Source organism: Ammoniphilus soli, assembly GCF_040813775.1.
This window is the reverse complement of record NZ_JBEGDL010000030.1, coordinates 1-57,671: the sequence shown is the minus strand read 5'-3', so window position 1 is coordinate 57,671 and position 57,671 is coordinate 1. Positions and strand designations below refer to the sequence as shown.

56 protein-coding genes and 6 pseudogenes (1 of these 62 running past the window's edge) are annotated in these 57,671 nt (G+C 42.6%); 56 read left to right on the top strand and 6 right to left on the bottom strand.

Annotation, left to right across the window (positions count from 1 at the left end; genetic code table 11):
- The 19 genes and pseudogenes from ABLT31_RS30715 to ABLT31_RS30615 form a co-directional block, all read left to right on the top strand.
- A protein-coding gene (locus ABLT31_RS30715; RefSeq protein WP_367758881.1) for a methyltransferase family protein crosses the window boundary here: on the top strand, positions 1–383 show its 3' portion. It extends 112 nt beyond the left edge of the window; the window shows 383 of its 495 coding nt (coding positions 113–495); its start codon lies off the left edge, out of view; the stop codon is at positions 381–383.
- 32 nt (positions 384–415) lie between these two features.
- Positions 416–907, top strand: a complete 492-nt coding sequence (locus ABLT31_RS30710; protein WP_367758906.1) for a methyltransferase — start codon at positions 416–418, stop codon at positions 905–907.
- Positions 908–1,530: 623 nt separating this feature from the next.
- Positions 1,531–1,725 (top strand): hypothetical protein, encoded by a 195-nt coding sequence (locus ABLT31_RS30705; protein WP_367758880.1) that lies wholly within the window; start codon positions 1,531–1,533, stop codon positions 1,723–1,725.
- Positions 1,726–1,856: 131 nt separating this feature from the next.
- The gene (locus tag ABLT31_RS30700; RefSeq protein WP_367758878.1) at positions 1,857–2,135 is read left to right on the top strand and encodes a hypothetical protein; all 279 of its coding nucleotides are present in this window, start codon (positions 1,857–1,859) and stop codon (positions 2,133–2,135) included.
- 124 nt (positions 2,136–2,259) lie between these two features.
- Positions 2,260–2,430, top strand: a pseudogene (locus tag ABLT31_RS30695) (VOC family protein); the annotation flags it as partial.
- 695 nt (positions 2,431–3,125) lie between these two features.
- Positions 3,126–3,422, top strand: coding sequence for a UPF0175 family protein (locus ABLT31_RS30690; RefSeq protein WP_367758876.1), 297 nt, complete (start codon positions 3,126–3,128; stop codon positions 3,420–3,422).
- Positions 3,415–3,918 (top strand): PIN domain-containing protein, encoded by a 504-nt coding sequence (locus ABLT31_RS30685; protein ID WP_367758874.1) that lies wholly within the window; start codon positions 3,415–3,417, stop codon positions 3,916–3,918. Before ABLT31_RS30690 ends, ABLT31_RS30685 begins: the two co-directional genes overlap by 8 nt.
- Before the next feature lie 669 nt (positions 3,919–4,587).
- The gene (locus ABLT31_RS30680; protein WP_367758872.1) at positions 4,588–4,791 is read left to right on the top strand and encodes a hypothetical protein; all 204 of its coding nucleotides are present in this window, start codon (positions 4,588–4,590) and stop codon (positions 4,789–4,791) included.
- A 465-nt stretch (positions 4,792–5,256) separates the two neighbouring features.
- A complete protein-coding gene (locus ABLT31_RS30675) occupies positions 5,257–5,568 on the top strand; it encodes a hypothetical protein (protein ID WP_367758870.1) in 312 nt (103 codons plus the stop codon).
- Positions 5,559–6,071 carry a hypothetical protein gene (locus tag ABLT31_RS30670; protein ID WP_367758868.1) on the top strand — a complete coding sequence of 171 codons (513 nt, stop codon included), beginning with the start codon at positions 5,559–5,561 and terminating at the stop codon, positions 6,069–6,071. The genes ABLT31_RS30675 and ABLT31_RS30670 overlap by 10 nt, the downstream gene beginning before the upstream one ends.
- A 952-nt stretch (positions 6,072–7,023) precedes the next feature.
- Positions 7,024–7,569: pseudogene (locus ABLT31_RS30665) on the top strand (FecCD family ABC transporter permease); the annotation flags it as partial.
- A gap of 50 nt (positions 7,570–7,619) precedes the next feature.
- Positions 7,620–8,594 (top strand): FecCD family ABC transporter permease, encoded by a 975-nt coding sequence (locus ABLT31_RS30660; RefSeq protein WP_367758904.1) that lies wholly within the window; start codon positions 7,620–7,622, stop codon positions 8,592–8,594.
- Between the two features lie 27 nt (positions 8,595–8,621).
- Complete coding sequence (locus tag ABLT31_RS30655) at positions 8,622–9,455, top strand: ABC transporter ATP-binding protein (protein ID WP_367758866.1); 834 nt, start codon at positions 8,622–8,624, stop codon at positions 9,453–9,455.
- 35 nt (positions 9,456–9,490) lie between these two features.
- Complete coding sequence (locus ABLT31_RS30650; RefSeq protein WP_367758864.1) at positions 9,491–10,078, top strand: nitroreductase family protein; 588 nt, start codon at positions 9,491–9,493, stop codon at positions 10,076–10,078.
- Between the two features lie 12 nt (positions 10,079–10,090).
- The gene (locus ABLT31_RS30645; protein ID WP_367758862.1) at positions 10,091–10,459 is read left to right on the top strand and encodes an ABC transporter substrate-binding protein; all 369 of its coding nucleotides are present in this window, start codon (positions 10,091–10,093) and stop codon (positions 10,457–10,459) included.
- A 54-nt stretch (positions 10,460–10,513) separates the two neighbouring features.
- Positions 10,514–11,070 (top strand): annotated as a pseudogene (locus ABLT31_RS30640) (ABC transporter substrate-binding protein).
- Between the two features lie 229 nt (positions 11,071–11,299).
- A pseudogene (locus ABLT31_RS39075) lies at positions 11,300–12,058 on the top strand (ABC transporter ATP-binding protein).
- A complete protein-coding gene (locus tag ABLT31_RS30620) occupies positions 12,055–12,813 on the top strand; it encodes an ABC transporter permease (protein WP_367758853.1) in 759 nt (252 codons plus the stop codon). The pseudogene ABLT31_RS39075 and the gene ABLT31_RS30620 overlap by 4 nt, the downstream one beginning before the upstream one ends.
- A gap of 351 nt (positions 12,814–13,164) precedes the next feature.
- Positions 13,165–13,395: a ferredoxin gene (locus tag ABLT31_RS30615; RefSeq protein WP_367758851.1), complete on the top strand. Its 231-nt coding sequence runs from the start codon at positions 13,165–13,167 to the stop codon at positions 13,393–13,395.
- A gap of 100 nt (positions 13,396–13,495) precedes the next feature.
- Here the strand turns inward: ABLT31_RS30615 and ABLT31_RS30610 are convergent, their stop codons facing one another.
- Positions 13,496–15,229 (bottom strand): WD40/YVTN/BNR-like repeat-containing protein, encoded by a 1,734-nt coding sequence (locus tag ABLT31_RS30610; protein WP_367758849.1) that lies wholly within the window; start codon positions 15,227–15,229, stop codon positions 13,496–13,498.
- 497 nt (positions 15,230–15,726) lie between these two features.
- On the opposite strand from ABLT31_RS30610, the gene ABLT31_RS30605 reads away from it, so the two are divergent.
- The 17 genes and pseudogenes from ABLT31_RS30605 to ABLT31_RS30525 all read left to right on the top strand — a co-directional run bounded on the left by ABLT31_RS30605 (position 15,727) and on the right by ABLT31_RS30525 (position 32,555).
- Positions 15,727–15,951: a hypothetical protein gene (locus ABLT31_RS30605; protein ID WP_367758847.1), complete on the top strand. Its 225-nt coding sequence runs from the start codon at positions 15,727–15,729 to the stop codon at positions 15,949–15,951.
- A 25-nt stretch (positions 15,952–15,976) separates the two neighbouring features.
- Positions 15,977–16,285 (top strand): DUF2325 domain-containing protein, encoded by a 309-nt coding sequence (locus ABLT31_RS30600; RefSeq protein ID WP_367758845.1) that lies wholly within the window; start codon positions 15,977–15,979, stop codon positions 16,283–16,285.
- Between the two features lie 75 nt (positions 16,286–16,360).
- A pseudogene (locus tag ABLT31_RS30595) lies at positions 16,361–16,756 on the top strand (flavodoxin).
- Positions 16,757–17,200: 444 nt separating this feature from the next.
- Positions 17,201–18,205: a 2,3-diaminopropionate biosynthesis protein SbnA gene (sbnA, locus tag ABLT31_RS30590; protein WP_367758843.1), complete on the top strand. Its 1,005-nt coding sequence runs from the start codon at positions 17,201–17,203 to the stop codon at positions 18,203–18,205.
- Positions 18,206–18,309: 104 nt separating this feature from the next.
- Positions 18,310–19,335, top strand: a complete 1,026-nt coding sequence (gene sbnB / locus ABLT31_RS30585; protein WP_367758841.1) for a 2,3-diaminopropionate biosynthesis protein SbnB — start codon at positions 18,310–18,312, stop codon at positions 19,333–19,335.
- Between the two features lie 62 nt (positions 19,336–19,397).
- Positions 19,398–21,284, top strand: a complete 1,887-nt coding sequence (locus ABLT31_RS30580; protein ID WP_367758839.1) for an IucA/IucC family protein — start codon at positions 19,398–19,400, stop codon at positions 21,282–21,284.
- A gap of 1 nt (position 21,285) precedes the next feature.
- Entirely contained in the window at positions 21,286–22,554 is a 1,269-nt protein-coding gene (locus ABLT31_RS30575) for an MFS transporter (RefSeq protein ID WP_367758837.1), read from the top strand.
- On the top strand, positions 22,530–24,389 hold the full coding sequence (locus tag ABLT31_RS30570) for an IucA/IucC family protein (protein WP_367758835.1): 1,860 nt from the start codon (positions 22,530–22,532) through the stop codon (positions 24,387–24,389). The genes ABLT31_RS30575 and ABLT31_RS30570 overlap by 25 nt, the downstream gene beginning before the upstream one ends.
- Positions 24,386–26,251, top strand: coding sequence for an IucA/IucC family protein (locus ABLT31_RS30565; RefSeq protein WP_367758833.1), 1,866 nt, complete (start codon positions 24,386–24,388; stop codon positions 26,249–26,251). Before ABLT31_RS30570 ends, ABLT31_RS30565 begins: the two co-directional genes overlap by 4 nt.
- Positions 26,248–27,057, top strand: coding sequence for an HpcH/HpaI aldolase family protein (locus tag ABLT31_RS30560; RefSeq protein ID WP_367758831.1), 810 nt, complete (start codon positions 26,248–26,250; stop codon positions 27,055–27,057). Before ABLT31_RS30565 ends, ABLT31_RS30560 begins: the two co-directional genes overlap by 4 nt.
- Complete coding sequence (locus ABLT31_RS30555; protein ID WP_367758829.1) at positions 27,030–28,241, top strand: type III PLP-dependent enzyme; 1,212 nt, start codon at positions 27,030–27,032, stop codon at positions 28,239–28,241. The genes ABLT31_RS30560 and ABLT31_RS30555 overlap by 28 nt, the downstream gene beginning before the upstream one ends.
- Before the next feature lie 32 nt (positions 28,242–28,273).
- Positions 28,274–29,044 (top strand): ParB N-terminal domain-containing protein, encoded by a 771-nt coding sequence (locus tag ABLT31_RS30550; RefSeq protein ID WP_367758827.1) that lies wholly within the window; start codon positions 28,274–28,276, stop codon positions 29,042–29,044.
- Between the two features lie 158 nt (positions 29,045–29,202).
- A complete protein-coding gene (locus tag ABLT31_RS30545) occupies positions 29,203–29,940 on the top strand; it encodes a stalk domain-containing protein (RefSeq protein ID WP_367758825.1) in 738 nt (245 codons plus the stop codon).
- 20 nt (positions 29,941–29,960) lie between these two features.
- Positions 29,961–30,461 carry an ABC transporter substrate-binding protein gene (locus ABLT31_RS30540; protein WP_367758823.1) on the top strand — a complete coding sequence of 167 codons (501 nt, stop codon included), beginning with the start codon at positions 29,961–29,963 and terminating at the stop codon, positions 30,459–30,461.
- Between the two features lie 104 nt (positions 30,462–30,565).
- Positions 30,566–30,835: a hypothetical protein gene (locus tag ABLT31_RS30535; RefSeq protein WP_367758821.1), complete on the top strand. Its 270-nt coding sequence runs from the start codon at positions 30,566–30,568 to the stop codon at positions 30,833–30,835.
- Positions 30,836–30,863: 28 nt separating this feature from the next.
- Entirely contained in the window at positions 30,864–31,445 is a 582-nt protein-coding gene (locus ABLT31_RS30530) for a DUF4352 domain-containing protein (RefSeq protein WP_367758819.1), read from the top strand.
- 708 nt (positions 31,446–32,153) lie between these two features.
- Positions 32,154–32,555, top strand: coding sequence for a hypothetical protein (locus ABLT31_RS30525; RefSeq protein WP_462976554.1), 402 nt, complete (start codon positions 32,154–32,156; stop codon positions 32,553–32,555).
- Between the two features lie 32 nt (positions 32,556–32,587).
- On the opposite strand, the gene ABLT31_RS30520 is transcribed toward ABLT31_RS30525, so the two are convergent.
- The 3 genes from ABLT31_RS30520 to ABLT31_RS30510 all read right to left on the bottom strand — a co-directional run bounded on the left by ABLT31_RS30520 (position 32,588) and on the right by ABLT31_RS30510 (position 34,514).
- The gene (locus ABLT31_RS30520; RefSeq protein WP_367758815.1) at positions 32,588–33,436 is read right to left on the bottom strand and encodes a family 1 encapsulin nanocompartment shell protein; all 849 of its coding nucleotides are present in this window, start codon (positions 33,434–33,436) and stop codon (positions 32,588–32,590) included.
- An 88-nt stretch (positions 33,437–33,524) separates the two neighbouring features.
- Complete coding sequence (locus ABLT31_RS30515; RefSeq protein ID WP_367758812.1) at positions 33,525–34,100, bottom strand: IMEF encapsulin system ferritin-like cargo protein; 576 nt, start codon at positions 34,098–34,100, stop codon at positions 33,525–33,527.
- 258 nt (positions 34,101–34,358) lie between these two features.
- Complete coding sequence (locus ABLT31_RS30510; protein ID WP_367758810.1) at positions 34,359–34,514, bottom strand: hypothetical protein; 156 nt, start codon at positions 34,512–34,514, stop codon at positions 34,359–34,361.
- Between the two features lie 834 nt (positions 34,515–35,348).
- Between ABLT31_RS30510 and ABLT31_RS30505 the strand changes: the two are divergent.
- The 6 genes and pseudogenes from ABLT31_RS30505 to ABLT31_RS30480 all read left to right on the top strand — a co-directional run.
- A pseudogene (locus ABLT31_RS30505) lies at positions 35,349–35,820 on the top strand (FecCD family ABC transporter permease); the annotation flags it as partial.
- Positions 35,821–35,834: 14 nt separating this feature from the next.
- A complete protein-coding gene (locus ABLT31_RS30500; RefSeq protein ID WP_367758808.1) occupies positions 35,835–36,656 on the top strand; it encodes an ABC transporter ATP-binding protein in 822 nt (273 codons plus the stop codon).
- Positions 36,657–36,699: 43 nt separating this feature from the next.
- On the top strand, positions 36,700–36,966 hold the full coding sequence (locus ABLT31_RS30495) for a hypothetical protein (protein ID WP_367758806.1): 267 nt from the start codon (positions 36,700–36,702) through the stop codon (positions 36,964–36,966).
- On the top strand, positions 36,967–37,404 hold the full coding sequence (locus tag ABLT31_RS30490; protein WP_367758804.1) for a (2Fe-2S)-binding protein: 438 nt from the start codon (positions 36,967–36,969) through the stop codon (positions 37,402–37,404).
- A gap of 64 nt (positions 37,405–37,468) precedes the next feature.
- The gene (locus ABLT31_RS30485; RefSeq protein ID WP_367758902.1) at positions 37,469–37,879 is read left to right on the top strand and encodes an MFS transporter; all 411 of its coding nucleotides are present in this window, start codon (positions 37,469–37,471) and stop codon (positions 37,877–37,879) included.
- 468 nt (positions 37,880–38,347) lie between these two features.
- Positions 38,348–39,583 (top strand): MFS transporter, encoded by a 1,236-nt coding sequence (locus tag ABLT31_RS30480; RefSeq protein WP_367758802.1) that lies wholly within the window; start codon positions 38,348–38,350, stop codon positions 39,581–39,583.
- A 577-nt stretch (positions 39,584–40,160) separates the two neighbouring features.
- Here ABLT31_RS30480 and ABLT31_RS30475 read toward each other — a convergent pair.
- Entirely contained in the window at positions 40,161–40,388 is a 228-nt protein-coding gene (locus ABLT31_RS30475) for a hypothetical protein (RefSeq protein WP_367758800.1), read from the bottom strand.
- 782 nt (positions 40,389–41,170) lie between these two features.
- On the opposite strand from ABLT31_RS30475, the gene ABLT31_RS30470 reads away from it, so the two are divergent.
- Positions 41,171–42,436: an MFS transporter gene (locus ABLT31_RS30470; protein WP_367758797.1), complete on the top strand. Its 1,266-nt coding sequence runs from the start codon at positions 41,171–41,173 to the stop codon at positions 42,434–42,436.
- Between the two features lie 78 nt (positions 42,437–42,514).
- Here the strand turns inward: ABLT31_RS30470 and ABLT31_RS30465 are convergent, their stop codons facing one another.
- The gene (locus ABLT31_RS30465; RefSeq protein ID WP_367758795.1) at positions 42,515–43,387 is read right to left on the bottom strand and encodes a helix-turn-helix domain-containing protein; all 873 of its coding nucleotides are present in this window, start codon (positions 43,385–43,387) and stop codon (positions 42,515–42,517) included.
- Positions 43,388–43,737: 350 nt separating this feature from the next.
- On the opposite strand from ABLT31_RS30465, the gene ABLT31_RS30460 reads away from it, so the two are divergent.
- The 13 genes from ABLT31_RS30460 to ABLT31_RS30400 all read left to right on the top strand — a co-directional run bounded on the left by ABLT31_RS30460 (position 43,738) and on the right by ABLT31_RS30400 (position 56,712).
- Positions 43,738–45,051 (top strand): FAD-dependent oxidoreductase, encoded by a 1,314-nt coding sequence (locus ABLT31_RS30460; RefSeq protein ID WP_367758793.1) that lies wholly within the window; start codon positions 43,738–43,740, stop codon positions 45,049–45,051.
- A gap of 13 nt (positions 45,052–45,064) precedes the next feature.
- Positions 45,065–45,784 (top strand): FadR/GntR family transcriptional regulator, encoded by a 720-nt coding sequence (locus tag ABLT31_RS30455; RefSeq protein WP_367758791.1) that lies wholly within the window; start codon positions 45,065–45,067, stop codon positions 45,782–45,784.
- A gap of 1 nt (position 45,785) precedes the next feature.
- Positions 45,786–47,519: a dihydroxy-acid dehydratase gene (gene ilvD / locus ABLT31_RS30450; RefSeq protein ID WP_367758789.1), complete on the top strand. Its 1,734-nt coding sequence runs from the start codon at positions 45,786–45,788 to the stop codon at positions 47,517–47,519.
- 20 nt (positions 47,520–47,539) lie between these two features.
- Positions 47,540–48,583 (top strand): C4-dicarboxylate TRAP transporter substrate-binding protein, encoded by a 1,044-nt coding sequence (locus tag ABLT31_RS30445; RefSeq protein WP_367758788.1) that lies wholly within the window; start codon positions 47,540–47,542, stop codon positions 48,581–48,583.
- Positions 48,584–48,602: 19 nt separating this feature from the next.
- The gene (locus ABLT31_RS30440; RefSeq protein WP_367758786.1) at positions 48,603–49,103 is read left to right on the top strand and encodes a TRAP transporter small permease; all 501 of its coding nucleotides are present in this window, start codon (positions 48,603–48,605) and stop codon (positions 49,101–49,103) included.
- 95 nt (positions 49,104–49,198) lie between these two features.
- Complete coding sequence (locus ABLT31_RS30435) at positions 49,199–50,476, top strand: TRAP transporter large permease (protein WP_367758783.1); 1,278 nt, start codon at positions 49,199–49,201, stop codon at positions 50,474–50,476.
- A gap of 48 nt (positions 50,477–50,524) precedes the next feature.
- Complete coding sequence (locus tag ABLT31_RS30430; RefSeq protein ID WP_367758781.1) at positions 50,525–51,298, top strand: SDR family NAD(P)-dependent oxidoreductase; 774 nt, start codon at positions 50,525–50,527, stop codon at positions 51,296–51,298.
- A 41-nt stretch (positions 51,299–51,339) separates the two neighbouring features.
- A complete protein-coding gene (locus ABLT31_RS30425; RefSeq protein ID WP_367758780.1) occupies positions 51,340–52,032 on the top strand; it encodes an SDR family oxidoreductase in 693 nt (230 codons plus the stop codon).
- A gap of 15 nt (positions 52,033–52,047) precedes the next feature.
- Positions 52,048–52,956, top strand: a complete 909-nt coding sequence (locus tag ABLT31_RS30420; RefSeq protein ID WP_367758778.1) for an NAD(P)-dependent oxidoreductase — start codon at positions 52,048–52,050, stop codon at positions 52,954–52,956.
- Entirely contained in the window at positions 52,950–53,714 is a 765-nt protein-coding gene (locus ABLT31_RS30415) for an HpcH/HpaI aldolase family protein (RefSeq protein WP_367758776.1), read from the top strand. Before ABLT31_RS30420 ends, ABLT31_RS30415 begins: the two co-directional genes overlap by 7 nt.
- 4 nt (positions 53,715–53,718) lie before the next feature.
- On the top strand, positions 53,719–54,861 hold the full coding sequence (locus tag ABLT31_RS30410; RefSeq protein WP_367758775.1) for a mandelate racemase/muconate lactonizing enzyme family protein: 1,143 nt from the start codon (positions 53,719–53,721) through the stop codon (positions 54,859–54,861).
- Positions 54,862–54,876: 15 nt separating this feature from the next.
- Positions 54,877–55,311: an ureidoglycolate lyase gene (locus ABLT31_RS30405; protein ID WP_367758773.1), complete on the top strand. Its 435-nt coding sequence runs from the start codon at positions 54,877–54,879 to the stop codon at positions 55,309–55,311.
- Positions 55,312–55,536: 225 nt separating this feature from the next.
- Positions 55,537–56,712: a mandelate racemase/muconate lactonizing enzyme family protein gene (locus ABLT31_RS30400; protein WP_367758771.1), complete on the top strand. Its 1,176-nt coding sequence runs from the start codon at positions 55,537–55,539 to the stop codon at positions 56,710–56,712.
- Positions 56,713–57,671 lie beyond the last annotated feature (959 nt).

The window sequence follows — 57,671 nt, the reverse complement described above, 5'->3', positions numbered from 1 at the left end:
ATTTGTTAAAAGAAGGTCCTAAAAGCCATGAAGAACTCGCTATAAAAACCAATACGCATGCTCCTACCCTTTATCGTTTAATGCGTGCGCTTTCTAGGGTTGGGGTGTTTACAGAGTTGGAAAATAAAAAGTTCGAAAATGGTCTTCTTGGTATTTTTCTTCAATTAGACGTAGAGGGTTCTATGCGAGGAATGGCAATTATGGTTGGAGAACAATGGCACAGAGACTCTTGGAGTAACCTCCTATATACGGTTCAGACAGGAAAAACCGCCTTTCATAAAGTTCATGGTAAGGGCATCTTCGATTACTTATCGGAGAACCTTGAAGCGGGAGAAGTTTTTAATAACGCCATGTCGGGAATTTCTAAAATGGACCGGTTTTAGAATGTTACGATTTTTCCGTATTCGATAGGGTCATTGATGTTGGCGGCGGACATGGTGGCTTAATGGAAGCTATCCTCAACAAAAACCCCAACTTAAAAGGTACGGTATACGACCTACCCGCTGTTATAGAGGGAACAAAACAATACATCCAGAGCGCAGGACTCGATAAACGCTGTGAATGTATTGCAGGAAGTTTCTTTGATTCGGTTCCTTCAGGTGGAGATACTTATGTAATGAAACACATTATCCATGACTGGAGTGATGAAGAGGCGCTTACCATCCTTCAAAATTGCCGACAAGGGATACAGGTAACCGGAAAGTTAATTTTGCTCGAAGCTGTAATTGAACCGGGTAATAACCCCCATCCGATGAAGTTTGCAGATTTAGAAATGATTGTACAGGCAACTGGAAAAGAGCGCACAGAAAAAGAGTTTCGAGAACTATTTGAAAAAGCCGGATTTAAACTAACAAAAATTATCCCTACTCCGACTATCATTTCTATCATCGAGGGAATACCTTCATAATTTTTTTGATAAAAAGCTATTATTCACTAGTTGATAATAGCTTTTTTATTGTATATAAAAATAATGCTATAACTTGATGTGTTGCAAAGCTATCGGGAATCGATACTTGATTAAAACTGAAAAAAATAATGGCTGCCATCGAATGGCAGCCTATTGTGCTATTAGAGGGAGTTTAATGAAATAAGGGCATACTATTGATTAGGCTTTTTTAAAGATTTATTTTCTTGAGGTGAATATAATGGAACGCAAATTTGGATTGTTTTCTGGATTTTTTGTTGGATTTGTTTTCCTGATAATTTCAACAATGATAAATCCTAACGTAGAATATTGGATACAAGTTAAATTTGGACGAATTATTTATAGTATCTTAACTTTTTTTGCTGATGTTTTACCTTTTTTCAGCTTAATTCTAATTATTATCTTCGGGATTGCTTTATTGGTTGATGCTTTTCGTATCCTATTCCGTAGTTTTAGATGACATAAAAGGATTTGTTTATTGTCCAACGGGGATCGTTACTGAAATAAGATAAATTTCCACACAAGGTATATTTTGTATTATAATGGAACTTGTTAAGTTGTAATCCCAATTGGATTCCAGCAGATGTATTAAAGGAGCAAAAAAGATGTCAATAGAAAAAGATCAAATAATTACTTTAACGGAGAGAAAAGGAAATCGTTCAAGAAAGACCAAGGTAATTGATGTACAAAGTCGTTTTGTGGTTGTCAAAGATATTGACCATTCCTGGTTCAAAGAGAGCCTGTTACTTGTGGACATAGAAAACGATTTACATCCCATCTATGAAATCATGATAGGATGAGAACAATACTGGTGCTGCCCTTCGATGGCAGCTCTTTTTATTGAACGATGCTTAATAAAAGACATCTTAAAAAATCAAGTTAAAGGAGTTTGATGAAGTTCACTGACAGGATTCATTAGGAGGTATAAATCATGCAACAAGGTTTATTATTTTTGCTATTTATGATTTGTATTGGTTTAGTAAGTTTAATATTTATTTTAAAAGAAACAAAAGGTAGACCAAGAATTGAAATTATCGCTTTTTCGATTCTGCTGGTTATGACAGGATTTGCTGTGAATGAATTACACGATTTTAAGCAATTAGGTGATACCTTTACTTTATTTGAAGGCTTATATTTTGCATTAGGACGGTTGTTTATAGTTGTAGGTTTTCTCACTGGACTTATAGGCTTTTTCTCTGGGAGAAACTAATTTATTTTATGGTATCGAATGTGTGGTTACTAAGGTACTGTATTTTACTCAATCATAAGGGCTTTTTATAACAATAGGGTACACCCTATCGGAACGCTAGCAAGACAACGTAGTACCAAAATTGAAGGAGTTAGCTGTCAACATTCTTCCCAGCAGAATTAGAGATGAAAGAGACAAGCGTTCCGTTTATTTTACAGACCCCGATGGACATGAATTTGAATTTCATGCAGGGAACTTGAATGACCGCTTAGACTATTACAGAAGCGAAAAACACCATATGCAATTTTTTGATTAAAATAAGGATATTTTATTGTGCTAACAGGAATCGTTAGCTCCATAAGGGCTGCTTCGGCAGCCTTATCGTCGTTTGCTCAACGAAAGGGCAGGATAACTCAATAGCGTATATGAGAACTCCCTTAAACCGAGGAAGGGATTCGAGAATAAAAAGGGATGGACTAGAGACATTCATCTAAAATCCATCCCATGAATCATTCTATAGACATTAAGTAAAATAACAAATTTTTTTTGATAAAAAATAGGTGCAGGCAACTGGTTGATATTGAAATTCTCAATTTGATAGTGGAAAATACTTTAACAGGTAAATCAAATCTTTCTTCAGTTACCCTGTTGGAGTTCCAATAGGTCCTACTCTTTTGGGACAGCCTTATTCGTAATGACAGATTTTTTACTTCTTCACTTTCTTCTTTATATGATTGGAAAGTTAATTCGACGAGGATCGATAGCACGGGGATGGAATCAGCAACCGTCCCTTTCTTTATTGCTGTGGTAACGGGTAGCATTTTTCTGAACCAAATTTTATATTGAGAGTTAGATAGGGGAATATTTCAATTCTCTTGAGTTATTCTTTAAACAGGTAATTGATCCAAAGGACATTTAATTACGCAAAATTCGAGTTTGGTGACATTATAATAAGAAAATGAAATTGATATTAGGTTAAATGATATACTATGTATAAAGGGGTGATTATCTATGTTACCAGAAAGTAACTTACCGGAGGTAAAGGTATCACAGGAACTTCTGAATATTATTGATCGAACTGGGATAGGAAAAACCATTGATGAGAAGGTAAAACTTTCTTTGGCTATCGGACTCTTCGTAGAAAAGGCCGTTTCTTTAGCGCGTGCTGCAGAGCTAGCCGGTAAGCCCCTTGCGACCTTTATTGAGATCCTTCACTCTAAACGAATTTCTTGGATGGAGTACACCGAAGAACATTACGCAGATGATCTGACTGCTATCCAAAAATATACGGAGGAGAAGAATGGGTAGTCAGATTATAAGCAACACGAGTCCACTTATAGCCTTATCCATCTTAGGACGCTTGAATCTACTATGGGAATTATTTGATGTAGTGTATATCCCAAAGGCAGTATACGATGAGATTGTTTTGCCGGATCACAGTAAATTGTTTGGAAAAGCAGATGTCATTCAAGCAGTACAAGAAAAGAACATTATTGTCTACCAAGTGCAGGATCAACGTTTGGTAGATCAATTGTTCGGCAAACTGCATCGAGGAGAGTTGGAAACTATTGTAGGAGCTAGGGAGCTTAATGCAGATTTTACCCTTTTAGACGAACTCTCCGCTAGGAACATGGCAAAAACCTTTTTTCTCACTCTTATTGGAACCATTGGAATTCTTAGTCTTGCAAAAAGAGAAAAGAAGATTCAAGCAATCAAACCCTGTCTTGATATTCTTATTGCTCATGATTATCGTATATCAAAAAAATTATATGAATTTGTCTTAAAACAAGAAGGAAAAGAATGAGATCGTTTAGTAATTAAACGGTCTTTTTGTTTTAGATCTTTAACTTAGAAGCTTTATATGTTGAGTTAAAAAATAGTTTTAACAATAGGCAAGTTCATTTCGTATGTAATATCAATGAATGTTACCTTTATTTAATTACGCAAAATACATCTTTGGTGTATAGAAAAATCCGTCATATGTAGTTAAAACGACTTTCTTTTTGTAGTGAACTTAGAGAATAATAAAGATAGGAATATAGAAAGGACGGGGTTCATATGCAATGGGAAGAAGTTCGCCGGCTATATCCAAATACGTGGGTACATCTCCAAACAATAAAATCACATGTAGAGGATGATAAGAAGTATATTGATGAGGTAGCCGTTATCCGTGCGATCCCAGATGATCGTGAGGCTACAAAAGTTTTGGTAAAGTGTAAAGGAGATACACTTGTTTATCATACCTCTAGACCCCAAATTGTTATGACTATAATCCAAAAATCGTCTTATCGAGGGTATATAACACCATGAGAATCGAATTGGTTAATGGTCTTTTACATTCTAAACTAACCCTTACTTACCATGGACATACTGAAACAATAGATCGGCTTATTATAGATACAGGAGCCGCACAGACACTTATTTCATTTTTGATTTGGGAATTTTTGCGAATCCAGAGGATGAGCTCACGATAATGAGTGGGATAGGAGGCGAAGAAATTTCTTTTCGTAAAGTTATTGACAAAGTGACTTTTGACACTTTAGAAATTGACATGTTTCCACTCGATTTTGGTGACCTAGACGAGGGATTCGGAATCAATGGAATTATAGGGCTGGATATTTTGTTAAGAGGAAAATTTGTCATTGATTTAGATGAAATGAGGGTGCATCCTAAATAAGTGACCCTCATTTCTCATATTTTAAACATTATATGTATAGAGATATGACTTAGTCATCCAATTGATAACATCGCATGGCTAACATATTCAAACTCTATTTTATGGAAAGAAAGGAATACAAAGGTGAATAATATTTTTTTAATCGATTCCTGGTTTATTTTAATTACGCAAAATTCGAGTTTGGTATAAGTTATATATCTGTATAAAAAACCAATCTTAAATACTCTACTTCGTAGAGATAAAGAGCATCCTAAGTTAAAAACCGGCACTAAAACTGTGTATGGTATTTGATTGAGGTTGTCAACCGAAGAATGGTATGCTAAACGAGCATAACTGACTAATTTCCAACTTTTGTGTTATAATTTCTACAAAGACATTAGAGGAGAAAAGTATGGTTTTTGAACCACATATTTATAGGGATGCGATAGATGCTCGAAATCGGATTATCCTCAAGGGGTCTCCGATTTGGAAACCCGGCAAAGATGTATCCATCTGAAAACTCGAAAAGACTATGGACACATTGACGATGAATGGGAACTTGAAGACTATAACGATTTAATCATGACAATAGTTAATGATCCGAGTAGTGAATTTTATTTTTATCCATCTTTCCTACCTAATAAATATTTTGTACTAGGCGACGGAAAATGGATAGTAATGTTTGGAATAGACGGAACAATGGAAACATGCTTTCCACCATCAAATTACGATGAGTATATTGAAGGAAAATTTCTTTATCTTGGTACAGTGGAGGAGGTGCTCGAAGAATGGATGTAAAACAATCAATTAAGATCTATCGTCTTTCTGCTGATAACTTTGACACAAGTCCCTTTGAGGCACTTGATATGTTACACCGCCGATGTCAGCTTGAAAAGAAAAGAGATGATATGACTCAAGAAGAGCAACAATTACTCTTAGATGCCGACCGTGTGTTATTAAAAAATGCAGAGAAAATGCACAAACATCTTAGCGATGTGTATGAATTTAATGAAGAACATACAAATAAGTCATTCGCCGAATGGTGGTGGCATTTAGACAAAGTTGTAAAAAAAGATATCAACGTTAATCTCGAGGATCTTTTACTGATGGAAGTCCCTGATTCCGAACGTCCAATTCGCGAACTTGTGGAGTTTCGAAATGAAGAGGCATATCATCGTTTCTTAAAATGGAGTAAAGAAGATCAAGACGTCCGCCTGGTAGATCTAAGGACTAGTAAGGATGTCCGAAAGCACGCAGCCATTCTTTCTAGAATGAAAAGGATGCAAAAAAAGGTCAAATAAAACACACCTACATTAGGTGTGTTTCTTTGTTTAACTCCTGTGTTTAATGTGGTTAATTCATAATTATTGATTACGCAAAATTTTACTTACTCAAAGGTGAACGGCAGATCGATAGCTGCCTATCAGTACACTGTCCATTGGAGGTCCCATTGGAATATACTGACTTTTACCTAAAGGAAGATAGATATATTCGATGGTAAAGGGAGGAGTCCTTGCCTGTGTTCGAAAGGTACAGTTGTTCCTTTGTTCCATACTGTAGTTACTTCAACTATTGCATTCATTGAAGACATCCTTAATACAGGTCTTATAATCAGAAGTTAGTGCAACAACCAGAACAGATTGGAATCACCAGGTGTGCTTTCCAAGAGGGAGTAATAGTCAGTAATCGCTTAAGTTAGACCATTGGATGGGCTTGAATACACTATAGTTGATGACCTAAACAGGCCGGGCCACATACATTCTATTCGGATCTTTTATCTATTGAGATTTTTGAGAATTTGATTTAATCCATATGGTGCTAATTACCATCCTTAAATGATATGAGACATCCATATAATTCTATCGTTCAATATCTTATTGAATTCTCTGGTTATAATTGGGGTTTTCTTACTGTAGGGCAAATATGATAACCGTTTGATAATAACTATAAAGTACAATCTATGTCAGTGAAGACCTCCTATTCTTCTTTATACTTTCTCTCACTTTAAAGCTTGCTATGGAATACTTATTGAAGTCACATTTAATTCTCCTATTTACTTTTCCAACGCAACTCTACAAGTAGAATTCAGTGTAACTTCACACTATCTAATTTCTTAAAACAAGACCATTCAGCTACGCTTCCTGATCATTATAGTATGAGAAGAAGGTTACTGACTCTCATCATTCGCAATCCAAATCTAACTCGTTATAGACTGTATTATTTTGTAAAATAAAAATCATTGTTTTACCTACTCTGGCAGGGGCTGCCGTCTCCGCCCTTCTTTCCTCCCTCAGTGAAGGAATTGCGATCTATTACCAAATTGGACAAGATTTAGCCTTTTGGTATGCAGGAGGGGTAGCAGGAACAAAGTGGATACAGATTCAAATGATGGCTCCTTGGATTGTTGGGGGATTGATTGGAGCTTTGATTCTTTCCCGTTCGATCACCGTCCTAAGCTTAGGAGACGAAGTCGCTTCGGGATTGGGGCAGAGAACCCTTTGGATTAAGGTTGCAGGAACTGTCGTGGTGCTCATACTTGCCGGTACAGCTGTATCAGCAGTCGGTCCCGTAGGATTTATTGGTCTTATCATCCCTCATGTGGCCCGTTTCCTGGTTGGAGTAGACTATCGTTGGATCATTCCTTGCTCCGCTGTTCTGGGAGCTCTTCTGATCGTGTTTGCAGATATTGGAGCGAGAATGGTAAATCCTCCTTATGAAACACCGGTTGGCGCAATCACCGCACTCATCGGCGTTCCCTTCTTCTTATACCTTGCCCGAAAAGAGAGGAGGGAATGGTAATGCCGCTATCTAGCCTACAGAAGGCAAAGTCTGCTCGTTTCAGATTCATCATGGGAGCGTTAGCCGCACTCCTTATCCTATCATTATTGGTTAGTGTGAATACGGGCTTGATCCGTCTTTCTCCGATGGATGTCGTAAAGACTCTGTTTGGGGCAGGTACGGAAAAACAAGAACTGATCCTATTCGATTTTAGACTCCCAAGAATCATACTTTCCGTGTTAGTCGGAGCAGGGCTAGCGGTTTCTGGAGCTATTCTTCAAGGAATATCACGGAATGTGCTCGCCGATCCAGGAATTCTTGGCATTAATGCGGGAGCCGGTTTAGCGGTTGTTCTATTCATTTCTTTTTATCCTTCCAAAGAAGTCGCTCCCGTTTTTTTGCTTCCTTTTATGGCTTTGTTGGGAGCAGGGCTAACGGCTTTGCTCATCTACTTGCTTGCTTATAAAAAAGATCAGGGCATCTCACCGACTCGGCTTATTTTGGTTGGAATCGCTGTAGCCGCAGGAATCAGTGCGGCCATGATTGTTCTCAACACACGCCTTGACCCAAGAACCTTCCAGCTTGCTGCCATTTGGCTGGCGGGAAGCATTTGGGGAACGAATTGGAAGTTTGTGCTTGCCATTTTACCTTGGCTGATCATTCTGCTTCCCTACACGATTTACAAAGCCCGGGTATTGAACGTCTTAAATCTGAATGAACATACGGCGATTGGTTTAGGTACATCAATTGAGAAAGAGCGATTAGGATTAATCGCGACGGCGGTTGCCTTGGCTGGATCCAGTGTGGCTGTCGGCGGCGGAATCGGATTTGTCGGACTCATAGGTCCTCACTTGGCACGTAGGCTTGTCGGTCCCCAGCATCAATTTCTTATTCCCGTTTCTGCGATGGCTGGAGGGTTACTGCTTATCGTAGCCGATACGCTGGCACGATATATCATTCAGCCATCAGAGATTCCGGTAGGAATTGTGGTGTCCGTCATTGGCGCACCTTATTTTCTCTATTTGCTGGCGAAATCAAAGGCTTAAACCATTTTTACCAAGGGGGGAACGAGCATGCATCGGTTGCATACTGAACAGTTACATATTGCTTATATCGATCAATTGATCGTGGAGGACTTAAATCTAAGTATTCCGGAGGGTAAAATTACTGCCCTAGTCGGTGCAAATGGTTCAGGAAAATCTACTATTCTTAAAGCGATGGCTAGGATGATAAAGCCTAAAAGCGGAAATGTCTTTCTCGATGGAAAATTCATTCATCAGCAGTCTACCAAGGAGGTGGCGAAGCAACTTGCCATCCTTCCTCAAAACCCAACGGCTCCAGATGGGTTAACGGTCGGGGAGTTAGTTTCGTATGGAAGATTCCCCCAACAAAAGGGTTTTGGATCCTTGATTAGGGAAGATAAAGAAATGATTCAATGGGCTGTACAAGTGACAGGAATGAAAACATTTTTTGATCGCCCTGTGGATCAATTATCTGGTGGCCAGCGTCAACGAGCATGGATCGCTATGGCACTTGCACAAGGAACCGATATCCTTTTTCTCGACGAGCCAACCACTTTTCTTGACATGGCTCATCAGTTGGAGGTCCTAAAGTTGTTGGAAAAGCTCAATCAAGAAGAAAAGAGGACGATTGTTATGGTGGTTCACGACCTCAATCACGCCTCACGATTTGCTCACCATATGGTGGCGATCAAAACAGGAAAGATGATGAGAGAAGGGACACCAGAACAAGTGATGACGCCTGAGGTATTGAAGCAGGTATTCGGAATTCAAGCGGATATTATCCCAGATCCACGCACCGGGGTGCCGTTATGTCTACCGTTTGATCTTGAACCGCAAGGAACGAAAGTGGAGGATATTAAAACTGCGGCAAGTGTAGGGGCTTAGGAATATCTATTTTCTATGATTAAAGGAGGAAAACGATGAGAAGTCAATCCAATACGGAATTCGTCCGTTACACAGGCATAGCCAAAACCATTCGGGAAAGACGATCGATTAAAAGCCATTATAAAAGTGATCCGATACCCACGGAGTTGATTATTGAACTGCTTAATGATGCTGTATGGGCACCCAACCATGGGTTTAGAGAGCCGTGGAGATTCATCTTCGTTCCAACCGAACAAAAGCAGAATCTGATTGATGATCTGCTTACCACCTTTTCTGAAGGTGAGCAGGATAAAATGCGGGATTATCTCGGACAAGTGAGTGCTTTCCTTATTGTCATCATGCTAGAAGATCCACGGCAGAAGCAGTGGGAAGAGAATTTTGGAGCGGTTAGCGCTTTAATCCAAAACTTTCAACTCCTCGCCTGGGAGCGTGATTTGGGGGTGGTTTGGAAAACCAATCCTCACATCTACAATCCAAAGGTGCACCAAATCCTTGGTGTCCAACCGGGTGAGAAAGTTGTCGGGTTCCTGCATTTGGGGTATTTTAGTCCAGATCATGTTCCTATAGCCAGACCTCGAACACCGGTAGAGAAAAAGTTAACGATATTCCAGAAAGAGAAGTAGGAGGAGAAGTTGATGTCCATTTTACGTAGGTATTTATTTGTTGTTGCACTCCTTATGGTAAGTGCCATCATTCTTACCGGATGTGGATCGAGTCAAGAATCTAACACACCGGCCAACACATCGAGTCCAAGTACAGAAGAGACAAAGGAATCTTCAAAAAGAGTAATCAAACATATGGCGGGTGAAACAACCATTGAAGGAGAACCCCAAAAAATCGCTGTATTGGATTATCGTCTAGCTGACTCTTTATTAGCTCTAGGTATTACCCCCTATGCCATGACAAGCTATATGGGAGGTACGAATATAGAGTATATTGATGGAAATCCGTTAAAAGATGCCAAAAATTTAGGAGAAGAGCCTAACCTCGAAGCGATTCTTTAAGCTCAGCCTGATTTTATTATTGGACGTCAAGACGATGTTAAAATCTATGATGATTTGTCGAAAATTGCTCCAACCATCCTTGTTTCGATTAACAATGACTGGCGTTTGAACTTCCGTGAACTGGGGCAAATGCTAGGTAAGGATCAAGAAGTCGAGAAATGGATGGCTCAGTATGATCAAAAGGTAGAGCAAAGAAAAAATTAAGTGAGAAGGTCGGTAAAGATGAAACGGCCCTTTATATGCGGGTTATGCCAAAGGAATATCGAATTCACGGTCCTAACCAAGCGTTTGGTGCGACTCTAGCCCAGGATCTAGGTTTGAAGCCATTACCTCAAGTTGAATCGATCAAGAAGTTCGAAGCTCTTTCTATGGAAAAATTGCCTGAATTAAATCCAGATTATATTTTTATTCAAGTCGGAGGTCCAGTCAAGGGTGGAGATAAAGAGGCGGAAAAGAAATATGAAGAACTGACCCAAAGCCCCCTTTGGAAAAACCTTAAGGCTGTAAAGAACAACCAGGTTTACCTCGTTCCTTACTGGGTAATCAGCGACTACCCTCACATTAAGGATAAATCCATCGATCTTGTGCTTGAAAAAATGGCTGTGAAGTGATACTAAATAACAAGAAAAAGCAAGTGGTCCCTCTAAGGGACCGCTTTTTGCTCGTTGAGTGATTCAAGTCTGTATATTTTGTGGCAAACCTATACTCTAAATGGTAGTTTAATTGAAGAAATATGTAAATAACTATGCGATATTGTACTCCGAGTAAACATCACGTTCGCTATTTTCGAAGTGGGTACACCTGGTGTCAAAAAAAATGAGGGAATGAGTGATATGAGGTATGGCTGAAGACATTTTTCAACCCGCCATTCGATTAAAGCAAGTGTATAAAACGTTTTCCAGTGGAGAAGGGCCAATCCCGATTTTACGTAACATCAATGGTGAGGTTCCGGCAGGGACGATTGTAACCCTTGTAGGACCTTCTGGTTCCGGAAAGAGCACGTTATTGTCGCTCTGTAATCTTTTGCTAACTCCAGATGAAGGAGAAATTTGGATTCATGGGAAAGAGGTACGGGATTGGGATGTACCCGTCTTACGTCGTAACGTCGGATTGGCTTTTCAATCAGGAGCCATGATTCCAGGAACTGTCCTGGATAATTTTGACGACTGCCGCTCGTTTGCACGGTTTCCATGTTGAAGATCCACAACAAATGATCCGATACGTAGGGTTGTCTGAAGAAATCCTGACCCGTAACGCGGGGGACCTTTCTGGGGGACAAAAACAACGGCTGTCCCTTGTCCGTACCTTGGTCAATCGTCCATCCATATTACTTTTGGATGAAATCACGTCTGCACTCGACCTTGCGTCCACAAAGGAAGTGGAAGATTTGATTCTACGAATTCAACAGGAGAAAAAACCACCATTTTATGGGTGACACATGATTTAAAGCAGGCTCAAAGGGTTGGGGATTTTACATGGCTTCTCGTCGATGGCCGTTTGATCGAAGCAAGGGATACGGGATCGTTTTTTAACGATCCTCAGCAAGAATGGACCCGTCAATTTTTACAGGGAGAAGTTTTGGGGAGGAGAGCACAATGACCCTCTTTACGCTTTTGATGACATTAGGATTTGTCTTGATTGCGCTTCTTTTATCCATATGGCTAAAACTGGGTCTCGAACGGGAAATGGTCGTCACAACGGTACGATCAACTGTGCAGTTGCTCATCATCGGATACGTCTTGAAAACGGTCTTTTCTTTACAGGATCCTATATTTATCTTACTTATGGTGTTCTTAATGATTGGAGTTGCAACCCAAAACGTTGTAAAACGGGGTAGAGGGGTACGGGGAATTACGTGGCGGGTGTTGGTCACGATCTGCATTACTGAAGCGGTCTCTCAAGGATTTTTAATGGTCTTCGATATCGTTCCCTCCACGCCTGAATATATCATTTCTACGAGCGGCATGATAGTAGGCAATTCGATGATTATCTCTAGCCTGTTTCTGGATCGTTTCAAGTCAGAGGTAAAAACACGTAAACAGGAGATTTTAGTTCTTCTTTCTTTGGGTGGAACTCCTAAACAGTCTATTTATCCAATCCTTAAAGAAGCTATCCGTGCTAGCATGATACCCTCCATGGACAGTAAGAAAACCATCGGCTTGGTGCAATTACCCGGTATTATGACAGGTATGATCATTGCGGGTGCCGATCCGATTCAAGCGGTTCGATTTCAGTTGCTTATTGTGTTTGCGTTTATGGCCTCATCAACGCTTACAAGCATTATTTTAGGGTTCTTGACGTACCCAAGTTTTTTCAATAAAAATCAACAGCTTATCGCTGATTATTCAGATTAACTATCAAATTAACGTAGTATTTATTTATTTTTAAAAGGAACGATCAAATCGTTCTCTTTTTTTGATCGTTTAAGTATCAAGCTTGACTCGTTCTAAATTTTGGGGAATTATCAAAGGAATAGAGGCAGGATGTAACTGGAGTATAAAATTTAGGTTCTTTCTTATGGGGTGGAAAAGTCAGTTTATTTATTAAGATCGGGTGAAATAGATTGAATAAACCACCAAAAGGAAATCATCTCATTGGTTTATAAATTTAGAAACCAGACTTTCCGTTTATAGCCTTCACTATCTAAGCCTGTAGTGATTACAATGGAATTAGGAACGAATTCCAATTCTTAGGAGGTACTTTTAGTGGCTAAATATACGTGGGTTGACAAAGAAACGTGTATCGCATGTGGTGCTTGTGGCGCAACCGCTCCCGACATTTACGATTATGATGATGAAGGACTTGCGTACGTAACCCTTGATGATAACCATGGTATTGCAGAAGTCCCGGAGATTCTTTGGGATGACATGAATGATGCAGCCGAGGGATGTCCTACAGATTCCATTAAAGTTCAAAATGAGCCATTTAATAAGTAACAATGAAAAAACCACCTAAGTGGTTTTTTTTCGGTCTAAAATAGCCATTATAATGTCGTTTTATCTTAAAATCGACATTATAATGGCTATTTTAGTATCTTTAGGTTATAGTCCAAAGTCCATTAGAATAAGAACTCACATAATATTTGTTTCCATATTGAACTGCTTTGCTTATATTAGGGCCAACAAATACAGATTTTATGTCTGTTGGATACTGAATAGAAGCAGTAAATAGACCTTTATTAGTACAAATGAAAATCTCACTCTCACCATAAGGTAGAATGTTAAATATTTTGAAATGGTAAGGGAACATTAAATCCCAACCAGAGCAAGTTTTTAAATATAGTTTTCCTTCCTTCGTGATTCCAAGCCAGTTATCATCCAGACATACCAGTTTGACCATTTCGTGGTTGGTAGGAACTTTACACCAGCCATCCATAGGTGTATATCGTAATAATCCAATATCCGTTAAGATCAGGATCTCATTTCCAATGGAGACAGCATCGTGAAGAAAATTCCAATTAGTGGTTTTTGTTAATAAGCGCCAAAATCCGTTATGTTTTTCCCATAAACCTTTTTTGTTGATTAAAGTCAGTTGCCCTTTAAACAGCATAATCTTTGCATATTCTTTCATATCTAGCAGACAAGGGGCCCACTGATCCTCCTCCTTAACATAAACCCCTTTTTCCGTTTCTAAAAAAAGTTTATCAGCGATGAGTTGAAATTGATAAGCCTTTACCTGATCTGGAATACCTTCATTATTTAATTTCCAGCTTCTCTCATCCGGAGTGGAAAGGATTCCTTCATTTGATGTAATCATCCACAAATGACCATCATAATCGATAAGATCGGCAACGTTGAAATTTTGGAATCCTCGAAACCACTCGAGTTGTTGGTATGAACATTCTACTGAATGCACGCCTGCGCTAATCCAATCTTGCTCATTGGCGGCAATACGCCAGATATGCCCTTTTTTTTGGCCAATAGGCACCATCTTCTTTTCGTTCCAAGAAATTTTAAAAACTCCACCTTGCGCTGCATCACTGCCATCCCCATAAGCGGCTACATAAATGTTATTCATGTTTGAGTGTATATCCAAATAACCTCGTTGAGGATGTTCATTTTCTATGGTAAACCAGTCCTTTTCCTCGCTCTCTAAAATGTTTTTTAACTTGAGATTTATTGCTTTGACATAACCATAGTGTCCTACAGCGCAACCGGCGGAGCCTGTAGCAATTAAGATATGGTTATCGTAATGATTGATGGATGCTATCATAGAAAAGCGTTCGTTTTTAATCAATCTCCATTCCCTATCGTATAAGACCCATAGCCCACCTAAAGTAGGGTGTATTTTTGTTCCAAGCAACCACATACCGTCCGGCATGACATGAATCGTCCGTATTTCCGGTTTTCTTCCATTAATCGATCGGAACGGATCTATTTGTTTCCATGACATACCCTCATCTGATGAATAAAAGAGATATCGGGACGTATGGGTTAACCATTCTTTTTCATTTATCGCTATTATTGTCCAAAGGGGAGTAGAGGGGATACCCTGGTTACGTTGCTGCCATGTTACTCCATCATCATAACTAGCGAGAACGGAACCTTTGTCTCCGCAGGTTAAAATTAATTTGGAATGTGACTCAGAGTAAAAGTGTCGATGCCGAAAATAAGTCTTTTTGACTAAAGTCCAAGGTCTAGTTGCTTCCTTGCGATAAATCCCATTACCATCAGCTTCTAATATATAAGTTCCTTTTGGTGTAATGTTAACCGCTGTCGCTGAACCGCCGAATAATCCTTCCGTTACTTTTTTCCAGGATGTCTTAATCATGGTACCTCCCCAAGATGGTGTAGTTATATTTAAAAATTACAATAAATATGAATTTCTCCACCAAAAAATGGTTGAACTAAATATTTATTGGATCGGATCAAGAACAACCAGATGATAACTAATCTTAGGTGCGGCAATAGAGTGAGGATATACTCATTTTATTATCCATGCTCGTCGTCCAATAACACCAAGTATAGAAACAATTTTTTGCATTGGTCATACATGATTTACTCAATAGCAATCCATTTGTAGAACGAATACTTATTAACAATTTTTTAAAATTAATTATACGAATGGTATGTGGATTTCTTTATTTAGTCCGAGCATGTAGAGGATAGGGAACGATAGACTCAAGTATTATTTACGTTTTTTTGAGTTGACAATAATTATCACTATTAATTATACTATAACCATAATGATAACCATTATCAAGTTATTAATTTTAAATATACGTTAAGTAGGAGGAATCCAAAATCGATCCTAGTACTCTTTTATTAATGTTTATCCATGATGTTCAAGATAGACGAGGGTTAAAGTGGAACAAAGATATGGAAGGAGATGTTATTGCAATTATTGATGAAATGAAGAATAAGATTAGGAGCAAAGTGGTCCATGAGGTTGAAAAATTACTTATGTATATAATGGAAAATGACTTAAATAATCGAGAAATCTTATCGTGTTCTGATTATAGTAAGGGTTTTGAAAGTATTTACACTCATTAAATTTGCGGCTGATAAGGAGGTAAACATGTCTTTAATGATAGTTGGAGCTGACCATCTAGGCAACATAGAGGAGAAATTAATAGAAATGGGATTCGGAGAAGTTATACATATTACTGATCGCAAGGTTCAGGATGTGAACAGAGAAATACCGGAGAAAATCAATTTGATCCTGGTATTAACGGATTTTGTGAATCATAATTTGGCAAAGGTAATTAAACAAAAAGCGAAAGAACAATCTTTGCCTGTTTATTTTACTAAACGTTCATGGAGTTCTATTTATCAGGTGTTAAGGGAAAGTAAAGGGATGAAAAGTAATCGGATTTACAATAATTGATAACGATTATCATTATTTTATAATATTAAATGACAATATTTTTTATTATTAACTTATGTAGAGGAGAAATCGAGAATGCCAAAAATTATTATGGTTTTTGCTAGTATGTCTGGAAATACCGAAGAGATTGCGAATGCTATTGTAGAGGGGATTGGTGAAGAGGGTGTTGAGATTGAGTTGAAGGAGGTTACGGATGTATCTGCTCTGCTCAGGACTTGCAAAAATATGAGGGGATTCTGCTCGGATCCTATACATGGGGCGATGGAGAGTTGGCTGATGAGTTTTTAGACTTTTATGATGATATGGATGCTTTAGATTTGAGTGAAAAAAATGCGGCTGTGTTTGGGTCGGGTGATCATGCGTATGAGCATTTTTGTGCTGCCGTCGATATTTTGCAAGATAAATTAGTGCATTTAGGGGCGGAAGTGGCTTCAAGAAGGGTTAAAAATTGAAATGGCACGAGTATTATGAAACTTATCTTAATAGAGAACAGCTGGGAATAGTGCCTATAGACTACATTGATCAATCAATTCAGGATAAATACATGGTTTCAATCATCAATAAGATTTAAGGTGATAAGCTCTTTATTGCATGATTGATAATGATTATTGTTATTGCAATTATCATGTTTGTTAGAAAAGAAAATTCAAATAAGTTGTACCCTGTTGAGATGAAGAAGGATATGGTCTTTGGACACTAGTGTACGGATATTGCATTTTATAAGATAAATTACGGTTTACATAACTACTAAATGGTTTCTGCAAATAGGTTCAAAAGTAATAATTTTTTTGTTAACCAAATGATACTGATTATCATTTCAAAATGATCAGAAAGCACTAATGACAATGATAATCGTTATGAATTAAACTGTTTTTTGTGGTTAAGATTACCAATCTAAAAAGGTAGGTGCTTTCATTGAGTAAAATCGGCATTCAAGCAGATCACAATGGTGACCATTCGATTTCTAGCTCGGTTATTTCGTGCATTGGCAAGACACCCCTTGTACATTTGAAACGCCTGTTTCCGGAGGGTCCTGCCCAGATCTTCGCCAAATTGGAACTAATGAATCCGGGCGGCAGCATGAAGGATCGTTCCGCGCGTTTTATCATTGAGCAGGGACTGCGTGACGGTACGATACATAAGGGAACTCATTTGATAGAGAGTACTTCAGGTAATTTCGGCATTGGTTTAGCCATGGTGAGTAAGTTATATGGGTTGCCATTTACTTGTGTAGTGGATCCCAAAATAACCAAAACCAATCTTACCATCATTAAACAATTAGGTGCCCATGTAGTGATGGTGGATGAACCTGATGATCAGGGCGGTTATTTAAAAACGCGGATTAGTAAAGTAAAGGAATTGCAGCAAACGATCCCTGGAGCATACTGGATTAACCAATATGCCAATGAGAGGAACTGGCAGGCCTATTATTATGACACGGCACAAGAAATTGTCGACCAGATGAAGGGTACGATTGATTATTTCGTTGCGGCTGTCAGCACGACCGGGAGTATTCTTGGATGCTCCCGCCGGATTCGCAAGGATAATCCCCAGGCAAAAGTAATTGCAGTCGATGCGGTTGGTTCGGTCATTTTTGGAACCCCATCAGCTCCAAGAGAACTCCCCGGCATTGGATCCAGCCGTGTGCCTGAATTGCTGAGGAGGGATGAGATCGACCAAGTCGTTCATGTCGATGATTTGGAATCCGTGAAAGGTTGCCGCGACCTGCTTGCCCATGAAGGGATCTTTGCCGGAGGGTCATCCGGTTCGATTATTGGGGCATTACAAAAGATTATTCATACGCTGCCGCCATCTTCGCGGGTAGTGACGATATTGCCCGACCGAGGCGAACGCTACTTGGACAGTGTCTACAACGAGGACTGGGTAAACAAACTTAGAAGGGTGTCAGCCGTCAGTTAATCTAGTATTTCGGCTATATGATGTCGAACTGAAAGATAAAGAATTTAGTTTTAGACTTTTTCTATTAAACATGATCAAAAGCTATCTAGAAGGAGACGAATTTTATGAGCCAATCCATCCATCAGCCTTCTCTACTTTATTTAAGCAAACAAGATATTATCCGTCTTGGAGGGGCTTCCTCTGATTTGTACGTTACTGCTGTCAGCAGAGCGCTTGAACTTCACGCCAAAAAGGATTTCGTTCAGCCGCTTAAGCCCTACCTGAGGGTCGATGAAAAAAATGGACATATTGCCGATCGGATCATTGCCATGCCTGCTTACGTCGGAGGGGAAATCCCCGTATCCGGATTAAAGTGGATTGGCAGCAAGCACGACAACCCCAGCAAGCGGAATAAGGAGCGGGCCAGCGGATTAGTAATCCTCAATGACCCGGAAAGCAATTATCCCATTGCCGTAATGGAAGCGAGTTTGATCAGCGGCATGCGAACAGCAGCCGTTACGGTGATTGGTGCGAGATACTTGGCCCGGAAAGGGTTTAGCCGAGTAGCCTGCATGGGCTGCGGAATAATTGCGAAAATGCAGCTCACTTCCATGCTGGAGCAGTTCCCGGACATCGCCGATATTTACCTCTTTGATCTGAACCGCCAAGCGGCAGACCGGCTTGCCGGTGAATTGCAGGTAACATTCAGCCATGTGCAAATGCATATCGCGGAGGATGCGGAGAGTGCGGTTCTTCAAGGAGAAGTGGTCATTACCAGCACGGTGACGGATCAGCCTTACATTCCATTCAATTGGCTGCAAAAGGGTACCTTTGTCAGCAATATCTCCATCATGGATGTGCATAAAGAAGTGTTTCTGAAAGCCGATAAAGTAGTCGTGGATGACTGGGATCAATCGAACCGCGAGAAGAAAGTGATCAATCAGCTGGTTCTTGAAGGAAAGTTCTCCCGCGAGCAGCTCCATTCCGAACTTGGGGAAATCCTCATCGGGACAAAGCCGGGCCGGGAATCGGATGATGAAATCATTATCCTCAATCCGATGGGAATGGCTGTTGAGGACGTTGCCAGCGCCCAAGAGATCTATCGCAAGGCATTGGCGGAAAATATCGGAACCAGGCTGTCACTTTACTAAGCCGCTGGCCGAGGCTAGGCACGGGCGGTTGCCCGTGCCGGAAATAGGAGGCAGGAATTGAAATGGATACCCGTATCATAGAGAATTCCATTTCTGAAGCTTCACGGAGAATAGAAGCGGAGGAAGCGGTATTGAAGGATCTGGTTAATATCCTTATGCAAGAAAATTTACTGGAAATAGCGGATAGGGGAAGGATAACCGAAACTTGGCCGGGAACTTCCTCCGTTCAGCCGCTCGAGCTTATCCAAGGCGAATGTTTTTTTTATTTGCCATTGGCGGAGGGTCAATCGATCCTTTTTCGGGTAAAACGTCACCGGTTTATCCGCCCCTACACGATAAGCCGATTACCGGTACTGCTGTTGACAGAGAAAAGAGGAAAGGTCGCTTTCGAAGAGTTGGCACCGATCGAATTGGTGAAGGTACTGGCGGACTATGCCACGGAAGAGCAGCAGTTGAACGACTTGCCAAATTTGGACGATTTTTTGTGCGAGCTGGGGGACTCGATTCAGCAAACCGCTCTCTCAAGGGAAGCAGCGGAGTCCCTAGATACAGGACTCGCGATGGAAAGCGCCAGTGATTTCCTTCGAACAGAGCAAATTTCCTCCCTCCGGGATCGCCCTTTCCATCCGACATCCCGGGCCAAGCGAGGCTGGAACAGTGAGGAATACCGCATGTACAGTCCGGAGTTCGGCCATGCATTCGGTCTCGATTGGGTGGCGGTGAGACAGGATTATGTTCAAGCGGGAGATGAAGCGCAAGATGCCGCAAGCCTCATTCTAAAGGATGAAGAGAGGCGGGTATTGGAAACCTCCTTGCGTACAGCAGGACTGTCAAAGGAAGATTATCTCCCGTTACCGGTCCATCCTTGGCAAATGGAGCAGTTGTTGACCGATCAATTTGAAGCGGAAATCCGGAAAGGGATTATTGTCCCTATCGTTCGCGGGTTGGGCAGCTTTCGGGCAACATCTTCCGTCCGTGCCCTATCGACGGAAGGTGGAAGCAGATACCATGTGAAGGTACCGCTGGGGATCTATTCTCTAGGTGCCCTTCGGATTCTTCCTCCCCGTTACCTGCATAATGGGGAAAAAGGCCAGCGTCTGTTACAACAGGCAATCGACCGGGATGCGTGGCTGAAAAACCGATTGTTCCTATGCAGTGAGTCGAGCTGGTGGGGATTTTTTGATCCTGAGGCCGACCCTTTTGATGATAAACCCGGCCATCTGGCTTGCTTGGTTCGAAAGTACCCTCGTCACTTGCTTGAAGATTTAAAAGTACGCCTAATCCCCATGTCCGCTTTGGCGGTTCTGGACTCCCAAGGAAGAGTACCTGTCTTGGATGAATGGCTGGCATCACGTTATGGGACTGGATATGGTCATGCTCAGGTATTATCCGTTTTTCTGGAAATTTGCCAACAGTTTATTTCTTCGATGCTCCAATGTTTTCGCTTCGGCATGATGCCGGAGGTTCATGGCCAAAACGTGATGGTCATCGTACGATCGGGGGATACGGCCGGCTTATTGTTGCGCGATCATGACACCATCCGGCTATATCTTCCTTGGCTGGAGCGAGAGGGATTGGATAACCCCGGTTATATAGTCAAACCTGGGACTCCGAACAGCTTAATCAATCGGTCAGCCGAGCAGCTATTATCCTACTTCCAAACCTTAGGGGTGCAGGTCAATCTGTATGCGATCATGGATGCCATTTCGCAGGCCTACTCCATGGATGAAGCCGTGTTGTGGAAAGTGATCCGGGCAACGATCCAGTCATGCCTGGCTAGTATGGATTTTCCGAAAGAAGTGTGGGATACAATTTCCGGACAGCTTCTCGACAGCCCGATGTGGCCGACCCGTACGCTGATCAGGCCTCTCTTGCAGAGAAGCGGTTCCGGTGGAGGCAGTATGCCGGCCGGATCAGGGGAGACGAATAATCCGCTGTATGGTATTTAACATGTTTAAGATTCTATCCTTGCCTAGAAATATTCGAATCATTTGGTTTGGACAGTTTTTTGCGATCAGCGGATTAACGATCATCGTGCCTTTGCTTCCGTTTTACATGACGGAACTGGGGGCAAGCGATCCCGCGGACAATCGGTTATGGACAGGATTATCGCTTGCGGCCCCTGCGGTCATGCTCGGATTAGTTTCGCCCGTATGGGGGAAGTGCGGAGATCGATGGGGACGAAAATGGATGGTGGTTCGGGCCTTGTTGGGGCTTGCCGCAAGTTTGGCGCTGATGGCGATGGCTCAGTCCCCTTTACAGTTTTTTTTATTTCGCCTCCTGCAGGGGGCGTGTGGAGGGATTGTGGATACTGCTTCCGCTTTTGCAGTGTCCGAGGCGCCGGAGAAAGAACGCGGTATGGTATTGGGCAAGCTGCAGAGTGCAACAGCTGCCGGTTCGCTGATGGGGCCTCTTCTTGGCGGAATTGCAGCTGATTGGATTGGCTTTCGGCCGATGCTTCTTACCATGGGCCTATTAACGGGAATCAGCGGTTGCCTGGCCGTATTTTTCCTTCAGGAGTCAAAAAGGAAAGGATCTGCAAGTGCTGATTCCGATAAAAAACAAACGAAATGGACGTTGGAAATCATCGATCTCTTGGGACATAGGAGGATCCGCGGATTCTTAATCGCAGGAATATTTATGCAAATGGGTGTTTTCGGCCTAGTTACCGTGTTTGCTCCCCATGTGCAGGGGATGTCGGGTTTGAACAATTATGCCTCCACATGGGTCGGCGTGTTACAGGCCGTTACATGGGCCGGTAGCATGGCAGGGTCTCCCTGGTGGGGGCAGCGAAATGACAGGGTAATGATTGAAAGGAATGTCTTCTTGGCTTCTATAGGCTGCGGCGTGAGTATTCTTCTTCAAGCTGTACCGCAGCAGCCGGAATGGCTCATTCCCCTTCGGGTGTGCCAAGGGTTTTGCTTTGCGGCTCTCGTACAATCCATCTTTCTTGCCGTTACGCAAGAATCGGGGGAACTGAACAGAGGGGTGAGGTTGGGAGCAGCCAACTCCTTCCTTGTTATGGGGCAAATACTCGGGCCATTGCTGGCAGCCGCGATGGGAAGTATCCTATCAACCGCTTGGACCATTGCTTTCATGGGAGTGTGTTTCTTCCTTGGAGCGGCCAGTATTCGCATGAGCCATTCACGACAATTGGCTCACGCCAAAAAAAATCGAGAGGTGACAAACGAAAAATGGCAGAAAGGCAAAGTCATATGACTCATCCTATGATTAAAGATAAAAGCCGTATTCTTTCCGAATCAGCAGCATGCGAACGATTGTTGAACGCTTATTTGCGTGAGATGGGTATTTTCGATCCATCCATCAGGCTTGATCATCCGTCTTTGAATGTACTGTCTTCTTCTGAAATCGAAGAGATGAAACGCCAGGGATTGCCGATGAGAGTACAGCTTCCTGCCTCCGATGCAGCGATTTTCGGTGCTATCGGATATTTCTCCCCCTTCGGGCATCACCGATATGGCTCTTCTTTTTGGCTGCAGAAGGCTTCACAGGGACAAATCGAAAGGATCAGCCATGTCCTAGAGTTAGGGGAAGCTCTGCTGGAGGAGATGTCTTCGATCGACCCCAATGAATCGGAGAGACCTGCAAGAGTTCGATCCTTGCTTGAACGAATTGAAAACTCTATCCAAAAGACTGTCCGTTATGTGGAACGAAATCTGCCGATTGGCGGTTCTTTATGGGATCGAGATGGGGAAGAGCGATTTTCCGCAGCGGAACAATCCCTGGTTCATGGGCATCCGTTTCACCCGTCCCCCAAGAGCTCGGAAGGATTTTCTCCTGACGATCTTGAACGATATGCTCCGGAACTGGGTGCCTCTTTTGTTTTGCATTACTTTGCTGCGGCACCGGAACTTGTAGAGGAAGATTTTCTGGATAAAACCGAACAAGATTTGTTCCCTGCCGATGTGGTTGACGCAGCTCGAAAGCAGCTAAATTCTTACCGGCGACACTATCGGCTGATTCCTTGCCATCCTTGGCAGGCACAGTATTTAAAAGAATGGCCTGAAGTGCGGGAGTTGTTGGAGAAGGGGCAACTGGAAGATTTGGGACCGCTCGGGCATCCCGTTTATCCGACTTCTTCGATCCGAACCGTATGGGACCCGGAGCATCCTTACTTCTTCAAGCTGCCTTTGAATGTCCGCATCACCAATTTTATTCGGGTGAATCCCCCGGAACAGCTGAAACGGACGATGGATGCCAGCCGAGTATTGGAGAGCTTGTCCCATCAGCTTCCCCATGAGGATTTTACCGTATTGATAGAAAGAGGGTATCGAACGGTGGTTCTTCCCGAAGCTAGCGGACAAAGAAATCAGCTTGCAGAGAGCTTTGCCGTGATTTTTCGGGAAAACCCTGTCGTCCGGCCTTTTGCAGGAGATAGCCCGGTTGTGGTTGCAACCTTGCTGGAGCACCCGCCTCACGCGGAGGAGCCTCCGCTTATGGAAGCGATTCGCATGGCTGCGAAGGAACGAAACCTTCCTTTATCTGATTTTCTTTTGGAGTGGCTGGAACGTTACATCGAAATTTCCCTTGTCCCCCTTTTATCCCTGTTCATCGAACGAGGCATCAGTATGGAAGCCCATGTGCAGAATTCCATGGTGACACTGGCGAAGGGCTGGCCTGAGTGCTTCTATGTCCGCGATCTGGAAGGGGTCAGCATCAGCAGGGAACGTGCTGAGCAATGGAACTATTATGGCGGGCGGCTTGCGGAAGACAGCTGCGCTCTTTATTCAGATCAGGAGGCATGGAGCCGGCTTAAATACTATGTGGTTGTGAATCACTTCGGCCACCTGCTCCATACTTTGGCTTACTGCAGCAAGATAGACGAAGAATGGCTATGGCAAAAGGCTGGCGATATTCTCCGAAAAAATGACTTGTTTAGGGGAGCGGAAAAAGAGAAGTATCTCTTGGATCTGCTCGAAGGGGAAGGGTTGCCTGCCAAAGCCAATATGATCAGTTCTTTCCAGAAAAGGGGAGAAAGTCCGCTTTATGTACTGGCCCCGAATCTTTTTACAAAATCCGAGGTGAAAATATGAAAACAGATATGTTGACAGGCAAAACGGAAGAGAAGGGGAGCGCACTCGATGTTTCGGAAGCGGTCCAATCGGAACAGTTTGTCCAAGTGAGAAGAAGAATCTTTCGGCAGCTGATTGAGTCTTTGATCTATGAAGGCGTTGTTTCTCCGAAAACAGCGAAGTCCGGCCCATATCTTCGATTTGTGTTGGAAGGACGGGACGTGCAAGGGAATCCGGTTCTTTATACCTGCGAAGGAGAGCGACGTTGGACGTTTGACCGGATTCGCTTAAGCGATAAGCCTGTTATGAGAACCATCCACGGTATCGCTGAAGAGGCGGAATCCCTGCCCCAATTTTTGCTGGAAATCCGAGAGTCACTAGGGGCTGAGGATGGGAAGGTGGCAATATTCATTCACGAATTGCAACAAACGCTGTTCAAGGACACGTTGGCACAGCATAGGCGGCATCAGGAGAACAGAACGCTTCGGGGAGGCAGCTACGATGAGCTGGAAGGCGATATCATGGATGGCCATCCCTATCATCCGAGCTACAAATCCAGGATCGGGTTTGGCTATGCGGAAAATTATGCCTTTGGGCCTGAATTTAAGAACCGGATCCAACCCATTTGGGTGGCCGTGCATCAAGATTGGACCCGCTTTTCGATATCCAAGCATCTGGACTATGATCAGTTTATTCTGAATGAAATCGGAAGGGAGCAATGGGAATCGTTTAAGGAAAGGGTCAGAAATACCGGTAACGATCCAGAGGAATATCTGTTGATGCCCGTACACCCTTGGCAGTGGGAGAAGGTGATTTCTTCGTCCTTTATCCAGGATTTGCGGGAAAATCGCTTGATTTTCCTAGGAGCAGCAGGCGAAGCCTATCGGCCCCAGCAGTCGATACGAACCATGGCAAACGTGTCTTCTCCTATGAAATCGTATCTGAAGCTGTCCATGAGCATCATAAATACATCCACCGGACGGATTTTGGCTCCGCATACGGTACAGAACGCGCCGGCCATTTCGGATTGGCTGCAAGAACTGGTCTCTGCCGATTCTTTCCTGAAGGATGAGTTAGAGGTCGTTCTGCTTGGTGAAATATTGGGTCTTTCTTACGATTACCCTGCACCATCGGAATTGCTGCAATCTTCCACTTACGGGACATTAAGCTGCATCTGGCGCGAAAGCTTGCACCGTTTCCTGAAACCAGGGGAAGAGGCTGTTCCTTTCAATGCCCTTACTTCCCTGGACTTGGACGGCAAGCCATTCATCGAACCATGGATCAGGAAAGAGGGGGCAGAAGAGTGGCTGACCCGCCTTTTTGCAACGAGCATCATTCCCATTGTTCATCTATTATATGCCCATGGGATTGCCGTGGAATCCCATGCCCAAAACATGGTGCTGATTCATCGACAGGGGACCCCGTCCCGCTTGGCGCTGAAGGATTTCCATGACGGCATTCGTTTTTCCCGGAAACACTTGATGAATCCGGAAAATTGCCCGGAATTGCTCGGCACGCCGGAATACCACGCCCGGGTGAACCGAAACTCTTTCATTGAAACGGACGACATCGAAGCCGTTCGCGACTTTATGCATGATGCTTTTTTCTTCATTAATATAGGGGAGTTGGCCTTGGTGATGGCTGACTATTTCGGATTTGAGGAGAGAAAGTTCTGGGCATTGGCACGCCAGACGATCGAATCCTATCAGCAGCGTTTTTCCCATTTACGGGAACGATTTGAACTTTTTGATCTATTTGCACACACCATTCAGGTGGAACAGTTGACCAAACGCCGGTTATTCCCTGATACCGAATTGAGGGTTCACACGGTAAGGAATCCTTTGTCCTATTCCGTTAGTGAAGCGGTGGGAGGCCAATCATGACGTTAGGCAAAAACGGTTTAAAGCAAAGCAGGCGGGAGGGCAGGCCGGCATTCGGCCTGTTTTGTTCCATCCCTTCTCCGGTGGTCGTCGAAATGATCGGGCATGCCGGTTACGATTTTGTCATTGTCGATACGGAACATGTTCTGATCAATCCGGAAACGCTGGAAAACATGATCCGCGCAGCTGAAGCGGTGGGATTGACCGTACTGGTTCGCGTGCCGGACACTTCCCCCGGACCGATTTTAAGAGCGCTGGATGGAGGGGCGCAAGGCATCGTGGTGCCGCATGTCAAGACAAGGGCTGATGCGGAAGCAGCTGTCCGTGCCAGCCGCTACTATCCGCTTGGGGAGCGCAGCTTAAACGGCGGCCGTCCCGCAGGCTTCGGCAAATCCAATCTGGTGGAGTATATGCAGAAGGCCAATGAGGAAATTTTGGTTGTCGTCATGATTGAGGACAGGGAGGGTGTTGAGAACATAGAGGAAATCCTGTCCGTACCGGGAGTGGATATGGTCCTGGAAGGGGCTGCCGACCTTTCCCAATCTTACGGCATGCCTTGGCAAACACGCGGGGAGATCGTGAAGGAGGCGCTGCAGCAGGTTCAGGAAAAGGCTGCTAAAAAGGGAGTGCCTTACTGCGCGATCCCCAGAGTTCCTGAAGATATTCAGGACTGGGTTAACCGAGGGGTGAATACGTTTGTCCTTGGCGACGAGCGGGGGATTTCTTTTCGCGCATTGGGTAATCAGTTAACGATTTTTCAAGAAAAGATGGCTGAAGCATCATGGATGAAGGAAAGGGAGAACGCATGAAAAAGATTATCGAATACATCCGCTTCAGGAAGTTGGAAGAGAAAAAGCCATTTTCCGCTTACCTCTATGATTTGGAGGGACTGCGGGATCATGTATCGGAAAAAATCGGGACCCTTCCGGAAAAGTGCCGCCTCTTTTATGCTATCAAGGCCAATTCGGATGCCCGAATTTTGGAGGAGCTGGCTCCGTTGGTCCATGGTTTTGAAGTGGCGTCATTAGGTGAAATCCGTAAAGTTCGGGCTGTTGCTCCCCATGCGCGGATCCTGTTCGGAGGTCCGGGCAAAACGGATGAAGAGATGGAAGGGGCCATTGCCCATGAGGTCAGCTTGTTGCACGTCGAGAGTTGGCATGAATTGCAGCGGGTGGAGTGGATTGCCGGAAACAGGGGAGTCGTGGTGCCAATCCTGTTGCGGGTGAATTTGCGTGGACCTTTGCCATCCGCTACGTTGGCCATGGCCGGCAGACCTACCCAATTTGGAATCGATGAGGGGGAGATCCCTGACATGATCCGCTTCGCCCTCCAGTGCAAGCATGTCAAGCTGGAAGGATTTCATTTTCATTCCTTGTCCAACAATCTCGATTCCGCGCGGCATGTGGAACTGGTTGAATACTATTGCAAGCAGGCAGCGAAATGGGCAGAGGAATTCGGATTTAACCTATCCTACCTTAATGCAGGAGGGGGCATTGGCGTTAATTACGCGGATTTGCAGCGGCAGTTTGATTGGCATTCATTCAGCCGCGAGCTAGGGCCCATGTTGGATGCCCAATGCCCAACGGGGGCAACCATTCTGTTTGAATGCGGCCGTTATTTGACAGCCGCATGCGGGTATTATGCTGCTGAAGTATTGGACATCAAACAGAATCATGGGAAGCATTATGTCATTATCCGAGGGGGGACTCATCACTTCCGCCTCCCGGTTTCCTGGCAGCATAGCCATCCGTTTGAAGTTATACCGTTGGAAAGATGGGACTACCCTTTTCCGAGGAAGGAATTAATGGTTAGCCCTGTTACCGTGGTTGGCCAGTTATGTACGCCTAAGGACGTCTTAGCCCAGGAGATTCCCATTTCCCGGATTCGGATCGGTGATGTAATTGTTTTCAAGTATGCGGGTGCCTATGGATGGGCAATCTCACACCATGATTTCCTCAGTCATCCTCATCCCGAGCATATTTATTTGAAGTAGTAGATTCTTGTTTTCATAAAGGAGGACTTCTAGTGATCAACTTGTTTTCATCCTTAGAAATGATTCATCCGGAACAAATATGCTTGCATGAGGAGCATGAAGGGGCTCGGTTGGATACAACCTGCTCGGCCATTCGGGAAGAAGGCGTGCTTCGTCATCCTCCGTTAGCCATGCCGATACGGGATGGGCGATATCTCATTTTGGATGGGGCCCATCGCACTTGCGCCTTGCAAAAGCTTGGCTGCTATCGAATCCCTGTGCAGGTAGTGAAAGGGGAAGACCTGCGATTGGAAGCCTGGGACCATGTTGTACCTGAGGGTTCATGGCTGCACGAGCTGCGAAACTATCCATCCCTGCACTGGACTCCAACGCCTAATCAGGCTAGACCCGTAGCCGTTGTACGGCAAGCCAATGGAGAGAGGTATTTTGTTTATTATCAAAGCAGTAGCGTGTATCACTTCCATAACCTGGATATGTGGCACCAAATGGTTAGATCCTACAGCAAACAGTATGCCGTAAAAAGATTACCGCATTCCAACGACTTCCGTTTGGAACCGGGGTTGGTCCGTTTAAGTTATCCGGCTTATACCGTTCAGCAGCTTGAGGAAACTGTTTTGGCCGGAAAGGTCATGCCCGCAGGGGTGACCCGCTTTATGGTAAACGGTCGGCTGTTAAATTTGCAAATTCCTTTAAAGCTGTTGCTAGAAAGTCAGTTTGTTCAGGAGGAATGGAACCAATATCGAGAGCAATGGGCCGATTCTTTACGGCTATATTCCGAACCGGTGTATCTTTGCGAAGTCTAGAATAATGTGTAACCGAAACAAATAGAAACTAGAAAAAAAAGATCATTTATAGGTAAAATTTCTTAGTATTGACAGATTAGAACAAGCCATTTATCATAATAGTCGCAATAAAGAAATGATAATCATTTTCATACATAAAAGAAAGGTGGTTACTTATCATGCAAGCATTGTTTCAGCGAAGTTTTTGGGCATTTTTGCTGGTTCTATCTTTCGTGTTTTCGGTGCTCCCACTAGCTCCGGTAAATGCGGCCAGCTCTGCTGTTAAGGTCGTGAAAGACGGAAAAGCGCTCTCGTTCGACGTCCCTCCCCAAATTATTAAGGGGCGTACAATGGTACCTTACCGGGTCATTGCAGAAAGCCTGGGAGGAAAGGTGGACTGGAACGCGACAACCCGAACTGTATCAGTTGTAAAGGGCGGGACTACAGTTAAGTTAACCGTAGGATCGACTGCAGCTTTCACCAACAATACAAAAGTTACTCTCGATTCCGCTCCGGTCATCGTCAAAGGACGCACTTTGGTTCCTGTTCGTTTCTTGAGTGAGACGCTGGGACTATGGGTGAGCTGGGATGGAGCAACAAATACTGTGAAAATTGATAGTAAAGTTTCGATTCAAACTACTTTAGGAGCCGTTACTCTTAATAAGGTTCCTCAACGTGTTGTTGTATTGGATATGTACCTTTTAGATATTATAACTTCGTTAGGAATCAAGCCGATTGGGGTTGCTCAGGAAGATCCAACGAATAAATCTCTGCCCGCTTATTTGGACCGTCAAATCAACCATCCATTTACTTGGGTTGGTGATCGAAAACAGCCGAGTACGGAAGTCATCGCAAGTCTGAAACCGGATTTGATTATTGGGGATGTAAACGGCATAAAGAAGCTCTTTCGGTTCTGAACGGTATCGCCCCAACCGTATTGTTTACCGGTTCCGGCGATGATGATTGGAAGCTGGTCATTAAGAGACTGGGTACCGCGTTTAATGTGGATGAGAAAGCTAAATTGGTTCTTTCCGATTATTACAAGCGTGTGGCTGCAGCAAATGCTAAGGCTCGTAATCTGAAAGTACTGCCAGCTGGAAATTATCCGAAAAACCAAGTCCGCATTTTCACTCCGGATTCCTTTACCGGTGATGTCCTGAAGGAAATGGGCATGACCATTACCTTTACGAATGAAGGTAAGCCTGATGCATATGTAAGCAGAGAGAAATTACCGGAAATCAGTACAGATGTGATCCTGTTGTTGGAAAGCCCGAAATGGACAGAAAATATCGACATCAAGACAGCACCAATCTGGAAGGACCTTCCTGCTGTAAAGGCAGGAAAAGTGTATACAGTCAACCTGGAAACATGGACGTTCTATCGTGGTCCATTAGCTGCTAAAGTGATTATGGATGAGGCAGTGAAGTTCTTAGATTAATAGAAGATCGGTAAGGTACCGGATTTACCCGGATTATATGAAACGGCGTGGCTGCAGGTGTTGGCACCTGCACACGTCGTTTTTCCGCTTGGGAGGTAGTATGCATGGATCCTGATCACGTTGTTCAACCGCACGGTACCGCTGCGGTTTCAGGAAAATGGAAACGGTTAGGAATGAATGGTCTGTTATTAACTCTAACTTTGCTCGCATTTCTTGTGATAGCGTTAAGTAGTGTCCGGTTCGGGGTTGCAGATCTGACAAGTGATATGGTCATGGAGGCCATTATGGAATATGACCCCAATATACAGCAACACCAAATTGTTCATGATCTTCGTATCCCGCGAGTCCTGGCAGCGGCCATTAGCCTAATTTGATAAACCATGAGTTAAAGGAGAATCTAACATGAAAAATAAGACGACCTGTTGGAACAAAGAATGGAGGGGCATCCTCTATACCTTATTTATTGCCTTGATTACTGTAGGATGCCAGCAACAATCCCAAACGGCATCCAATCAACCCACTGTAGCTGAATCGCAGGAAGGCCAAGTAAAAACCTCAGGAGAGATACATAAGCCGGGTGATAAAGTCACCGTAGGAAAATTAAACTATACCGTCCGTTCTGTGTCCATGAAAAAGGAGATAAGTGATGGAAATGAAACCAAGGTTTCGGAAGGGCCATTTTTGATTCTTAATGTCATGATTGAAAACCTTGGCCAAGAACCTCAGCTCATGGATGTATCCCTCTTCAAAATAAAAGATGGTCAAGGAAGAGAGTTCGAACCGATGGTTGATGGCGATCAGTATGTAAATAAAGAAAAAAACTTCTTTTTGGAAGACCTTCATCCTCAGTCATCCCTCGAAGGAAACATTATCTTTGAACTTCCTTCCGATGCATCCGATTTAAAGCTCGCCGTCAGTTCCGGGATTGGATTTGAAGCAAATCAAGCGGAAATCGTGGATCTGGGTAATCCATCGAGTAAATAACAGATTACAGTCACGGATAAAACAGCCAATGGTCCTCTATCGTCGATTAAAATAATGATGGGGGGCCATTTTTAAAATTTAAAAAAGAGGAAAACTTAATATGCGTGTAACAATTAAAGGGGAAAAATATGCGTATCCGAAAATCTTGCTGCTTGAGATATTGTATATTCGAAGGAAACCATTGTGCGACGTGCCCTGTGATTGATCATAATCATCGTGTAAGATTACTTGTTGAACATCTAAAAAACATAATAAGATGTTACTACTATTTTTTTAATAATGATTTTCAATATTGACTAACAACTTGTTCACCTGTTACGATTAATGGGTCATTAGTTGTTCATCGGTTGCTCATCATCAAGAGGAGGGACGTCAATGAGGTATTCAGTGAGATGGTTTGATAGGCATCTTTACGCTTCCTTCCAACGAGAGCAAATTAGATGGGGTTATCTCAACAGAATATATCCGCCACTGTAATGGCGGACGTTTCTATGTATAGAGTAAGAAGTACATGACTTAAAAAACACCTTGTCTGAAATTGATTCTCAATATTGACTAAAATACTTGTATTTGATATTATGTTGATACTGATAATCGATATCGTTTATTAAGATACTAATGATCAACAGGGGGGAACAGTATGGACTATCCAATCAATGGTTTGACGGATATGTACACATCTTATCCAATGAGAGGAAATTGGGAGGAGTGATTGAGGCGGAATATATTCGCCTTCGTACTGGTGAACAATACTCTCATGCCGTGATCACTAGTGTCGACATGACAGGGAAATCTATCTATACATTAGGATTTATCGATGAACAAAGTCAGCATTTTATCTGTCATGTAGACAATCTTAGTTTGATATATCAGCCTAAACATAAAAGGATTTGTCAACTGAATAATGAAGCAGTAAAAAAAGTAAAAACGGCGGATAAGCAAAAATATCTTCAAAGATTGTTAGAAGTAAATGAAGGATCCGTAAATCCTATATTCATGAAGGAAATAGTCCAAATATTACAGGAAATTGGTGAAAAAGCCTTCCGTATGAGTGCTACTGATTGGCCTGTGAATTCTACTTCCGTGTTAGAAAAGATTAAAACCGCTTAAAAAACGAAGGTACCCTAGGGTACCTTCGTTTTTTAAGTTTGAGGATCTTCTAGGGTGCAGATAGCGCTTGGACGCTTGATCCGAAGAACGATTGCTTCGTATACACGGAATAAGTAATTCATGTGTTCACGATCTAAAAAAGCCGTATCATAATCATCTGCCACGGCTAAATCAAGATTATGCTGACCTGTAGCCAAAATGACACCAGACTTTCCTTTGATCACTGGTGATTGATAAACACCATCAGTAACCAGCTCACGGACGTGTTCGATCTCTAATACATTTGTTCCCACATGAACCCGATGAAGCAACGAATATAATTCGGGAGATACAACCATCGCGTAGGGACCCGTGTGGCCCATTTGTTGGAGTTTATTAATAGATTCGACTACATCGCTGAAGGCTTGGCCGGATTTCATCCAATCGGTGAGAATATGGGTTAATCGTCCTTTGACATTCATTAATCCTGGAAGATCAAATTCAGATAATCCGTTAAAGATGAGATCATCCTCTAAACGAGCACATTGGATTGCAGCATTGGCAGCAGGACTAAAATCAATCGGCATATTCAACGTTTTTGCCTGTTCGATATCTCTCCAATATAGAATAAAATCTTTATAGAGCATCGGAATGGAAAGGTTGACTCTACGCGATGGTGCTGAAATTTCTATCGTTTCCCCTCTAAGACTGATTCCACCACCTTGGGGTTCGTCAAAGATGTCATTGTTTACACTTTGTATCCCTTCTCCTAGTGGTCCATATAGGTCGATAAAACGTCTACCGATGAGTTGTCTCCTAGCTGCCTCAATAACGGTCTGGTCCAAACGAGTCCAATCCTGATTAGTCAGAGAAGAATCTGGATATTTGATATGTTTTTCCATTTTAAAACCTCCTTTATGGTTCTTACAGAAATAATGCAAACATCTTCATCAACGAAAAGGATGAACTTTTCAGTTCACCTGATTACGTTTACCTTATTGCTTTAAGGCTACCTACACTAAATCCCTTACGTGTTGGAGAAACAAGGGTACTCCGGGAAACTTCATGATGGTCATGATCATGTGCTGCCGCCTTTACCTGATGTTGGTCAGAAGCCTTAAATAGGTTTTGATCAGGGAGAAATTGTTCATTTAAGTGGGAAAGAATCTCTTTCACTTGTAGATAGTCGGTTCTGGTCTGTTCTAGCATTGACGTCAAAGACTGTTTTCGCTCTTCATCCTGAAATTGATAAAGAGCCAAATCCAAATGCTCCAAAAAGTTATGTAAGGCAAACTTCTCGAGGTTAATATCTTGAAGTAAAGAGATAAATAATGGATTGGTAACTTCTATTGCTTGATTTTCGCTGATAAAGCGCGCCAAATTTGGCACGAACTGTTCAAGCCGACCCAAGCGTTGTTCTTCTTCTTCGTAGATGTGATGGAAATAGAGTCGTTGATGATCATCTTGTGCTTCCGCGATGACAGGGGATAGAATGTCCATAAAAGCTTGAATGTTATGTTGAGTACGATCAAAAATGTCATGAAGCGGAGCTAATTTATCTGTCATTATGTTTTCTTACTCCTTTTATCGATTTTCCTTTCGATTAGAGTAACTAATACTAGAATATCATATCCATTTAACATTTTGGATAAACATGGAATAAAAAAGAAAATATTATTATATCCTTATTTGATAATGATTATTACTCCTTTTTTAAAGTATGGGAATTCAGAGAGAACACAGTAATATAAATAAACCAATTATTCAAATTATAATTAGGTAATGTAACAACCCATAAGACTGCCTTCAAAGGAAAGTATTAGGCTATATCCAATAACTGTAGGCGTAAAAGGGATTGTTTTGCTGCTTGTATAATGGCATCCTTATCACATCGCTGCGATCAAACACATCCATGATACTGGATAGATAGAAGTGACGTTTCTTCCCAGCCACGTAATCATATTGATGACCATTTGCCAAGGCTGAATTGGTCCCGTAATTTCTCGCTTATTTTCCAAACGACGGGGTCTTTAGCTTTCTTTTCATGCTGTGGTAGAAGAATCTCAAGCTCTTTGCAAAGACGTTAATATTTTCTTTTTGTTGATAACAGGTGATAGCGTTGTTGCAAACTGCTGGTAAGCTTACGGTATCCGTAGACAGTCTCCTCCGATCAGATGCAGGAGATAGGACTTGATCTTTTCATCGAGTGCGTTTTTGGCCTTTCATCGTGTAATAATATCTGGAAACGGTCTGCCTCCTCGGGAAGATGGTTGTCTCACTGGATACTGTAAACGATGATATGGTAAGTCGAAGGTGGCTACTCGAAAAAACCAACGAACCGGTTGCTTACGCTAATTCATGTCTGGGCCACTTCAAGTCCTTGATTAGCTCTATTTCGTTTTTTAGTAAGACTTTAAGAATCTCGTTCTCTACTTGAAGCTTTCCGATTCGCTTTTAAGCTTGATCTAATTGCTTCTTTACGTCTGGTTCATCTTGTTAGTATGAGTTATATTTTGTTTTTCTATTTCTTCCTCTACCTCATCCCGATAATCATGGACCCATTGACTAAGCGTTTTTTTGTCTTTATGTTGCAATAAGAATATTTAAAAATTATTATTGATAATCATTATCAATAATAATATAGTTAACCTAAAGATAACCGTCCCGTTTATTGGAATCTTCCTGAAAAAGTAGTGGACGGATGATCACCGAAGGGGTTGAAAGAGATGTTCAACTAAAGGTTTTGTCCGATCCTGAATGTAAAGAATTGCAAGGCTTTCTGTTTAGTAACCTGTTCTCGCTATTGAATTTGCGAAGATGTTTGGGGGGCTGACGGGGGGCGTTTATGGAGCAAATTGGGAGAGCGTCTATTCCATGCTGCCTTGGGTTCTCATCTTTATTCCCTTGACCCTGTTCTTTTCCAAGACTGCCAATGCGCTTGAATTAGGGGACCAAGTGGCTTCAGGCTTAGGGGTAAAGGTACAGTTGCATCGCCTTGGCCTGCTATTCGTAAGTGTAGCCTTGGCAGGTTCAGCCGTTGCGTATGCAGGAGGAATAGGATTCGTTGGGTTAATCGCTCCTCATATTGCAAGAAAATTAGTGGGGCGACCGTTTGGCAGTCTAGTTCCTGTCTCAGCTCTCATCGGCGGCCTCATTGTATATTTGGCTGATGTGGTTGGTGGCTAGAACGGCCTTTTTGCCGCTTGATCTTCCGGCTGGCGTATTCGTTTCCGGGATTGGCGCGCCTTTCTTCATTTACTTGCTTTACCGGAACCGTCATCAATAAAGGAGGAAAACAGTATGCGTGCTTTGGAGACCAAATCATTGACTCTGTCTTATGCGAATGAAACGATCATTGATGACCTCAGTCTAACAATCCCACAGGGGGAAATTACCGTTTTCGTGGGAAGTAACGGGTGCGGAAAGTCAACGCTGCTTCGTTCGATTGCCCGCTTATTGAAGCCGCAGAAAGGAGCGGTACTGTTAGACGGAAAAGAAATTATAAAATTAGCAACTAAAGAGGTGGCAAAGAGCCTCGCCATTTTACCGCAAGGACCGATAGCACCTGAAGGGTTAACTGTGTTGCAATTGATAAAGCAGGGGAGGTATCCGTATCAAAACTGGCTAAGGCAATGGTCGGAAGAAGATGATTTCATGGTTCACAAGGCGCTGGAAGATACGAAAATGAACGACCTCGCTGATCGTCCGGTCGAATCTCTTTCCGGCGGACAGCGTCAAAGAGCGTGGATTGCGATGACCCTTGCTCAGGGGACGGATGTTCTACTTTTGGATGAACCTACAACCTATTTAGATATGACCCATCAAATTGATATCCTTGACCTGCTGTTTGAATTAAACGAGAGGGAACACAGAACCATTGTGATGGTTCTTCACGATTTAAATTTGGCTTCCCGCTATGCCCATCATATGGTGGCCGTTCATAATAAAACGATTTACGTTCAAGGAAAACCAGAAGACATTATTACTCGCGAAATGGTCCAGGTGGTTTTTGACATGGGGTGTGAAATAACGGTTGATCCATTGTTTGGTACGCCTTTATGTATCCCGCATGGAAGAGGCAGAAAGGTAAAAGGTGAAACACACAATGTTATCTTTGTTTAAACCGGAAGAAACAGATTGCTTATCAAAACATTTTCGAATAACGATGAACCCATCGCAGGACCAGGAATTTTCCGTTCCCTCGACGGATTTGCTGGACGAGGCAAAGTGTCTGGCTTATTTGGAAAGGGTAACGAATATATTACAATCTCCATCCAAAGTCGTTGCAGCATCACAGTTTTCCAAGAGATACAGCTTCCTGGCCGTTGTCCCCAGCCTTTATGCTATGACGATGTTTAACAAAGGGTGGGATCATTCTCTTGAAAATTGTCATATTGAATCCGTATACCAAGATAAGAACTGGCTTCCATAAGTGCGTTTAACCAATTGGCAAGCAACCCAGCCTACAGATGGCGATCGTCATGTGTGGCGTGATCAAGTGATCAGGAACATTTTTGCTGGGAATATTGCGAAAATATGGCGTTCCATTTGTAAAGCAGCTGATATTCCCATCGCCGTGTTATGGGAAAATACGGCCATCTACGTATATTGGCTGTACGAGAAGCGAATGGGTGAAGGAGCTAGTGAACAGCAAAAGGTTCGCATTCATGAAGATTTTCAATATCTGCTTCATGAAGCGCCAGCATCTCTTTTCGGAGATACGGAAAATCCATTGAAAAAGTATAATAGCCCGAAATGTACGATCTCTACATCAGATCAACCCGTTCGCATCCGAAAAACATGCTGTTTCTATTATAAAGTTTCCTCGAGTGAGAACTACTGCTCAACTTGTCCCAAAGTGAAGCGTTGATGTAGTTATTTTTCAAAATTTGATTCGCTGTTACTATTGAAAGGAACGTGTCAGCACGGTGGAGATGTGGAAACGAAATCTGATCATTTTGTATGTGGGGCAATTTCTTGTCAATGCCTCTATGAGCACCATCACTCCGTTTTTACCGCTTTATTTGCAACAATTAGGGATCACCGATCCAGAGGAAGTTCGATTGTGGTCGTCTATCATTTTTGGAGCTAACCTTCTGACAGCCTTTATTATTTCTCCGATTTGGGGGAAACTTGCCGATCGGTATGGACGAAAATTAATGCTTGTTCGCTCTGGAATTTCCATGGCTATCATCATTACGTTAATGGGTTTTGCGACCAACCATATTCACTTACTATTATTACGTTTATTAAACGGAGTGATGGCCGGATATGCACTGGGTATTTTACATTCCGGTTCCGTGGCTGGAACCATGGAGACAAGTTCGGCTCGCAATATATTTTAATTTATGCAGTTTCTGGTGCCCTACTGTTTTCTATTCCACAAGCATTTGAATACCAATTATGGCAACTCATCGTGCTAAGGTTTTTTACCGGTGTGCCTCGGCAGTATGACACCTTCCATTAATGCTCTCATTCGACATTATGCTCCGGAAGGTATGGAAAGCAGAACATACAGTTATTCCAATTCTGCTTTGTTTCTGGGAGGATTGGTGGGATCGATAGGTATGGGGACCATCGCATCTCAGTTCGGGTTGCCGATGATCTTTAATTGTTCTGCGGCTCTATTACTACTGCACAACTTGTGGATGAAATGGACCATTAGTCAACTTCAGAGTGAAACGGGCACAATTACTAGCTTACAAGATAGTGGATATAAATAAAACCAAATAATTTATCCGTGGTCTGTTGTTCGGCTAAATACGAAATACGCAATAAAATAATGAAGGAATTAGAAGAAAAGCGGTGATCACTTGTTCAAGGCTATAAATGAAAATAGTAGGCTTTCCCGCGAGAGTAAATTACTGCTCTGGCTTGATTTTGGATTCGGACTATCCACCTCACTATCCGGGTTATTTCTGTCTATTTATTTGTGGCGATTAACAGAAAGTTGGGTTGTGAACGGCATCTATAACATTTCGTTGTTTGTTTTTGTAGTGGTTGGATTTATTGCCGGGGGTTGGATGTCGAAACGAAAAGATCGCTTGATTACTTTTCGTTTAGGTATTTCTATGATGGCTTTCTTTTTTCTTGCGGTCATTGTTTTTCAGGAAAAGGTAGCTCTATTTCCTTCATTATTCGGCATGCTCAATGGATTAGCACAAGGTTTTTATTGGATCGCGATGTTGGTGATCGTTTATGATGTAACGAATAATGACAATCGGTTACGATATTTTGGATGGGAATCTGGAGTTATGGCTTTTGCTGGAATCTTAGGCCCCCTAGTGTCAGGTTACGTGATCGAATGGTTCCCAAATTTAACTGGTTATATTGTAGTTTTCGCCATCTCCCTAGGCATCTTTATTTTAATCATTGGCGGGAGCTTCTTTTTAAAACAAGAGACATTTCGTTCTCAAACCTTTTTACTGCCGTTTATTTTTAAACGAAGTATAAAAAAATCCGTTTGGAAAAAGCACTTTTTTGGCTGGTTTACAATGGGTTTGCGAGAAGGAGTTATATTGGTACTTCCACCTATACTTTTATATGACATCGTTCAAAAAGAGAGTCTCGTCGGATTACTAACGGTTTTTTTTGGAATAGTAACTATTCTCTCGAGCCAGTTGTTAGGGCGTTTTGGGAAAAAAGAATATTATCACGCTTACACTCTTATATCGGCAATCGGTTTGATTTTAACAACTCTTGTTTTAATTTATGAAGTTAACTTCACCACAGTCTTCATATTCATGGCAGGGAATGCTTTTTTTAGTTCAGCAATAAGGATCTGTTATACCAGTTATATGTATCATCTCATGTCAGAGTTACCTAGCAGTGGGAAGAGATTGAAAACAGAGTTGATTGCTTCCAGACAAATTTTTTTAACAATTGGACGGATCTTACCAATTATCTTTTTTATGATGTTTGCGGTAGGTGTGGATTACAAGCTTATGACTTGGATCTTGGTGATGACTTCTCTTACGCAATGCATTCTATATTTTTTAATGATTGAAAACCACAATGTACATGAGTATAATAGTCATCTCTCCAGTTAATGCAGATGTATTGTCTAGAACCAGAGACTATAGAGTAAACTATATTGATGTCCATCAATAAGTTATGTAGCTGGTTGGGTTGGCTAGCCAAGGATATATAACTACTGAAAAAGTAATCATTCAAGAATCTATACCGGTCCGTTTAGGTGAGGGAATTCTAAGTATTGTTATAATGAACTCGATTCGTTTCACTAGGGAATTTACTGATCGGTTTTTTCTCGAAACTTTAGTTCTGTTGAGGCACTTTCTTTGATGGGGGATTTGTTTCGAAACGGCAACCACCATTTTTTTCATGAATAGGGAATGTTAAAGACATTCGTTAAATAAAAAATGTAAGAAGAGGCACTAAAAAGGGGTTCCTCTTCTATTATGTCTTTTTACAAAAGAAAAAAGCCTACCTTTTGAAAGGTAAGCTAAAAAGAAAGATAGGGTTCGAGTAAAAGTCAACTTAAAAGAAGGGGGACTTCCACATTCTCATTATACTAAAATTGATAATCATTATCAATTTATTTTAAAATTAATTCCACACTGTTAATGTTCATGGGAGGACTACTTCGAAAAGGGAGTCGAGTATTTATTAGGAATAACTTTTTTTATTTATGTCTGTTCCATCATTATTCATTATAAGTTCAATAGAAAGAATGTCACAGATGTTTTTCTCTATCATTTCTAATACCTTATTATCTCCTCGTCCTTTCAGTCCAATATGGAATGAATCACCACCGTTTTTGATTAATGTTACATATACTTCTTCAGTTTCAAACACAGGTTTTTTCATATCAAGGAATATTATCCTTAGCTTCACGCTATAGCCCTCCTTTTCGTATTTGATAGGATGGTTCATTTTTAAAATGTTCTGTACAAGATTTTATGAATTATGTTGTTTTGTATTAATAAATGAAAACTATTACATTAATAGAACAGCTAATATTGTCTTGAAGTTGCGTGTCTGGTTTGGATTTGATAAATCTGTTATCGATATTGAACTCCAAAGGAATTGGAGGTAAGTTATTGAATATTAGTTAATGGTATAAATATACAAATGGATATAGGTTTTGAAACATTGGAAGATAGGATCAAGCTAATAAAATTAAGAGGACTTATTTTATCTCAAAAACGTCCGTTTATGTGATAAGGGCTTCGGCAGTCTTTTTCAATTTATCGAAGTAAAGGACTGTATAGCTAAAATATGTAACGAGAGTTAGAGTAGGAAATTCATTTAAATTGTTTTAATTTATTTAATTACGCAAAATACAGATTTGGAGAAAATATGATATATTAAAAAGAGAACTTGTGTTTGGACACCTAAAAATATATAAAACAAGTCGAAAGAGGAATAATTGTATATGAATAAATTGATCGGTTTTCTGTGTGACTTGTTAAAAGGGTATTTGGAATTTGAGGTTGAAAAACTGAGAGTACAACTAGTAAATCAGTGAACTGTTAGCGTAGCAAAGAGGATCTTATGAGCTGATCCTAATTGCATGACCCAAGGCTTCAAGCTATATGTTATACTCTTAAGATACATAGAATCTAGAAAAAGCAACTGTAAATACCTCTAATTAACAGAAGGTTGGAGGAGACACCGTGTTTAGAAATTACAGATGGACTGTTCTGTTAATGCTATTTTTCGCGATGGTGATAAATTATATCGACCGCGCAGCTATTTCTGTAGCGATGCCGTTTATATCCGAACGATTTCAATTGGATCCAACACAAAAGGGAATGATTTTTAGCAGTTTTTTTATCGGCTATGCTCTGTTTAATTTTATCGGAGGTTATCTCTCTGATCGAATGGGGCCCAAAAAAGTGTTTTCATGGTCGATGTTGATTTGGTCACTATTCTGCGGTTTGACAGCTTTGGCATTTAATTTTTGGTCCTTGTTTATTATTCGGTTCTTTTTTGGGATTGGAGAAGGCCCTATTGGCTCAACTGCAAATAAGACTGTAAACAACTGGTTTCCAGTCAAAGAAAGGGCTCGAGCTGTTGGGATCAATCAAGCGGGCGGCCCGTTGGGAGGTGCTTTAGCCGGTCCAGTAGTAGGCTTCATGGCCATCTATTTAGGATGGGAATATGCCTTCCTTGTTCTTGCTGTAATTGGGATCATGTGGATGATTGCATGGAATCAAATGTTTGTGGATGATCCTGTCAAACACCCTAAAGTTGCTAAAAAGGAGCTGGAAAAGATCCTGGAAGGTCGGGAATCCTCCCCAACGCAAGCAAGAATAACAGGGGCCAAGCTTTCCCTTTTCGAGATACTAAAACAACCGGCGGTATTGGTGACAGGTGTTTCGCTTTTTTGCTTCAACTATATCCTCTTTTTCTTCCTTACCTGGTTTCCTACTTATTTAACCGATGCAAAGAACTTAAGTATTGCGGAAATGAGCATTGTCACTTCGATACCGTGGCTAGTTGGTGCCTTAGGCTACACGTTTGGGGGAGTACTAATCGATACTATTTATAAATTAACGGGGAGACAGCTATTTTCCAGAAAAATTGTTCTCGTGATCTGCTTACTTTCTGCCTCAATTTGTATAGGCTGGTCAGGATTAACGGATAGCGTTTTTGAGGCCGTTGCGTTCATGACAGTTGGAATTGGATTTATGTATCTTACGGCACCGGCCTATTGGGCCATTATACAAGATAGTGTTTCAAGTGAAAATGTAGGAAGTGCGAGCGGATTTATGCATGCCATGGGCAATATCTCGGGCATTATAGGCCCAACCGTAACAGGTTTCATGATTCAGCTAACCAATAGTTATTCCAGCGCGTTTATCTTGGCAGGCGTTTTGGGCCTTTGGGGAGCCCTTTCCGTTGCTTTTTGCATTAAATCTTCTAGCATTCCAAAATAAAACAATAGAAAGGCTCTATTGGAATAAGAAGCTAGTTTAGCTTGTATTCCAGTAGAGCCATTTTTCGTATAATATGCCTCATTTTCGTTTCTTGAGCTGTAATCGATATTGATAGGGAGAAGAACCCATATGCTTTTTAAAGAGTTGACAGAAATATGAGGTGTTAATCAGACCGATTTCTTCCGAAATCTGCGAGATCGGTTTTTCAGAGGTTGCTAATAGCAAACAGGCTTGCTGAATTCTTCGTACGCTTAAGTAATCAGATACCGTACTTCCCGTGGCTTCTTTGAATAAGTGAGAAATATGGTAAGGAGATAGATGGAGATCCTTGGCGATGTTCTCCAGACGAAATTCCTTGGTATAGTTTTGGTCAATCCATTGCATAATCTGCTCTGCACGATGCGTTTTCCGCAGCTGAGTCGTTGGTCGTTGACTGTTATGGTTTACTACGTTTTGAAGACACCTTAAATAACCGATAATGAACAGCGCATGTTCTTCTATAGAAATAAGGTTTTGGCTATAGTCCTGTATTCTGTGCTCATACTTCCAAAGGCTATTAATCTCCTGTTCATCAATGGCAAGCGTTTTGAAAGGGATTTCATTATTAAGGATGTCTTGAAGAAAAAGATGCAAAGACGGAAATCTTTCCAAATAATTCTCGAAGATGCTAGGTTCAAAAAGCAGGATCGATCGTATAAAGGGATGTTCTTCAGTGATGTTTACTGATAATTGATGAAGCTTATAAGGCTGAAAAATGTACAATGTTCCGGGATTCATTTCATAGGTTTCTTGTTCAATAACAACAGTACCTGATCCATTATGAACGTAGGTTAATTCCAATCCTTGATGAAAGTGGAAAATCCCTTTGAAGCTGTCCGTTTCCGTAGAAGTTCTTCGATAGGCGAAATAGACAGGGTTTAGGTTTAGTCGAAAGTTATCAAGTAAACTCATCCCGTGGCCTCCATTCTATTCCTAATTTTTTTAATAGTATATCATACCATTTTGTTTTGGGCTAAATTTTTTACCGCAATCTAGCGATATTTCTCAGCAAGAATCGGAGATTATTTAGACATTTTATTTGTTAATATTGATCTATCGAAAGCGATATCACAAAAAATCATGTTCTGTAGTCCAGATTAGAGGATTTGGAGGAGGTAGAGTACTCGCTTCAGTTTTTTAAAACTGAATATTGTGACTAATAAAATATTTAGGGTTGATTGGTAGGACCACAGCACCCGTACCAGATAATTGGTCAGACCCTAGTCCTTAAACCAGAATTATTGGAAGGAGGCAGAAAGTACTTGGAGAGATATAAAGAAGGGCTGCGAGAAATACCGGTTATGGAAGAGATGGATGTAGTCGTAATAGGAGGCGGACCATCCGGTGTGGCTGCGGCTGTAACCGCGGCAGAACAAGGGATGAAAACACTCATTGTGGAACGTTATGGTTTTTTTGGCGGGATGACGGTGGCTGGGCTGTCTGGATCGATCGGGGGACTATACAGTTCTTCAGTGAAACAAGAGTTGAAACAAATTGTATATGGGTTTGCTGGACGATTTGCCGAAGCGTTGAAAGAAAAACAGGGTCTTGCTGAACCCTTTCAATTTGGACATACCGCGTTAAGTGTACATGACCCGCTGTCCTGGAAAGAAGTGGCCGATTCCTTCGTAATGAATGCGGGGGTGCATGTCTTGTTCCATACCGCATTCTCAGATGTCATCATGGAGGAAAACAAGCTAACCGGAATTATTTTTGAAAATAAAGATGGGCGATCCGCTATCCGAGGCAAAGTATTTATCGATGCGACGGGAGATGGGGATGTGGCTGTCAAAGCCGGTGCACCATATATTTTCGGCAGAGAGGGCTCCATACAATCCCCCACAATGATTTTTCGTATGAACAATGTGGATTGGGAAAAGGTATCGCCACTACACCAAAAGGAATTGGAAAAAAGGATAGACCTAGCAGTACAAACGGGACATTATCATTTGCCGCGTCGGCATATTTTCCTTTTTCCATCCCCTAGAAAAAATGAAGCCTTGATTAATGCGACACGCATTTCCAAGAAAAATGGCGGGACCGTAAACGGAACAGTAACTGAAGATTTAACCTGGAGCGAACTGGAGGGCAGACGTCAAATTCGAGAATACGAAAGATTTCTCCAAGATTATGTTCCTGGATTTGAAAACGCTTATATCATGGAAAGTGCAACCCAAATCGGAATTCGTCAAACTCGTACCATTTTAGGAGAATATACCCTAACCAATGAGGATGTGATTCAAGCCCGCAAATTTGAAAACGCTATTACTAGAAGTGCCTGGCCTATTGAAGTACATGGGGAACAAGTGCAGATTGTGCATTTGGATGACGATTATTATGAAATTCCATTTGAAGTGATGCTACCTCAGAAGATTGAGCAGATCATGACGGTGGGAAGATGCATTTCAGCGGAACACGAAGCACTGGCCTCGGCAAGAGTGACGGCCCAATGCTTTGAACAGGGATTTGCAGCCGGCATGGCGGCATACCTAAGTATTGAACAGGGAATTTCGCCGAAGCAGATCGATGTACAGCAAGTGAGATCGCTGATGATAGCTCATGGCGCTGTTTTATAAGGATCGATGGTTCATGGATAAGATAATGAAAAATAAATTTAACATTGTCCCCATTAAACGGGTGGATGTTTATCAAACCGTGATTAGTCGAATTCGTTCCATGATAAATGACCATCAGTTGTCACATGGAGAAAGACTTCCATCGGAAAGAGATATGGCAGAACTGCTCAATGTAAGCCGATCCTCCATAAGACAGGCCTTGAAAGCAATGGAAGCGATGGGAGAAGTGGAAATTCGAATAGGAAGTGGAACGTATGTCAGCGAGCAACGAAATCACGTTGAACCTGTTGATTTCTTGTTGAATGGTAGAGAAGTGGACTTACAGTTCCTCCAAAACTTAGCTGAAGCTAGAGCTGCAATAGAGTGCAAGATTGTCGAATTAGCAGCAGATAAGGGAAAGAATGGAGATTGGGATACTATTCGTGAATTGCTGGAGTCTCAAGGAGAACAGGAAGATGATGAAGAAATCGGCAGCTTGGACCTTCGTTTTGAAAAACAATTGGCTAATGTTGCGAATAATCCGGTGTTGGCCCTATTGCAAAGGTGGGTTCACCATGCGTGGTTAACAGCTTGGGGGAGACTTGGGATTGCACCGGATGATAAACGCAGCCTTAGTGATGAGCACTTCGATATCCTGAGGGCTATAGCAGAAGGAGATATTGAAAAAGCCATCAATTCTATGAAAAATCATGTGGATCGTACAATAATAGAAGATATAGGAGAGGAAGAATAGTATGTACAGAAGCAACTTTGAAAAAGGAACAACAAGATGGGCTGTCCGCAGAAGTCAGTGGCGCAGCATGGGAATAAAAGAAGAGGATTTTGACAAACCGAAAATCGCCGTCATCAACACATCTTCTACCCTATCAAGCTGTTATATTCATTTGGATGATGTGTCGAAAGCTGTACAACAAGCAATCAGAGAAGCTGGGGGCCTTCCTTTTGAAGTGCGGACGGTTGCGCCGAGTGACTTTGTCACAAGTGCGGGCAGAAAAGCTAGATATCTGATGCCAACGCGGGATTTGATCGTCAATGAAGTCGAGGTCATGGTGGAAGGGGCTGTCTTGGACGGCATGATCTGCTTATCCTCATGCGATAAGACAACCCCGGCTCACCTTATGGCTGCTGCGAGATTAAATGTACCTACGATTCTCTTAACCTGCGGTTACCAAATCGGTGGGATGTGTGATAAATTAGGCCAATTCGTAGATATTGACGATGTCTATGAGTCTATCGGAGCAGTGGAATGCGGCCATATGTCTCTCGACGATTTAACGGAAATGACAGAATCGGCGATCCAGACCCCTGGTGTTTGCGCGGGGCTTGGAACGGCCAACTCTATGCATATCATCGCCGAAGCGATAGGGATGTCCTTACCCGGCAATTCCCCGGTTCTAGCCAACAGCCGTAGATTATATGAATATGCTCAGAAAGCGGGAGAAAGAATTGTGGGCCTAGTGAATGAAAACGTATGCCCGCGGGACATCATCACCAAAGAGGCCGTTGAGAACGCAATTATGGTCACCTTGGCTGTAGGTGGTTCTGTGAATACGGTTCGGCATTTATCGGCGGTAGCAACCGAAGCGGAGTTAGATATTGATGTGGTTGCCTTATATGAGAAATGGTCTGATCGAATCCGTCTGCTTACGGCGGTAAGACCGAACGGCCCGTACCGCACAGAAGATTTGGAAGTGGCCGGTGGAACGAAGGCCGTTATGAAACGACTGGAATCTCACTTGCACCTAGATATCCTTACGGCTTCGGGGAAGACCGTACGGGAAAATATTACGGATGCCGTAATCAAAAAGGAAGAAGTCATTCGGACATTGGAAAATCCGCAAAGTCAAAAGCCTGGAATTGCTATTCTGCGCGGAAATCTGGCTCCCGATGGATCAATCGTTAAATTATCGGCTGTACCGGATGAGATCCATAGTTTTACTGGACCGGCAAATATCTTTGATGGCGAGGACGAAGCCATTGAAGCGCTGGGGAATGGAAGAATTCAAAGAGGGGATGTGGTGGTCCTTCGCGGTATGGGTCCTATGGGGGGACCGGGAACGGTTTTTGCTGCCAGCTTTGTGGCTGCGTTAAATGGCGCGGGGATCGCTCCTTTTGTGGCTGTGATCACGGACGGTGAGCTATCCGGCTTAAACAGAGGGATTATCGTCGGCCAATTAATGCCGGAAGCGGCGGCAGGCGGGCCGTTAGCTGTGATTAAACAAGGAGAGTTGGTAAACATTGATCTGGTGAATCGTAAGATTTCTCTTAGCATCACAGAGGAGGAACTGCAAAGCCGCCTGGAGCGTTGGACTCCTCTGCAGCGGGAATTAAAGCCAAGTTGGCTTTCCCAATATGCTCAATTAGTGCAGCCGATCGCCCAGGGAGCGGTTTTAGGGAAAAGAAAACTTTCGGAAAAGAAAGTCCAAGGATTTGAGAAAAAAGAAGCGGATTTGACAAAGTCTAAATAGCAGAAAAATGGGGGATCTATATGAGAAAAATGACAAAGACCATGAAAAAATTAGGGATGACTACACTGGCACTATGTTTAAGCGCTTCCCTGGCTGCGTGTTCCAGTGATTCTAGTTCTACAAACTCTAGCGCTGCTAGTGGAAGTAAGGAAGAAACCTATCTCATCAAGGTAGGCTACACGCAAAATGAAAACGATCCCCTAACGAAGGGCCTCTATAAATTAAGTGAAAATGTAAAGCAGCGGACGAATGGGAAATTAGTGGTTGAAGTATATCCGAATTCCCAATTAGGAGATACCCCGGATGTATTGGAGCAGGCCAAAGCAGGGGCCAATGTGGGATTACTGGTCGATGCAGGACGCTTAGCTGACTATGTGCCGGAAATTGGAGTGATTGATGCCCCATATCTGTATGAAACTTATGAAGAAGGGAAAAAGCTGGTGACCTCCGACCTGTTTAATGGCTGGACTCAACAAGTGGCTGACAAAGCAGGGATCAAGGTAGCCTCCTTTAACTGGTACCAAGGGGCACGCCATATGCTAACCAATAAACCGATAGAAAAACCTGAAGATTTACAAGGTTTGAAGATCAGAACGACTGGCTCAAAGGTATGGCAAGCAACCGTAGAAGCTATGGGGGCTAAGCCAACGTCTATGGCGTGGGCGGAGATTTATTCTGGCTTGCAGCAAAAGGTGATCGATGGCGCTGAAGCGCAAAACGCGGGTACGTACGGTTCCAAACTTTATGAAACGGTCGATTATCTGACCAAAACGGGACATTTTCAGTTAATGACGGGACTAGTTGTCGGAAATGATTGGTTTAATAGTTTGCCAGAGGATTATCAAAAGATTTTCCTGGAAGAATCGTTGAATGCAGGAGACTATGCTTCGGAGATGATTATTAGTGATTCCTCCGAATTGGAAGAAAAAATGAAAGCGGAAGGCCTGACGATTAATGAAGTGGATTTAGCCCCTTTCATGCAGGCAACGGACAAGGTCTACGACGATTTTCCTGGATTCAGGGAACTTCAAAAGGAAATTCGTGGGATCATCGGCAAGAATTAATCAAGGAGATGGTGATCAAATGAATAATTTCTTCTCTCGAATAATTCAATTCGAAAAATGGGTCACAGAGTTCCTGCTTGTCGGGATAGTACTGCTCGTATTTTTTGCCGCTGTACTACGCTCACTCGGAATTCCTATTAGCTGGTCAGTTGATATGGCAACGTTGCTTTTTCCATGGTTTGTTTTTCTGGCGGCGAACCAGGCGCTGCGAAACGGTTCTCATATCGGAGTAGATGTGTTGACTAGATATTTCCCTAAGAAATGGCAACGAGGTCTAGAGATGTTTCACTATATGTTAATGGGTGCTTTCCTCATCGTGCTAGCCATCTATGGAATCAAATTGAGCATCGAAAATTGGGACCGCATGATTAATTCACTATCGGTTAGTTATTCCTTTGTTACCCTTAGTTTAGCCATTGGCAGCTTAACCATGTTTGCAACGGTTGTAGGAAAATTGAAAGAGTGTCTATTAAATCATGAGAAAGCTAGTGAATATGTGCAAGATCAATATGTTTCATAGAATATGTCATATATAGTTCATGTACTGAGTGCGATCTATATAAAGGTCGTACTTAGTACTTGATACGAACTTAACGATGATTGGAGAGATATAAGATGGCTTTAGTTGCAATTTCGTTTTCTTTCCTCTTACTGCTTAATATGCCACTTGCCTTTGCCATCGGGATAGCTAGTCTATTGTATTTCGTGACTGAGCCAAGTCTGCCATTGACCATTGTTGTACAAAGAATGGTGACAATTACTCAATCCTATCCTATGTTGGCTATTCCTTTTTTTGTTATTGCCGGTGTGTTGATGAATGCTTCTGGCATTACCAAGCGGTTAGTTTCATTTGCCAACGTATTAACCGGTCATTTGGCAGGTGGACTGGCTCAAGTGAGTATCGTTTTGAGTGCCCTAATGGGGGGCATTTCAGGATCAGCCATTGCGGATGCCTCGATGCAGGCTCGTATTTTGGGCCCTACGATGATCAACAAGGGCTATTCGAAAGGCTATGCATCGAGTGTTATTGCTATTAGCTCTCTTATTACGGCTACTATACCACCTAGCGTGGGACTTATCGTATATGGATTTGTCGGTGAAGTATCGATTGGAAAATTATTTGCTGCCGGTATCATACCCGGTATATTAATGACTTTGTTTCTCATGGTTCCTGCTTATGTGGTGGCGAAAAAACGCGGTTACGGCGTGGAACGTAAAAAATTTGCCACTTTTGATGAATTGAAGAAATGCTTTAAGGAAAGCATTTGGGCTTTACTGTTCCCTGTCTTTCTGATTCTTGGAATAAGATTTGGGATATTTACGCCAACAGAAGCTGGAGCGTTTGCCATTGTGTATGCCTTTATCATTGGTAAATTTGTTTACCGTGAATTAGATGGGAAAAGTTTTAAAGAAGTTCTGCACCATAGTGTCATCGATAATGGCGTTATTCTGTTGATCATCTCGGGAGCTGCCATATTTGGGTATGCATCCGCCTATAATGGACTTCCGAAGACAATGGCGGAGTTTATCGGCGGCATTACAACCAATCCTTATCTATTGCTTTTCATCATATTGGGCTTTTTATTTATCGCAGGTATGGTTATGGAAAGTACGGTTTTAACGCTTTTGTTCACTCCTATTTTTCTGCCGGTCATCCAATCCGCAGGAATCGATCCCGTCCATTTCGGCATTCTCATGATGACCATTGTAACACTCGGATGCATGACGCCACCGGTAGGGGTCGCCATGTTTGCCGTTTGTTCCATCTTGGATTGCCCGACGGATAAATATGTGATTGAAAGCTTGCCGTTTTTTGCAGCCGTATTGGGCTTGGTTGTGGTTTTGGCTCTCTTTCCACAGCTCGTCATGTTTTTACCGAATCTACTGTTTTAATTGCATTTCAATTAAGTAATCAAAAACCTAGGAGTTGGTGAGCGACACATGAGATTAAAAGGAAAAGTTGCATTCATTACAGGTTCAGGCCAGTTCAAAGGAATCGGCCGGGGAATAGCCCAATGTCTGGCCGAGGATGGAGCAGATCTTGTGATTCATTATCGATCGAAAGAGGAAGAAGCCCATGCTGTAGCGGAGGAGCTCCGCTCGATAGGAAACAGGGTGTTGCTTCTTCAAGGGGATTTGTCGGAAGCGGAAGAGATTCAACCGATGTTTGATCAGATCAAAAGAGAATTTGGGAAACTCGATATTATGGTGAACAATGCAGGAACTTGCGTTTGGGAGCCTGTCCTGGAAATTTCCCAAGACGGCTTTAACCAGATTATGAATGTTAACCTCCGCGCTACCTTTTTTTGTTCCCATTATGCGGCCAAAATGATGGTGGATCAGGGGGTGAAAGGGAGAATTATTAATATTTCCTCCCTCAATGCCAAACGCCCATCGCTTACGATGGGAATCTATTCTGCTTCAAAGGCTGGAATGGACCATATGACCCAATCGGCAGCACTCGAACTAGCTCCGTACGGCATTACGGTTAATCAAGTGATGCCAGGATGGGTTGATACGAATATTAACTCATCCAAACCGGAACAGCAAACGGAAGAAGGGAAGAAAGCTTTGATGGAAACCATTCCTTTGGGACAGGCAGCCACCCCTTGGGATGTAGGAAAAGGTGTTGCTTATTTGGCAGGGGAAGAAGGTCAAGCCATTACGGGTGCTTTTATCAAAGTAGATGGCGGTGCTTTCATTAAGTCTCTGTAATAAGGAATAAAATCTAGCGAGGAAAAGAGGAGTGTACCACGATGAAAAATGTATTAATAGCAAACGCCCTCCGATATCCCGCCCTAAGTGCAGAAATTCGGCATGCCTTTGAGCAAAGCGGATACGGAGTGACTTTAAGCAATGCGGTGACAGAAGCAGAGATCAACCAAGTCGTCGCCGATGCGGAAAAGGAACAAGAAGGAATTTATGCGTTAATTTATATTCCTCAAACCGTCTTTAACGCATCGATTCTAGACTGCAAGTCTGCAGAACGGATATTTGATGAGATGCGCCAGGAATTGCAAGGCGGTGCCTTTTGGCTGAAAGCAGTTGGAAATAGCATGGTGAAAAACGGTATCGAAGGGAGAATCGTCATTCTGTCTCATGTTACGTCCAATGTGCCTACACAAAAGTTTTCCTATTGCTCCACCGGCCAAGCAGCACTGAATAATCTAGGCCGTGTCGCTGCAGTTGAACTGGCGGAATATGGCATTCGCACCAATCTTCTAGTAATGGGATGGACGGATACCGAAAATCAAAATCATTTTGTGGGCCAACTCAGGGCACTCCATCAACACGATAAGGCACCACTTCTGCCGACAATAAGCAATGATGAGATTGCAAAGATGTGTTTCACTCTGTGCGACCCGAGAATGTCTGCGGTGAATGGGGCTATGATTACCTTGGATGGTGGTTTTTCGGTCACAAGACATATAAGAAAATTAGAGGCATAACCGAGGAGGAAGGAAATGAAACCAGTATTAGGATTTATCGGGTTAGGAATTATGGGGAAGCCCATGGTCAAAAATTTACTGTCAAGTGAATATTCTGTGCATGTGTATAATCGTAGCCATGGTTCTGTCCTGGAAATGGAACAGGAAGGGGCGATTCCTGCTTCTTCACCTGCCGAGGTTGCGGAGCGGGCGGATATCATTTTTACCATGGTATCGAATACCCCAGATGTTCTAGAGGTAATTCTCGGGGAGCATGGCGTTATTCGTTCCTTGAAGCAGGGAAAAGTGGTCATTGACATGAGTACGATATCAGCCCAGGCTACACGCGAGTTGGCCGAGCAGATCCGCGTAACAGGTTCCTTTATGCTTGATGCTCCTGTTAGTGGAGGAGAGAATGGGGCGATCCAAGGAACGCTATCCATTATGGTTGGAGGGCAAAGGGAAGTTTTTGAAAAATGTCTGCCAATCTTTCAAGTCTTAGGCAAGAACATCGTTCATGTGGGACCGTCTTCATCAGGTCAGGTCGTTAAATCCTGCAACCAGGTCCTAGCTGCAGCGACATTGGCCGCCATGGGAGAAGCGCTGGTGATGGGAACCAAAGCAGGAGTGGATCCAGAAAAAATCGTCCAGGTGTTGAGTGGCGGTGCGGCCAGGTGCTGGGCACTAGAAGTGAGGGCGCCTCATGTTCTGGAAAGAGATTTCAATCCGGGCTTCAAAAGCAAACTGCAGTATAAGGACTTGGGCCTGGCTTTGGAATTGAGCAAGGGCATTGATTCCCCCATGCCGATTACAGGAATCGTCCATGAGTTGTATAAGGGCAGCATGGCCATGGGGTTAGGCGAAGAGGACCACTCTGTCGTCGTTCGCGTTTTGGAACAATTAGCAGGAGTGGAAGTGCAGAAAGGTGAGGCGGTAAAATGCTAACTAAGAGTTGGAAGCAGGAGTTAAAAGAAAGGCCGTTGTTTGGGTGCTTTGTCACCTTCGGCTCCCCTGGCTTGACCGAATTTACCGCACGGATGGGGTTCGATTTTATTCTCATCGATAATGAGCATGGATCGATGAATCAAGAGACCATCGAAAATATGATTCGCGCTTCTCAATGCGCAGGTGTTCCAGCGATCGTACGAGTTCCCCAAAACCGCCCAGAATATATTCAAAAAAGCTTAGATAACGGGGCGAATGGCATTCAAGTTCCGTTGACTTCCAATGCAGAAGAAGTGACGAAAGTGGTTCAGGCCGCCCATTATCCTCCTTATGGGGAGCGGGGGGTAGCTTATCAGACCCGTGCAGCCCACTTTGGATTGTATCCGAATCGTGGGGCGTATCTAACCGATGCCGATGAAGAAAAATTGGTGTGTGTTCATATTGAAACGAGGGAAGCAGTCGAGAAATTGGATGAAATCCTAAACATAGAGGGAGTTGATGTGTTCTTTGTCGGACCGGGAGATTTGTCCGCGGCAATGGGATATGCGAAAAATCCGAATGACCCTGAATTTATCAGTATTGTAGAAGAATGTATCCGCAAGATTACGTGTAAAGGAAAGATAGCGGGGACCTATGTGGGAAATGTCGAACAAGCACAAAAATACGTCGAGTTAGGCTGCCGCTATATCGTTACAATTCTCACTCCTTATATGGCGCAAGGTGCTCAACAATTTTTGCGTTCAGTCAAAAGAGTGTAAAGCGATGAAGATTGTGGATTATCAATCGGGACTTTACCGTGTCCCTCTCACTGAAAATTGGGGATCTTCCAACTACGCGTTCTCATCCCTGGAGTTTGTGATCGTATGGCTAAAGACCGATACCGGCTTAACCGGAACAGGCTGGACTTTTAGCGTTGGGGTGGGGGGAAGTGCCCTGAAGAATCTGATTGACCACTACTTGGTTCAAAAAGTTCTAGGTGAAGATCCTTTCCAATACGAACGACTTTGGAACAAAATGTGGCTGGAAAGCCATGATATCGGTTCAACGGGAGTCACCACGCATGCCATTGCTGCCCTCGATATTGCGATCTGGGATATCTTAGGCCAGTCCTTAAAACAGCCTCTTTACCGCTTATTTGGCGGTTATCGAGAATCACTGTCCGGATACGGAAGCGGGGTGAATCTTCACTTGAACAAGGATGAGCTGTTAGGGCAAATGGAATCCTTTATGTCCCAAGGATATAGATCGATCAAAATGAAAATTGGGAAAGAAGATCCCTATGAAGATCTGGATCGCCTGTTAGCCGTCAGGGAGCTGGTAGGTCGGACCGTCAACATTATGGTGGATGCCAACCAGAAATGGTATCCGGCTGACGCGATTCGAAGAATGGATATTTTAAAGCCTGCCGATTTGTATTGGTTTGAGGAACCGGTATTGAGCGATGATATCAAGGGACATACTTACGTTCGTCAAAAGTGCCAAACGCCAATTGCGATCGGGGAAAGCCTTTATACGAAATATCACTTCGCCCAGTTCATCAATCAAGGAGCCTGTGATTTCGTACAGCCTGACATTTATCGAGTGGGCGGAATCACCGAGTTCATGAAAATCGTAAAATTAGCGGAAGGAAACAACGTTCCGGTTGCCCCTCATTTCGGTATGGAGTTGATCGCTCATCTGGGCTGTGCTTCTCCTAACATCTTATTCTTTGAAGGATTGCGGGGAGCGGGATTATCGGAGATGGGCATTATCGAGAATCCGGTTCAAGTTTTGAATGGCGAGATCAAGCCGAGTTCTCATCCTGGCCATGGCATCCGATTCGACGAAGGTATGCTCAAAAAATATGAGCAGCATGAGCAGGATCTTCGTAACCAAAATATTCGGACAAGAATCGATATTACGTAAGATGAGGAGAAGAATATGATAATTTCATTACAAAATTTAACGCCAGAGAAATTTAAAAAGTATGGTGAAATTATTGCGCCTAACCCTGTGAGAGGGGAACGATTTCAAGTTATCATCGATGAACCATGGGCGGACGGTTGGAGAATCGCTGTTTCACAAGTCAATAGAGACAGCATTACCAAATTAGGGCTCCATCCGAATACACGCGAAACCTTTGAGCCTTTAACTGGCATTAGTGTGATCGTCGTAGCCTCGTGCGAATCACCGGAGGAAATCGAAGCCTTCCTGCTGGATCAGCCGGTTTGCTTATACAAAAATGTATGGCACGCGACTGTCTCCTTATCTGAGATATCGTATTTAAAAATAGTGGAAAATTCCCATGTTGAACAAGAAGTGTATACACTAGAAAGCGCCTTGGATATAAGAATTACGAGTGGAATCTACCAATAGGATAAGGATTAATGGGTGAAGGTAGACTTTACTGGAGTGTACCTTCATCAGTTTAAACACTCCATAGACTCTCTTTTTAGATGAAGGAAGTGTTTGGAGTATTTAAACTCCGAATATGTTAACAGGCATCACCCATAACTCCTATGGGGAGGAAGAAATTCCTCCTCTTTTTTAAATGAGAAAAGTAAATGACTAATAATTATGTACCTAAGGGGATATGCGCATATGAAAATTACCGATATTACCGTTATCAAACTATTATATCCAGTGGAGCCTCCCATGGCCGACGCCATTCACTTCGCGTCAGCGAGAAGCTTACTGCTTGTTCAAGTGCACACTGATACAGGATTGGTGGGAATCGGAGAAGCAGCAATTCCAGGTGGTCCTCTGGAAGTGGCCGAGTCCGTTATCCTCCACGAGCTTCGTCCTCGATTGATTGGAGAGGATCCCTTTAAAGTGGAATATTTGTGGAGGAAGATGGCCATTCCGTCTCACCAGCATGGCCGGGGCGGCGTACTTTACATGGCTATGGGAGGCATTGATGTGGCTTTGTACGATATTATCGGACAAGCGACCAAGACCCCACTTTATAAACTGCTGGGGGGATATCGGGATGAAGTGCTGGCTTACGCAAGTGCCGGTTTTTACCGTGAGAACAAAAGTGCCCAGGATCTGGCGGAAGAGTGTGGTAATTATGTGGAAGAAGGCTTTACACACATAAAGATCAAAGTGGGACGCAGCAAAGAATCGATGTGGAGCCCTCTGCATGATATGCCGAGTTCTGATTATGCTACAGTATCGTTGGAGGAGGATATCGAACGTGTTCGCCTTGTCCGAGAAGCCATTGGTCGTAAAACTAAACTTTCCATTGATGCCAATAATGCTTGGACGCCATCCATGGCCATTCAGATGGGGAAGGAATTGCAGAAATACAATCTTGCATGGATAGAAGAACCAGTGGACACTGATGATATTGAAGGAAGTGCTCATGTTGCCCGGGTCCTCGACGTTCCCATTTGCGGATATGAAACATGCACCTCTCTTCCGCAGTATCGCGAACTCATTGTTCGAAGAGCGGTGGATATCATCTCGCCCTCTATCATTTGGTGTGGAGGAATTACGGAAACGCGGAAAATTGCCGCATTAGCCCAAGCCTATCATTTGCCGGTGGCTTCCCATGGTTTCGGTTCAGGGCCTACGGTCATTGCAAACCTGCATTTTATGGCTGCCATCCCCAATGGAGGATTATTAGAGTTTGACAGAAATCAAAATGACCTGAGAACATACTTATTTAATGAAGAAATTGAAATTGATCAACGGGGATATGTGAAAGTTCCTGAACGTCCGGGATTGGGGGTCACATTAAACACGAAAATTATTGATAAGTATCGAGTGGAGTGAGAAAAAAATTTCTTATTCTTATTTTCTAAAATTTCCACAACTCAGGAAACATTTGCTGGAGCGGGAATTGAAATTAGGGAGTTTTATTTTTGGAAAATTATCAAATTTGCAGATTTCAACCAATTTATGGCCGAAGGATATCAGAAAATCCCGGAGGCAGAAATGACTGGAATTTGACCTGTTTCCATTATATTTTGGTGGTCTACACGAGGGATTTGGCATCAACGGAATTATAGGGCTTGATATCTTGTTAAGAGGAAAATTTGTCATTGATTTAGAAGAAATGAGGGTGCATCCTAAATAGGTTACCCTCATTTCTCATATTTCAAACATATTATGAATAGAGAGAGGACTTAAATATTATTATATAGTCATCCAATTGATAATATCGCTTGGCTAACATATTCTAATCTATTTATGGAGGAAAGGAATCAAAGGTGAGTGATATTTTTCTTATCCATTCTTCTTCTTTTTAATTACGCAAAATACGTGTTTGGCGAAATTAATATATATTGATGAGGGAACTAGTGTTTGGTATAATGAAAACATGGTGGAAATATATCTCATGAGGTGTTGGATATGGATTTCAATTCATTAAAACATCAGATGAAGTCAGAACTGGATCATTTTATTGAAGAACGTCAATTTAATGATCGATCAAAATTCGAGATTATGTATTGTTCACATTGCGGAAATCAAGTTAATAACCAACTTAATGTTCATTGGTACACGATTATGAATCCAGACTTAGATAGTTATTTACAAAAGTTTTGTTCTCAGGAATGCTCTATGAAAAAATATATTTTGGACCGCACAAACCATAAATTATTTGATTAGGACAAGCTCTGATTTTATAAAGAAATGATTCATTCATGTTCTAATTCGCACCTAGTTTACATAAATAATATTATGTTAACTAATTACGTCAAAACCGCATTTTGTGTAATTTAAACCGGAGG

Bases quoted from the DNA above. Each gene is read 5' to 3' on its own strand.
- ABLT31_RS30655 (WP_367758866.1), top strand. From the start codon at position 8,622: ATGCATCGGTTGCATACTGAACAGTTACATATTGCTTATATCGATCAA.
- ABLT31_RS30425 (WP_367758780.1), top strand. From the start codon at position 51,340: ATGAAAAATGTATTAATAGCAAACGCCCTCCGATATCCCGCCCTAAGT.
- ABLT31_RS30535 (WP_367758821.1), top strand. From the start codon at position 30,566: ATGGATCCTGATCACGTTGTTCAACCGCACGGTACCGCTGCGGTTTCA.
- ABLT31_RS30580 (WP_367758839.1), top strand. From the start codon at position 19,398: ATGGATACCCGTATCATAGAGAATTCCATTTCTGAAGCTTCACGGAGA.
- ABLT31_RS30405 (WP_367758773.1), top strand. From the start codon at position 54,877: ATGATAATTTCATTACAAAATTTAACGCCAGAGAAATTTAAAAAGTAT.
- ABLT31_RS30570 (WP_367758835.1), top strand. From the start codon at position 22,530: ATGGCAGAAAGGCAAAGTCATATGACTCATCCTATGATTAAAGATAAA.
- ABLT31_RS30420 (WP_367758778.1), top strand. From the start codon at position 52,048: ATGAAACCAGTATTAGGATTTATCGGGTTAGGAATTATGGGGAAGCCC.
- ABLT31_RS30440 (WP_367758786.1), top strand. From the start codon at position 48,603: ATGAATAATTTCTTCTCTCGAATAATTCAATTCGAAAAATGGGTCACA.
- ABLT31_RS30465 (WP_367758795.1), bottom strand. From the start codon at position 43,387: ATGAGTTTACTTGATAACTTTCGACTAAACCTAAACCCTGTCTATTTC.
- ilvD (WP_367758789.1), top strand. From the start codon at position 45,786: ATGTACAGAAGCAACTTTGAAAAAGGAACAACAAGATGGGCTGTCCGC.
- ABLT31_RS30660 (WP_367758904.1), top strand. From the start codon at position 7,620: ATGGGAGCGTTAGCCGCACTCCTTATCCTATCATTATTGGTTAGTGTG.
- ABLT31_RS30410 (WP_367758775.1), top strand. From the start codon at position 53,719: ATGAAGATTGTGGATTATCAATCGGGACTTTACCGTGTCCCTCTCACT.
- ABLT31_RS30565 (WP_367758833.1), top strand. From the start codon at position 24,386: ATGAAAACAGATATGTTGACAGGCAAAACGGAAGAGAAGGGGAGCGCA.
- sbnB (WP_367758841.1), top strand. From the start codon at position 18,310: ATGAGCCAATCCATCCATCAGCCTTCTCTACTTTATTTAAGCAAACAA.
- ABLT31_RS30650 (WP_367758864.1), top strand. From the start codon at position 9,491: ATGAGAAGTCAATCCAATACGGAATTCGTCCGTTACACAGGCATAGCC.
- ABLT31_RS30500 (WP_367758808.1), top strand. From the start codon at position 35,835: ATGCGTGCTTTGGAGACCAAATCATTGACTCTGTCTTATGCGAATGAA.
- ABLT31_RS30430 (WP_367758781.1), top strand. From the start codon at position 50,525: ATGAGATTAAAAGGAAAAGTTGCATTCATTACAGGTTCAGGCCAGTTC.
- ABLT31_RS30700 (WP_367758878.1), top strand. From the start codon at position 1,857: ATGCAACAAGGTTTATTATTTTTGCTATTTATGATTTGTATTGGTTTA.
- ABLT31_RS30610 (WP_367758849.1), bottom strand. From the start codon at position 15,229: ATGATTAAGACATCCTGGAAAAAAGTAACGGAAGGATTATTCGGCGGT.
- ABLT31_RS30685 (WP_367758874.1), top strand. From the start codon at position 3,415: ATGGGTAGTCAGATTATAAGCAACACGAGTCCACTTATAGCCTTATCC.
- ABLT31_RS30560 (WP_367758831.1), top strand. From the start codon at position 26,248: ATGACGTTAGGCAAAAACGGTTTAAAGCAAAGCAGGCGGGAGGGCAGG.
- ABLT31_RS30495 (WP_367758806.1), top strand. From the start codon at position 36,700: ATGAACCCATCGCAGGACCAGGAATTTTCCGTTCCCTCGACGGATTTG.
- ABLT31_RS30620 (WP_367758853.1), top strand. From the start codon at position 12,055: ATGACCCTCTTTACGCTTTTGATGACATTAGGATTTGTCTTGATTGCG.
- ABLT31_RS30575 (WP_367758837.1), top strand. From the start codon at position 21,286: ATGTTTAAGATTCTATCCTTGCCTAGAAATATTCGAATCATTTGGTTT.
- ABLT31_RS30705 (WP_367758880.1), top strand. From the start codon at position 1,531: ATGTCAATAGAAAAAGATCAAATAATTACTTTAACGGAGAGAAAAGGA.
- ABLT31_RS30455 (WP_367758791.1), top strand. From the start codon at position 45,065: ATGGATAAGATAATGAAAAATAAATTTAACATTGTCCCCATTAAACGG.
- ABLT31_RS30645 (WP_367758862.1), top strand. From the start codon at position 10,091: ATGTCCATTTTACGTAGGTATTTATTTGTTGTTGCACTCCTTATGGTA.
- ABLT31_RS30545 (WP_367758825.1), top strand. From the start codon at position 29,203: ATGCAAGCATTGTTTCAGCGAAGTTTTTGGGCATTTTTGCTGGTTCTA.
- ABLT31_RS30670 (WP_367758868.1), top strand. From the start codon at position 5,559: ATGGATGTAAAACAATCAATTAAGATCTATCGTCTTTCTGCTGATAAC.
- ABLT31_RS30435 (WP_367758783.1), top strand. From the start codon at position 49,199: ATGGCTTTAGTTGCAATTTCGTTTTCTTTCCTCTTACTGCTTAATATG.
- ABLT31_RS30690 (WP_367758876.1), top strand. From the start codon at position 3,126: ATGTTACCAGAAAGTAACTTACCGGAGGTAAAGGTATCACAGGAACTT.
- ABLT31_RS30530 (WP_367758819.1), top strand. From the start codon at position 30,864: ATGAAAAATAAGACGACCTGTTGGAACAAAGAATGGAGGGGCATCCTC.
- ABLT31_RS30520 (WP_367758815.1), bottom strand. From the start codon at position 33,436: ATGGAAAAACATATCAAATATCCAGATTCTTCTCTGACTAATCAGGAT.
- ABLT31_RS30400 (WP_367758771.1), top strand. From the start codon at position 55,537: ATGAAAATTACCGATATTACCGTTATCAAACTATTATATCCAGTGGAG.
- ABLT31_RS30680 (WP_367758872.1), top strand. From the start codon at position 4,588: ATGAGTGGGATAGGAGGCGAAGAAATTTCTTTTCGTAAAGTTATTGAC.
- ABLT31_RS30415 (WP_367758776.1), top strand. From the start codon at position 52,950: ATGCTAACTAAGAGTTGGAAGCAGGAGTTAAAAGAAAGGCCGTTGTTT.
- ABLT31_RS30605 (WP_367758847.1), top strand. From the start codon at position 15,727: ATGTTTATCCATGATGTTCAAGATAGACGAGGGTTAAAGTGGAACAAA.
- ABLT31_RS30515 (WP_367758812.1), bottom strand. From the start codon at position 34,100: ATGACAGATAAATTAGCTCCGCTTCATGACATTTTTGATCGTACTCAA.
- ABLT31_RS30485 (WP_367758902.1), top strand. From the start codon at position 37,469: ATGTGGAAACGAAATCTGATCATTTTGTATGTGGGGCAATTTCTTGTC.
- ABLT31_RS30555 (WP_367758829.1), top strand. From the start codon at position 27,030: ATGGATGAAGGAAAGGGAGAACGCATGAAAAAGATTATCGAATACATC.
- ABLT31_RS30445 (WP_367758788.1), top strand. From the start codon at position 47,540: ATGAGAAAAATGACAAAGACCATGAAAAAATTAGGGATGACTACACTG.
- ABLT31_RS30600 (WP_367758845.1), top strand. From the start codon at position 15,977: ATGTCTTTAATGATAGTTGGAGCTGACCATCTAGGCAACATAGAGGAG.